59 protein-coding genes (1 of these 59 running past the window's edge) are annotated in these 57,671 nt (G+C 41.7%); 15 read left to right on the top strand and 44 right to left on the bottom strand.

Translation table 11 applies throughout. The features are described 5' to 3' along the window. From DFP77_RS09250 to DFP77_RS09235, 4 genes are all read right to left on the bottom strand, one after another. Positions 1-844, bottom strand: the 5' portion of a protein-coding gene (locus tag DFP77_RS09250) for a rhomboid family intramembrane serine protease (RefSeq protein ID WP_114412006.1). The gene continues 26 nt to the left of window position 1, outside the view; 844 of the gene's 870 nt are visible here — the first part of the coding sequence; its start codon is at positions 842-844; its stop codon lies beyond the left edge, outside the window. A gap of 57 nt (positions 845-901) precedes the next feature. Beyond that, on the bottom strand, positions 902-1,783 hold the full coding sequence (locus DFP77_RS09245) for an NAD(+) kinase (RefSeq protein WP_114412005.1): 882 nt from the start codon (positions 1,781-1,783) through the stop codon (positions 902-904). 132 nt (positions 1,784-1,915) lie between these two features. Beyond that, positions 1,916-2,875 carry a 1-aminocyclopropane-1-carboxylate deaminase/D-cysteine desulfhydrase gene (locus DFP77_RS09240; RefSeq protein WP_374058257.1) on the bottom strand — a complete coding sequence of 320 codons (960 nt, stop codon included), beginning with the start codon at positions 2,873-2,875 and terminating at the stop codon, positions 1,916-1,918. A 232-nt stretch (positions 2,876-3,107) separates the two neighbouring features. Then, a complete protein-coding gene (locus DFP77_RS09235) occupies positions 3,108-4,001 on the bottom strand; it encodes a LysR substrate-binding domain-containing protein (protein WP_205114672.1) in 894 nt (297 codons plus the stop codon). Between the two features lie 117 nt (positions 4,002-4,118). On the opposite strand from DFP77_RS09235, the gene DFP77_RS09230 reads away from it, so the two are divergent. The 3 genes from DFP77_RS09230 to DFP77_RS09220 all read left to right on the top strand — a co-directional run bounded on the left by DFP77_RS09230 (position 4,119) and on the right by DFP77_RS09220 (position 9,553). Beyond that, positions 4,119-4,991, top strand: coding sequence for an aldo/keto reductase family oxidoreductase (locus DFP77_RS09230; RefSeq protein WP_114412003.1), 873 nt, complete (start codon positions 4,119-4,121; stop codon positions 4,989-4,991). A 689-nt stretch (positions 4,992-5,680) separates the two neighbouring features. Continuing rightward, complete coding sequence (gene ydiJ, locus DFP77_RS09225; protein ID WP_114412002.1) at positions 5,681-8,755, top strand: D-2-hydroxyglutarate dehydrogenase YdiJ; 3,075 nt, start codon at positions 5,681-5,683, stop codon at positions 8,753-8,755. Between the two features lie 69 nt (positions 8,756-8,824). After that, positions 8,825-9,553 (top strand): spermidine synthase, encoded by a 729-nt coding sequence (locus DFP77_RS09220; RefSeq protein ID WP_114412001.1) that lies wholly within the window; start codon positions 8,825-8,827, stop codon positions 9,551-9,553. Positions 9,554-9,632: 79 nt separating this feature from the next. On the opposite strand, the gene pgm is transcribed toward DFP77_RS09220, so the two are convergent. Both pgm and DFP77_RS09210 read right to left on the bottom strand, forming a co-directional pair. Further along, positions 9,633-11,276, bottom strand: a complete 1,644-nt coding sequence (gene pgm / locus DFP77_RS09215) for a phosphoglucomutase (alpha-D-glucose-1,6-bisphosphate-dependent) (RefSeq protein WP_114412000.1) — start codon at positions 11,274-11,276, stop codon at positions 9,633-9,635. Positions 11,277-11,391: 115 nt separating this feature from the next. Further along, a complete protein-coding gene (locus tag DFP77_RS09210; protein ID WP_114411999.1) occupies positions 11,392-12,516 on the bottom strand; it encodes a beta-ketoacyl-ACP synthase III in 1,125 nt (374 codons plus the stop codon). 257 nt (positions 12,517-12,773) lie between these two features. On the opposite strand from DFP77_RS09210, the gene DFP77_RS09205 reads away from it, so the two are divergent. After that, the gene (locus DFP77_RS09205; RefSeq protein ID WP_114411998.1) at positions 12,774-13,913 is read left to right on the top strand and encodes a patatin-like phospholipase family protein; all 1,140 of its coding nucleotides are present in this window, start codon (positions 12,774-12,776) and stop codon (positions 13,911-13,913) included. Here DFP77_RS09205 and murI read toward each other — a convergent pair. The 8 genes from murI to DFP77_RS09165 are packed head-to-tail and all read right to left on the bottom strand — an operon-like array spanning position 13,903 to position 20,493. Next, positions 13,903-14,712, bottom strand: a complete 810-nt coding sequence (gene murI / locus DFP77_RS09200; RefSeq protein WP_114411997.1) for a glutamate racemase — start codon at positions 14,710-14,712, stop codon at positions 13,903-13,905. The genes DFP77_RS09205 and murI overlap by 11 nt on opposite strands. Beyond that, positions 14,709-15,782 (bottom strand): UDP-N-acetylmuramate dehydrogenase, encoded by a 1,074-nt coding sequence (gene murB, locus DFP77_RS09195; protein WP_114411996.1) that lies wholly within the window; start codon positions 15,780-15,782, stop codon positions 14,709-14,711. The genes murI and murB overlap by 4 nt, the downstream gene beginning before the upstream one ends. Positions 15,783-15,790: 8 nt before the next feature. Further along, a complete protein-coding gene (locus DFP77_RS09190) occupies positions 15,791-16,267 on the bottom strand; it encodes a low molecular weight protein-tyrosine-phosphatase (RefSeq protein ID WP_114411995.1) in 477 nt (158 codons plus the stop codon). Beyond that, a complete protein-coding gene (locus DFP77_RS09185) occupies positions 16,264-16,461 on the bottom strand; it encodes a Trm112 family protein (protein ID WP_114411994.1) in 198 nt (65 codons plus the stop codon). Before DFP77_RS09185 ends, DFP77_RS09190 begins: the two co-directional genes overlap by 4 nt. Continuing rightward, entirely contained in the window at positions 16,454-17,491 is a 1,038-nt protein-coding gene (gene lpxK, locus DFP77_RS09180) for a tetraacyldisaccharide 4'-kinase (protein WP_114411993.1), read from the bottom strand. Before lpxK ends, DFP77_RS09185 begins: the two co-directional genes overlap by 8 nt. Then, positions 17,488-17,910: an ExbD/TolR family protein gene (locus tag DFP77_RS09175; protein ID WP_114411992.1), complete on the bottom strand. Its 423-nt coding sequence runs from the start codon at positions 17,908-17,910 to the stop codon at positions 17,488-17,490. The genes lpxK and DFP77_RS09175 overlap by 4 nt, the downstream gene beginning before the upstream one ends. Further along, positions 17,907-18,533, bottom strand: coding sequence for a MotA/TolQ/ExbB proton channel family protein (locus DFP77_RS09170; RefSeq protein ID WP_114411991.1), 627 nt, complete (start codon positions 18,531-18,533; stop codon positions 17,907-17,909). Before DFP77_RS09170 ends, DFP77_RS09175 begins: the two co-directional genes overlap by 4 nt. A 13-nt stretch (positions 18,534-18,546) precedes the next feature. After that, the gene (locus DFP77_RS09165; protein WP_114411990.1) at positions 18,547-20,493 is read right to left on the bottom strand and encodes a ComEC/Rec2 family competence protein; all 1,947 of its coding nucleotides are present in this window, start codon (positions 20,491-20,493) and stop codon (positions 18,547-18,549) included. A 43-nt stretch (positions 20,494-20,536) separates the two neighbouring features. Between DFP77_RS09165 and DFP77_RS09160 the strand changes: the two genes are divergently transcribed. After that, a complete protein-coding gene (locus DFP77_RS09160) occupies positions 20,537-21,061 on the top strand; it encodes a DUF2062 domain-containing protein (protein WP_114411989.1) in 525 nt (174 codons plus the stop codon). Between the two features lie 45 nt (positions 21,062-21,106). Here the strand turns inward: DFP77_RS09160 and DFP77_RS09155 are convergent, their stop codons facing one another. The 5 genes from DFP77_RS09155 to dapA form a co-directional block, all read right to left on the bottom strand. Next, on the bottom strand, positions 21,107-21,793 hold the full coding sequence (locus DFP77_RS09155; protein WP_114411988.1) for an ABC transporter ATP-binding protein: 687 nt from the start codon (positions 21,791-21,793) through the stop codon (positions 21,107-21,109). Next, positions 21,786-23,030 (bottom strand): lipoprotein-releasing ABC transporter permease subunit, encoded by a 1,245-nt coding sequence (locus DFP77_RS09150; protein ID WP_114412039.1) that lies wholly within the window; start codon positions 23,028-23,030, stop codon positions 21,786-21,788. The genes DFP77_RS09155 and DFP77_RS09150 overlap by 8 nt, the downstream gene beginning before the upstream one ends. A 66-nt stretch (positions 23,031-23,096) precedes the next feature. Next, positions 23,097-23,813 carry a phosphoribosylaminoimidazolesuccinocarboxamide synthase gene (purC, locus tag DFP77_RS09145; RefSeq protein WP_114411987.1) on the bottom strand — a complete coding sequence of 239 codons (717 nt, stop codon included), beginning with the start codon at positions 23,811-23,813 and terminating at the stop codon, positions 23,097-23,099. 41 nt (positions 23,814-23,854) lie between these two features. Continuing rightward, positions 23,855-24,919, bottom strand: coding sequence for a hypothetical protein (locus DFP77_RS09140; protein ID WP_114411986.1), 1,065 nt, complete (start codon positions 24,917-24,919; stop codon positions 23,855-23,857). Beyond that, the gene (gene dapA, locus DFP77_RS09135; protein ID WP_114411985.1) at positions 24,916-25,797 is read right to left on the bottom strand and encodes a 4-hydroxy-tetrahydrodipicolinate synthase; all 882 of its coding nucleotides are present in this window, start codon (positions 25,795-25,797) and stop codon (positions 24,916-24,918) included. Before dapA ends, DFP77_RS09140 begins: the two co-directional genes overlap by 4 nt. A gap of 226 nt (positions 25,798-26,023) precedes the next feature. On the opposite strand from dapA, the gene bcp reads away from it, so the two are divergent. Then, positions 26,024-26,473 carry a thioredoxin-dependent thiol peroxidase gene (bcp, locus tag DFP77_RS09130; protein ID WP_114411984.1) on the top strand — a complete coding sequence of 150 codons (450 nt, stop codon included), beginning with the start codon at positions 26,024-26,026 and terminating at the stop codon, positions 26,471-26,473. Positions 26,474-26,525: 52 nt separating this feature from the next. Here the strand turns inward: bcp and DFP77_RS09125 are convergent, their stop codons facing one another. Then, positions 26,526-27,506 (bottom strand): aldo/keto reductase, encoded by a 981-nt coding sequence (locus DFP77_RS09125; RefSeq protein ID WP_114411983.1) that lies wholly within the window; start codon positions 27,504-27,506, stop codon positions 26,526-26,528. A gap of 107 nt (positions 27,507-27,613) precedes the next feature. Here DFP77_RS09125 and DFP77_RS09120 point away from each other — a divergent pair, with 107 nt between their 5' ends. Continuing rightward, positions 27,614-28,519: a LysR family transcriptional regulator gene (locus DFP77_RS09120; RefSeq protein WP_114411982.1), complete on the top strand. Its 906-nt coding sequence runs from the start codon at positions 27,614-27,616 to the stop codon at positions 28,517-28,519. Positions 28,520-28,545: 26 nt separating this feature from the next. Beyond that, positions 28,546-29,433, top strand: coding sequence for an AEC family transporter (locus DFP77_RS09115; protein ID WP_114411981.1), 888 nt, complete (start codon positions 28,546-28,548; stop codon positions 29,431-29,433). A gap of 1 nt (position 29,434) precedes the next feature. Here DFP77_RS09115 and DFP77_RS09110 read toward each other — a convergent pair whose 3' ends face one another. Beyond that, positions 29,435-30,328 (bottom strand): choline sulfate utilization transcriptional regulator, encoded by an 894-nt coding sequence (locus DFP77_RS09110; protein WP_114411980.1) that lies wholly within the window; start codon positions 30,326-30,328, stop codon positions 29,435-29,437. A 129-nt stretch (positions 30,329-30,457) separates the two neighbouring features. Here DFP77_RS09110 and betC point away from each other — a divergent pair, with 129 nt between their 5' ends. Together betC and choX are read left to right on the top strand one after the other, a co-directional pair. After that, positions 30,458-31,981, top strand: coding sequence for a choline-sulfatase (gene betC, locus DFP77_RS09105; protein ID WP_114411979.1), 1,524 nt, complete (start codon positions 30,458-30,460; stop codon positions 31,979-31,981). 36 nt (positions 31,982-32,017) lie between these two features. Continuing rightward, on the top strand, positions 32,018-32,962 hold the full coding sequence (choX, locus tag DFP77_RS09100; protein ID WP_114411978.1) for a choline ABC transporter substrate-binding protein: 945 nt from the start codon (positions 32,018-32,020) through the stop codon (positions 32,960-32,962). Positions 32,963-33,063: 101 nt separating this feature from the next. Here the strand turns inward: choX and queF are convergent, their stop codons facing one another. The 3 genes from queF to DFP77_RS09085 are packed head-to-tail and all read right to left on the bottom strand — an operon-like array spanning position 33,064 to position 35,583. Next, positions 33,064-33,879, bottom strand: a complete 816-nt coding sequence (gene queF / locus DFP77_RS09095; RefSeq protein ID WP_114411977.1) for an NADPH-dependent 7-cyano-7-deazaguanine reductase QueF — start codon at positions 33,877-33,879, stop codon at positions 33,064-33,066. A gap of 11 nt (positions 33,880-33,890) precedes the next feature. Continuing rightward, complete coding sequence (locus DFP77_RS09090; protein ID WP_114411976.1) at positions 33,891-34,664, bottom strand: ABC transporter permease; 774 nt, start codon at positions 34,662-34,664, stop codon at positions 33,891-33,893. Between the two features lie 4 nt (positions 34,665-34,668). Further along, positions 34,669-35,583, bottom strand: a complete 915-nt coding sequence (locus DFP77_RS09085; protein ID WP_114411975.1) for an ABC transporter ATP-binding protein — start codon at positions 35,581-35,583, stop codon at positions 34,669-34,671. Between the two features lie 61 nt (positions 35,584-35,644). Between DFP77_RS09085 and DFP77_RS09080 the strand changes: the two genes are divergently transcribed. Beyond that, positions 35,645-36,052 carry a PA2817 family protein gene (locus DFP77_RS09080; protein ID WP_114411974.1) on the top strand — a complete coding sequence of 136 codons (408 nt, stop codon included), beginning with the start codon at positions 35,645-35,647 and terminating at the stop codon, positions 36,050-36,052. Between the two features lie 32 nt (positions 36,053-36,084). Here DFP77_RS09080 and fabF read toward each other — a convergent pair whose 3' ends face one another. The 7 genes from fabF to DFP77_RS09045 form a co-directional block, all read right to left on the bottom strand. After that, positions 36,085-37,326, bottom strand: a complete 1,242-nt coding sequence (gene fabF / locus DFP77_RS09075) for a beta-ketoacyl-ACP synthase II (protein WP_114411973.1) — start codon at positions 37,324-37,326, stop codon at positions 36,085-36,087. Positions 37,327-37,430: 104 nt separating this feature from the next. Beyond that, positions 37,431-37,664 (bottom strand): acyl carrier protein, encoded by a 234-nt coding sequence (gene acpP, locus DFP77_RS09070; protein WP_012069834.1) that lies wholly within the window; start codon positions 37,662-37,664, stop codon positions 37,431-37,433. 134 nt (positions 37,665-37,798) lie between these two features. Next, positions 37,799-38,533, bottom strand: coding sequence for a 3-oxoacyl-ACP reductase FabG (fabG, locus tag DFP77_RS09065; RefSeq protein ID WP_114411972.1), 735 nt, complete (start codon positions 38,531-38,533; stop codon positions 37,799-37,801). A 45-nt stretch (positions 38,534-38,578) separates the two neighbouring features. Continuing rightward, positions 38,579-39,502, bottom strand: coding sequence for an ACP S-malonyltransferase (gene fabD, locus DFP77_RS09060; protein WP_114411971.1), 924 nt, complete (start codon positions 39,500-39,502; stop codon positions 38,579-38,581). Continuing rightward, positions 39,499-40,446, bottom strand: coding sequence for a fatty acid synthesis protein (locus DFP77_RS09055; RefSeq protein WP_114411970.1), 948 nt, complete (start codon positions 40,444-40,446; stop codon positions 39,499-39,501). Before DFP77_RS09055 ends, fabD begins: the two co-directional genes overlap by 4 nt. 11 nt (positions 40,447-40,457) lie before the next feature. Then, a complete protein-coding gene (gene rpmF / locus DFP77_RS09050; protein ID WP_072839128.1) occupies positions 40,458-40,637 on the bottom strand; it encodes a 50S ribosomal protein L32 in 180 nt (59 codons plus the stop codon). An 18-nt stretch (positions 40,638-40,655) separates the two neighbouring features. Then, positions 40,656-41,213 (bottom strand): YceD family protein, encoded by a 558-nt coding sequence (locus DFP77_RS09045; RefSeq protein WP_258861105.1) that lies wholly within the window; start codon positions 41,211-41,213, stop codon positions 40,656-40,658. Positions 41,214-41,313: 100 nt separating this feature from the next. Here DFP77_RS09045 and DFP77_RS09040 point away from each other — a divergent pair, with 100 nt between their 5' ends. Beyond that, a complete protein-coding gene (locus DFP77_RS09040) occupies positions 41,314-41,916 on the top strand; it encodes a Maf family protein (RefSeq protein WP_114411968.1) in 603 nt (200 codons plus the stop codon). Here the strand turns inward: DFP77_RS09040 and DFP77_RS09035 are convergent. The 9 genes from DFP77_RS09035 to dinG all read right to left on the bottom strand — a co-directional run bounded on the left by DFP77_RS09035 (position 41,913) and on the right by dinG (position 51,432). Further along, complete coding sequence (locus DFP77_RS09035) at positions 41,913-42,830, bottom strand: patatin-like phospholipase family protein (protein ID WP_114411967.1); 918 nt, start codon at positions 42,828-42,830, stop codon at positions 41,913-41,915. The two genes, DFP77_RS09040 and DFP77_RS09035, sit on opposite strands and share 4 nt — an antisense overlap. Positions 42,831-42,839: 9 nt before the next feature. After that, on the bottom strand, positions 42,840-43,634 hold the full coding sequence (locus tag DFP77_RS09030) for a DUF4892 domain-containing protein (RefSeq protein ID WP_114411966.1): 795 nt from the start codon (positions 43,632-43,634) through the stop codon (positions 42,840-42,842). A gap of 39 nt (positions 43,635-43,673) precedes the next feature. Further along, on the bottom strand, positions 43,674-44,537 hold the full coding sequence (locus DFP77_RS09025) for an alpha/beta fold hydrolase (protein WP_239544076.1): 864 nt from the start codon (positions 44,535-44,537) through the stop codon (positions 43,674-43,676). Positions 44,538-44,579: 42 nt separating this feature from the next. Then, complete coding sequence (sixA, locus tag DFP77_RS09020; RefSeq protein ID WP_114411964.1) at positions 44,580-45,059, bottom strand: phosphohistidine phosphatase SixA; 480 nt, start codon at positions 45,057-45,059, stop codon at positions 44,580-44,582. Continuing rightward, the gene (locus DFP77_RS09015) at positions 45,046-45,330 is read right to left on the bottom strand and encodes a DUF4389 domain-containing protein (protein WP_114411963.1); all 285 of its coding nucleotides are present in this window, start codon (positions 45,328-45,330) and stop codon (positions 45,046-45,048) included. Before DFP77_RS09015 ends, sixA begins: the two co-directional genes overlap by 14 nt. Beyond that, positions 45,323-46,351: an NAD(P)H-dependent glycerol-3-phosphate dehydrogenase gene (locus DFP77_RS09010; RefSeq protein ID WP_181858525.1), complete on the bottom strand. Its 1,029-nt coding sequence runs from the start codon at positions 46,349-46,351 to the stop codon at positions 45,323-45,325. The genes DFP77_RS09015 and DFP77_RS09010 overlap by 8 nt, the downstream gene beginning before the upstream one ends. Positions 46,352-46,388: 37 nt before the next feature. Further along, on the bottom strand, positions 46,389-47,810 hold the full coding sequence (locus DFP77_RS09005; protein WP_114411961.1) for a protein adenylyltransferase SelO: 1,422 nt from the start codon (positions 47,808-47,810) through the stop codon (positions 46,389-46,391). A gap of 28 nt (positions 47,811-47,838) precedes the next feature. Beyond that, entirely contained in the window at positions 47,839-49,200 is a 1,362-nt protein-coding gene (locus DFP77_RS09000; protein WP_114411960.1) for a DEAD/DEAH box helicase, read from the bottom strand. 108 nt (positions 49,201-49,308) lie between these two features. Further along, positions 49,309-51,432 (bottom strand): ATP-dependent DNA helicase DinG, encoded by a 2,124-nt coding sequence (gene dinG, locus DFP77_RS08995; protein ID WP_114411959.1) that lies wholly within the window; start codon positions 51,430-51,432, stop codon positions 49,309-49,311. A 69-nt stretch (positions 51,433-51,501) separates the two neighbouring features. Here dinG and lexA point away from each other — a divergent pair, with 69 nt between their 5' ends. Beyond that, positions 51,502-52,125, top strand: a complete 624-nt coding sequence (gene lexA, locus DFP77_RS08990; RefSeq protein ID WP_114411958.1) for a transcriptional repressor LexA — start codon at positions 51,502-51,504, stop codon at positions 52,123-52,125. 100 nt (positions 52,126-52,225) lie between these two features. On the opposite strand, the gene DFP77_RS08985 is transcribed toward lexA, so the two are convergent. From DFP77_RS08985 to topA, 3 genes are read right to left on the bottom strand one after another with little or no spacing between them, the layout of a single operon-like run. Next, the gene (locus tag DFP77_RS08985; RefSeq protein WP_114411957.1) at positions 52,226-52,492 is read right to left on the bottom strand and encodes a hypothetical protein; all 267 of its coding nucleotides are present in this window, start codon (positions 52,490-52,492) and stop codon (positions 52,226-52,228) included. A gap of 2 nt (positions 52,493-52,494) precedes the next feature. After that, positions 52,495-52,965, bottom strand: coding sequence for a DUF6586 family protein (locus DFP77_RS08980; protein WP_114411956.1), 471 nt, complete (start codon positions 52,963-52,965; stop codon positions 52,495-52,497). Continuing rightward, on the bottom strand, positions 52,962-55,592 hold the full coding sequence (gene topA / locus DFP77_RS08975) for a type I DNA topoisomerase (RefSeq protein WP_114411955.1): 2,631 nt from the start codon (positions 55,590-55,592) through the stop codon (positions 52,962-52,964). Before topA ends, DFP77_RS08980 begins: the two co-directional genes overlap by 4 nt. 189 nt (positions 55,593-55,781) lie before the next feature. On the opposite strand from topA, the gene DFP77_RS08970 reads away from it, so the two are divergent. Beyond that, entirely contained in the window at positions 55,782-56,540 is a 759-nt protein-coding gene (locus DFP77_RS08970) for a DNA topoisomerase I (RefSeq protein WP_114411954.1), read from the top strand. An 18-nt stretch (positions 56,541-56,558) separates the two neighbouring features. On the opposite strand, the gene DFP77_RS08965 is transcribed toward DFP77_RS08970, so the two are convergent. Next, positions 56,559-57,053: a hypothetical protein gene (locus tag DFP77_RS08965; protein ID WP_114411953.1), complete on the bottom strand. Its 495-nt coding sequence runs from the start codon at positions 57,051-57,053 to the stop codon at positions 56,559-56,561. A gap of 66 nt (positions 57,054-57,119) precedes the next feature. Here DFP77_RS08965 and DFP77_RS08960 point away from each other — a divergent pair, with 66 nt between their 5' ends. Beyond that, complete coding sequence (locus DFP77_RS08960; protein WP_114411952.1) at positions 57,120-57,554, top strand: universal stress protein; 435 nt, start codon at positions 57,120-57,122, stop codon at positions 57,552-57,554. The last annotated feature ends 117 nt before the right edge of the window (positions 57,555-57,671 follow it).

The following is a 57,671-nucleotide window of genomic DNA, read 5'->3' as shown; positions in this document are numbered from 1 at the left end:
GCCAATAAACAACACCAAGCACTAACCCTGACAACAAACCGATGGTATGAGCCGTATTGGCAATACTGCCAAGCCCTATCATTTCTGGGAAAGGTGTATAACCTACCCCTAACCAAATTATAAAAAACAGCATTAGCTGCTTGCTGATAATGATTGGCCAGCGCTTGTTTAAAATAGGTAAAAGCCAAGCAAAGCCAATTAAGCCGTAAACAACACCAGACAAGCCGCCAAATAATGGGTAACCGCTTATTTCGTACTGTAAGACGTTACTTAATACCGCAATAATGACAACCCCAACACTCCAAATAATCGACCCTAAAATACGCTCTAATTTACTGCCAACTTCCCAAATCCACAGTGTATTAAAAACAATGTGTAGCACGCTGAAATGCAATAATGTAGGAGTGAAAATACGCCAATACTCACCTTTAGATAACACTTCAGATAAATCATAAAAATAAATATGACCATTTCTAATCTCGAATGGACTAATAGAAAAGTAACCGACTGTTTTGATGTCGCCACCAAGTTGAGTAATTACCGCTACTAATAAGGTTAACAGTAATAAGATTGTTGTCACTGGCGAGAGTTTGAGCTGAGAAAGTATTCCACCTTTAGTGGCTATTCTGGTCACCGTAGCGGGTTGAGCTTGCAGCAACAAAGCAGGATCACCCTTCCAAGTAGTCATAAGCTGCTCAACGGTTGGCAAGTGGCTTGGATCCAATACCCACAACTCATTATGGCCATCTTTGAACAGAATTTGATGTGCCACTTTATGATGCCACAAAGCTTCGGTTAACCCTTTAGGGTCTTCTGTTTCTTTGAACTGATAAACAAAATACATGCAGCCTCTAAAAGGATTTGTTTACAAAATAATAAAATTTAACCAGAACCCAATATATTAAGCGCGATAACTGGATTGCCAACCTAGCTTGTCACGACATACATTGTAAAAATCATGATTCTTAGGGTGTATTAGTCGAATTCCACCCGTTTTTTTAGATATGTGGATCTCATCCCCTGGTGCCGCGGTAATATTAAGCTGGCCGTCACAGCTCACACTTGGATACGTTAGATTCGATTCGCATACAACAATGCGTATATTGGCATTGGCATCAATCACAATAGGTCTGTTACTTAACGTATGTGGGTGCATGGGCACTAGAACCAAAGCATCTAATTTTGGCAGCATAATTGGACCACCAGCAGACAGCGCATAAGCGGTTGATCCTGTGGGTGTGGCAACAATTAAACCATCAGATTTTTGATTCATGACAAATTGATCGTCTATGAATAAGTCAAAACGAATCATTCGAGCAGATTTGCCAGGGTGAAGAACCAAATCATTGAGCGCAATACCTTCGCCGCTAGGACGATTCTGACGCTTGATTTTCGCTTCAATCATAAAGCGCTTTTCTTCATGGTATTCGCCACGAAAAATAGGGTCTAATTCTTCTTGAAGATTGTGTGGCGAGATGTCGGTTAAAAACCCCAACGTACCTCGGTTGATACCTAATACAGGAATGTCGTAATTACAGATTGCTCTAGCAGCACCAAGGAAACTTCCGTCACCTCCCACTACCATGACCATGTCACAATGATCACCTAATTCTTTTAGCGCCGATGAAGCGACTTTCACACCAGGCATCATGGTCGCCAATTGGTCTTCAAGTACCGGAGCGATGTCTTTTTCTTGTAGATACTCCATCAGTTTCTTAACCGTATCAAGAATCTGAGGTTTATCTAATCGAGCAATAATACCAACACGTCTAAAAAGACTCATGTGTCATTCTCTTCCCGTCTATCGATGTCAACAAATCAACCCACTAAAGTATGTATAACGGTTTTTATTTTCATGTGGGTTTTACATAAGTTGGGCAACTTTAACATGAAGACGTCGACTATCGCCATCTCGTTAAGAGTACGTAAAGGGATTAGTATCTTTTGAAAACCCTCGCCAACCTTGCAAACCACCAGTATGAATAAATAATGTACGACGATATGGCCATGAACCTTCTTTCATGGCATTCAAAACAGCAAACATACTTTTACAGGTATAAACAGGATCAAGTGGATGATTGGGGTTTGCACGGGCAAATTCTGATATGAAGGACTTTAGAACTGGACTTTGTTTGGCATACCCACCTTCATGACAGTCTGAATGAAAGAATAACTTGGCATCAAGCCACTCTTTAGTTATTGGTTTTAGAGTCAATCCATCGGATAAATCTAAAATCAAACCCCGCTGAGCAGGCTCACCTTTTAATGCGCTAAACACATGTAAATCTGGCGTATTGGCATTTGCCAACAAACCCGCTGCGGTTGTGCCTGTACCAGACGATACCACCCACGCATCATAAGCATCATCGATGGCACTAATATTATCCGCCCAATCACGACAACCCATGGCGCCAAGCTCACCACCGCCACCTTCTGGAATCCAGTAAACATTACTGTAGAGCTGGTTTATTTTGCTGACGACTTGTGCATCCATTCCAAGACGATAATCCGATCTTGATGAAGGCCATAACTCAACACCAGCAGACACCAAATCTTTTAGAGTCGGAGTGAGTGTAGGCTGAAGCTCCCCCCTTACGACAGCAACCGCTCTAAACTGCAAATCTTTGAGCGTAGCGCCAAAGGCATGAAGATGATTTGAAAATGGCCCACCAAACGTAGCGATGACAGAAGCGTTTTGTTGTTCTGCGGCTTTTAGGTGATGTTGCAGTTTATGCCATTTATTTCCTGGCGCATTAGGATGCTCGAGGTCACCGCGGTAGATGTCTAACTCGTATTGAATATCTGAAGGCTGAGCACCAGACGAATAAAGAAAGGCTGGTGGAAGGACGATTGACTGAATGCAAGACACAAGCATACTCATTTGAAAAAATGCACATGCTTTTCATATTAACATGAGCTTTAAACCCGTTATCACTTACTTTTTCAACTAGAATTGATTGGGGACAAAGTAAAATTAAATCTCGATCAGCCATTGTCACTATTTTTACGCCTTTACATTCACCCGTGCGGATAATTATCCGAGCCCTAGTTTGGCTTTTCTGTAAATACGTTCGCAGCCTTTGAAGGGTGAGTATGCAGACGCATTATTAATTTATATCCCTACTTTTTACAAAATCAATAAATGTTCGCAAGGGAGTTGGCACCAATCTTCGACCAGAATAATACAAATACGGCCCGCTAAAAGACAACCACCAATTATCAAGAATAGGTTCAAGTTGCCCTGAGTCAAAATAAGGCTGTAGCCATTCTTCAAACAAATAAACAACACCCGTGCCAGCAACAGCTGCATCAACAGCAAGATCTAGAACGCTACCTATATTAACCACTAAAGGACCTGAAACTTTGATCTCTATAACTTCATTATCTTTCTCAAATCCCCAAGTGTTGGCTAACCCTGATCGAAACCGACCCGTTAAACAAGGATAATTCAATAGGTCACGAGGGTGAGCTGGTCGACCTAACCTATCTAATAATTTAGGCGCTGCGGCTAATGCATATCGTTGTTGACGTGGCCCTATAGGCACAGCAATCATATCCTGTTCTAGTCGCTCGTCATAACGAATACCAGCATCGAAACCTGCATCAATAATATTGATAGCATCGCTCTCCGCCGTCACTTCAAGTTCAATATCAGGATAGGCCTCCAAAAATTCAGGGACAATAGCTGGCAATATTAATTTTACGGCACTAACAGGTACGTTAAGACGAAGTTTACCCGAGGGTTTATCACGATATAGATTGACCATATCTAACGCTGAATCAAATTCATTCATAACAGGATTCATACGTTCTAACAAAACCAAACCGACTTCCGTAAGGACAACACTGCGAGTATTACGATGAAACAATCGTACTCCCAACTCCCTTTCTAAGCGTCGTATGGCATCACTTAAACGTGAAGCGCTTATATTTTCTACTCTTGCGGCCTCACGAAAACCACCAGCTCTAGCAACAGCAACAAATGCCGAAATGTCATTCATAGATGCTTTCATTGTTCTAAATCTCGCACAATACGTTCTGATTAAATAGGATTGTCGCACAAAGTGATGCAACTTAGAATAGACCACCTAACCAACATCTCACATAGGAAAATCATCATGGTTAACATTCAACAAGCTGGTACATTCAAGCTCGGTAATAAAACAATCAACCGAATGGGTTACGGTGCTATGCAGTTGGCTGGCTCCGGCGCTTTTGGTCTACCTAAAGATAAAAAAGAAGCCATTGCAGTCCTTCAAGCCGCAATAGAAAGTGGCATTAACCATATCGACACCTCCGATTTTTACGGCCCACACATAACGAACCAAATCATTCGTGAGGCATTACACCCTTATACTAAAGAACTAGCATTGGTGACTAAGGTTGGTACTCTTCGCAATGAGAAAGGCGATTGGTTGCCCGCTTTTTCAAAGCCTGAACTTATTCAAGCCGTACATGATAATCTAACCAACCTTGGCATAGAACAAATCGAGGTAGTCAATCTGCGAGCTATGTTTGATGCTCATGGCCCAGCCGAAGGCTCTATTGCAGAACCATTTTCCGTACTTGCCGAGTTACAAAAAGAAGGTCTGATAAATCACTTAGGTGTCAGTAATGTTACTGCAAATCAAATTGAAGAAGCACGCAGTATCGCACCAATTGTTTGCGTGCAGAACCAGTACAATCTAGTGCACAGAAGAGACGATGCACTTATTGATCTGCTTGCAAAAGAAGGCATTGCCTATACACCTTTCTTTCCACTTGGCGGCTTCACACCACTACAATCATCCATTTTAGAAGAAGTTGCGATATCGCTAAACGCGACAGTAATGCAAGTCGCTTTGGCTTGGTTGCTTCAGCGTTCAGCTAATATTCTATTAATACCAGGAACATCTTCAACTAAACATCTACAACAAAACTTAGCCGCAGCAGAGTTGATTTTACCGAGTGAGGCCATTGCCAAATTAAATAACATTGCCGTTAATATCTAAAATATAAGCGTTAAGCCTGTAGGTGAATTAAAACTACCCAACTATCTCTAGATGGGTAGTTTTATGCTCAGGCTCAATACTAAAAGGCAAAAAAAGACCTGCCCCCAATTATTAATTACAATTATTCGACACGTTTGGAGAAGCAGCCACATAATTTGAGCGGAAAACAGATTGATTATTAACCAGTATTTATTTTCGAGCTGATTTTTTCTGAAAATAATCGTAAGAAATGAACAAACAAACAGCCAGTTTCAGGAAAGTTATTCTGAAATCGGCTGGATTTAAAGCAGGAAGTGTATATGGACAGTGTGGACAGGACACCTATTAAATGCTCTCTGGACGATATCCCCGCATAGCCAGGGAATAATTCGGGTCAGAGTAAAATTAAATTTCTACAATCAGCCATAACCCCTATTTTTACGCCAACCGCACGGCGTGGCATGGAGACTCCTTTCTCACATACTTTAAGATAAAAAAGGGTAGCATGAAGAGGGATTAGCTAGGGAGTCTATTTAGTTTTACTCTGTCCCCAATTACAGTGTAGGTATTTTAGCTAGATGAAAGCCCTCAAGTTGGTTTTGCTAATGCATAGAAGATATCTTTAGAGACGACGAAGAACCATAAAAATATCCCTTTAGAACTCAGTTGTTTGTTAAAATCTGCACACTCATCAATTGTGGAGATGAAACATGATTCCAAAGCTTTCTGAAGTCTCGCCCATTCAGGCCAAATACCTTTCTTTCATCGAACGCCTGAAAGCTTCAGGATTCTCAGGAGACACCAATCCTGATTATGCCAACCGTGTGGTTCTTTCAACTGATAACTCCATTTACCAAGTCTTACCTCAAGGGGTTATCTTTCCTAAGAACATCCAAGACATTCAGTTATTGGTGCAGTTATGCAACCAAGAAAAATATAACGATGTAGTGTTAAGCCCGCGAGGCGGAGGTACTGGTACTAACGGCCAGTCGTTAACCGATGGTTTGGTGATTGATTTATCCAAGTACATGAATCGAATTCTGGAAATAAACGCTGAGGAAGGTTGGGCTCGTGTCGAAGCTGGCGTAGTAAAAGATCAACTTAATAAAGCGATTAAACCTCACGGCTTATTCTTTGCACCAGAGTTATCGACCAGCAACCGAGCGACTATTGGCGGTATGATCAACACCGACGCCAGCGGACAAGGTTCGGTAATGTATGGGAAAACACGCGATCATGTTCTTGAATTGAAAACCGTGCTGTTAGACGGACATCTACTAGAATCAGCCCCCATTGATGATAAAACACTGGCCGACATACAAAGTGGTAGTGACTATTCCGCTCATGCGCACCGTGTTGTCGATAGCATTCAAAAAAGCAAAGCTCAAGAGATCAAAGACACCTTCCCTGAACTTAACCGCTGTTTAACTGGCTACGACTTGGCTCATATTCGCACCGAAGACGGACAATTAAATATGAACTCGGTGCTTTGCGGATCAGAAGGCACATTAGGTTTTATCGTCGAAGCCAAAGTAAATCTTTTGACTATTCCGACTTATGCGGCTCTGGTCAATATTCGCTATGACAGCTTTGAGGGTTCGCTTCGTCATGCACGTGAGCTGCTCACTGCCAAGCCAACCTCTATCGAAACCGTCGACTCGAAAGTACTCGGTCTTGCAAAAGGCGATATCGTTTGGAATTCTGTTGCTGAATTTTTCCCAGAAGAAGCGGGAGAAAATATCCAAGGGATTAATCTAGTCGAATACACTGGCAATGATGAACAAGACGTTGCCAACAAAATCAAAGTGCTTACTGGCAAACTTGACGCCTTAGTTGAACAAGGCGGTAGTAGCGCTCTTGGTTACACTATTGCCATGGGGCATGAAAACGTTAACAAGCTCTGGGCAATGCGTAAAAAGTCGGTTGGTCTGCTTGGGAACGCTAAGGGAGAAAGACGCCCTATTCCATTTGTTGAAGACACCGCCGTTCCTCCTGAAAACCTTGCCGATTTCATTATGGAATTTCGTGCAGTTCTAGACAGCTACAAGGTGCAATATGGCATGTTTGGTCATGTGGATGCCGGTGTTCTGCATGTTCGGCCTGCGCTTGATCTTAAAGATGAATCCCAAGAGCCCATGATCCGCGAAATCACCGACAAAGTAGTTGCGCTCACCCAGAAATACAAGGGTTTATTATGGGGTGAACATGGCAAAGGCGTTCGTTCGGAGTATTCTCCAGCCTTCTTCGGTGAGCTCTATCCCAGTATCCAGCAAGTGAAAGCTGCATTCGACCCAAGAAACCAATTAAACCCTGGCAAAATCGCCACACCATTTGAACTCGGTGTAGATTTATTAAAGATAGATGCGGTTCCATTACGAGGTCAATTTGACCGTCAGATTCCGCTTCAGAACCGTGATCAATTTCAAGAAGGCATGTACTGTAATGGTAATGGAGCCTGTTACAACTTCGATCCAAATGATGCCATGTGCCCTTCTTGGAAAGGCACCCGAGATCGTCGCCACTCGCCAAAAGGTCGTGCTTCTTTAATGCGTGAATGGCTTCGTGGCATGAGCCAACAAGGCGTGGATACCGTAAAAGCAAGCAAAGACGCTAAACACAGCAATGTCTTTTTCAACTTCTTACCAAGACTAAAAAACACCCTAGCAAAACGTCGTGGGGAATATGACTTCTCGAATGAAGTTCATGAATCCATGATGGGCTGCTTGGCCTGTAAATCATGTGTCGGACAGTGCCCAATAAAAGTTGATGTTCCAGATTTTAGAGCGAAATTCTTAGAGCTTTACTACAGTCGCTATTTGCGACCTACTAAGGATTACCTTATTGGCTCGCTAGAATTTATGATGCCAACCATGGCGATATTTCCGCAGCCATACAATTGGTTGGTAAGCCGTAGTTGGGTGAATCACTTCAGTAGCAAATACATAGGTTTGGCCGACAATCCAAAACTGAGCAAGCTCAATCTAAAAAAAGAAATGTCACGCCGTGGTATTCGTTTGGCCACGCCATTGGCGATTGAAGCCTTGAGCCCAAAAGACAGATCTCGCGCCGTTATTGTCGTACAAGATGCTTTCACTAGTTATTTTGAAACAGAATTAGTTCTGGATACGATGGAGACGTTGAGTCGATTGGGGTTTCAAGCTTACCTTGCCCCTTATATGCCTAATGGCAAACCATTGCATGTACACGGCTTCATGAAAGCATTTAACCGCACGGCGCGTAAGAACTTAGATATGCTACAAAGCTTGGCTTTCTATGGATTGCCTTTTATCGGGATTGATCCTTCCATGACGCTGACTTATCGAGCGGAATACAGCAAAGCCTTTAGCGATACTCGACAAATCCCTAACATTCAATTGATGCAAGAATGGCTAATGAAGAAAAGCGCACACCTAATTAAACAACCTTTAATGTGCGATAGCTCCACTTACCATTTAATGACTCACTGCACTGAAAAAACCAATGCCGCAGCATCTCTTCAAGACTGGCAAAAAGTCTATAGTATTTTAGGGCTTGAATTAAAAATCGAAAACGTCGGCTGCTGTGGCATGGCGGGGACCTATGGCCATGAAACCGCCAATAAAGAAACCTCGAAAACCATTTATGATTTGTCGTGGAAAGAAAAAGTAACTGATCCAGGGCTGCTCGGAAAACTAGTGGCAACTGGCTACTCTTGTCGTAGCCAAGCAAAGCGTTTTGATGATGTTGCTATCCCTCACCCAGTACAAGCTATCTTGAAACATCTTCGAGAAGCAAAAGTCGAGTAATTTAAAATACTAAAGATTTTTCCATAAGGCTCGGTCTCCGAGCCTTATCTATTTTTATCAAGGAACACTATGTTAATACATGACAGCGCCGATGAACTTGGTCCTATTCGCATATTTGATGATGGCCAATACCGCATCCTGTCTTTTGCCGATGGCGATGAGCAAAGTCGTATTCGCCTTTCTACGCCCCATATTTTGCAGCACGAATATACGCAAGCCATGATGCTGCCCTTATTGTTTTGTGAACCAAAACGAGTGTGTATTTTAGGGCTTGGCGGTGGCACCTTGCTTAATGCACTTCACCATACGGTACCAGCCATTCATATAACTGCTGTAGAACTACGACAAGAGGTGATGGACGCGGCGGAAATGTATTTCAAATTACCCAGAGGCAAACGCATTAGTTTAGAAGTCGCCAATGGCATTGATTACATGGAAGAAGGTTTACCTAAGAAAGTCGACTTATTAATGACGGACCTTTATAACACCGAGGGAATGGATCGCGCCGTCCTCCAGACAAGCTTCATTGAAAACTGCGCCAAAAACATTAAGGAAGATGGTTGGTTAGCCTTAAACTGCTGGATTGATCAAAAGAATAACCATGACCTCACCGCGGTGATTAAACAGCACTTTAACGATGTTAGAGCCTTAGATACGGGAAGTGGTAACTGGGTGATCATCGCAGGCAAAAGAATGAACAACAATAATGCCAAAGAACTAAAAGCCGCCGCGCAAAAGCTCAGCGATAAAATGGGTTTTCAGTTAGGAAAATGGCTGTCTAGATTATCAGATATTTAGTAAAACGTACTTTACGAAAATAAACGCCGCTTATTTATTAACAATAAGCGGCGTTTTTTTAAAAGATCAAATTGCTTTACTAGCTTCCTAGCACACTGTCCACCAAGGCTTTCGCCTCACTTTCAAGCTCAGCAAGATGCGCTTCTGATATAAAGCTTTCTAAGTAAATTTTATAAACGTTTTCTGTGCCCGATGGTCGTGCAGCAAACCAGCCATTTTCTGTTGACACTTTTAGGCCGCCAATTGCAGCGCCATTACCTGGTGCATTGGTTAAGACTGAAGTAATCGCTTCGCCTGCTAATTCCGTTTGCGTGACATCTTTGGTATCCAAAGCGCCCAACAAGGCTTTTTGAGCTGATGTTGCGGCAACATCAATACGCTTGTAATAAGGCTTACCATATTTAGCCACTTGTGCGTCATAGTGACTCTGTGGATCTTTACCTGTCACGGCTAAAATCTCGGCCGCTAGCAGCGCCATGATAAAACCGTCTTTATCTGTCGACCAAACGCTTGCATCTTTGCGAAGGAAAGAGGCGCCTGCGCTCTCTTCTCCACCAAATGCCATTGTGCCTTCGTACAAACCTTCTACGTACCATTTAAAACCAACTGGCACTTCACAAAGTTGTCGGCCTAATCCAGTCACCACGCGGTCTATCATGCCACTAGAAACAAGGGTTTTACCAAATTGAATATCTTGTGGCCACTGAGTTCTATGTTGAGATAGATACTCAATTGCCACTGCTAAATACGCATTTGGGTTCATCAATCCAAAGCCCGCACAAACAATGCCGTGTCGGTCATAATCTGGATCATTGCCTACCGCGATATCAAAATCGTCTTTGAGTTTTAATAATCCCTGCATGGAATAAGGTGATGAACAATCCATACGAATACGGCCATCTTTATCACGCGGCACAAAGCGGAAAGTAGGATCTACTTCTTCATTAACGACGGTAATATCTAAACCGTATTTTTTTGCAATAGGTTCCCAATAATGAATGCCTGAGCCACCCATCGGGTCCACGCCAATACGAATTTTTTTATCCGCGATAGCCTTCATATCAATGACATTTTCAAGGTCATTAACGTAATGATTAATGAAATCAAACGGTTCGATTAAACCACTGGCATCCACTTCATCTGGAGATAAACGTTTTACACCTTCAAGGTTAGCTTCAAGTAACGCATTCGCTCTTTTCGCTACCCAGTCGGTAATGTCTTTGTCTGCTGGACCGCCTTTACTTGAATTGTATTTAATGCCGCCGTCTTCTGGTGGGTTGTGGGAAGGCGTAATCACAATACCATCACTAACATCAGCCTCTGCTTTATTGTGGGTTAACACTGCATGAGAAATAACGGGGGTTGGTGTATAACCACCATTTAACTGAGTGCGAACCCCAACACCATTAGCAGTGAGCACGCTCACTGTTGTTTGAAAAGCCGCTTCAGACAAAGCGTGTGTATCCTTCCCCAAATACAATGGGCCGGACACATTTTGAGATAAACGGTATTCCGCAATAGCCTGAGCAATAGCTAAAATATGATCTTCATTAAAACTGCTTAATAAAGCACTGCCACGATGACCAGAGGTACCAAAGCTAACACGCTCATCTGGATGTGTTGTAACACGAGGCTTTTTTAAGTAATAAGCTGACATCAGCTCTGGTAGGTTTACAAGAATATCATGAGAAGCAAGCTGCCCTGCTTGAGGATGAATTGCCATATTTTAAATGCCCTATTAAGTCATTGAAACCAATATGATTAGTCTCCCTTATAATCAGATCTGTTTCAATGACTTAACTGAGCAACTTATTCAAGCATGATAAAAGAATAAGCAATTAACGTTTACGAAGGATCAAACTGCCTATCGAGTAACCAGCACCAAAGGAACAAATCACACCAATATCGCCTACTGCCAAATCCTCATGGTATTTGGCAAAAGCAATAATAGAACCTGCAGAAGCCGTATTAGCGTATTCATCAAGAACAACAGGCGCTTCTTCAAGCGTGGCGTCACGTCCCAACAAGCGCTTACTAATTAACAAATTCATATTGATATTAGCTTGATGTAACCACCAACGTTTTAACTCCGATACCTGAATGCCTTGGCTCTTCAAGTGATTCTCAATATGCTCAGCAGCCATGGGACAAACTTCTTTGAAAACTTTGCGGCCATTTTGATGGAAAAGCATATCCGCAGAGTAAGGATCCTCATCTGTTACACGAGTCGTATAGCCAAAGTTCGAGCGAATATTGTTTGAATAGGACGTAATGCACTTAGTACTTAGAACATCGAACGAATGAGCAGACTGACATGTCTCGCTGCTTTCAACGACTATGGCCGTTGCGACATCACCAAATATAAAGTGAGAATCTCGATCCATGTAATTTACTTGGGGAGACGTTAATTCTGGGTTGATCACCAAAACGCCTTTAGACGAGCCTGCTTTTATGGCATCAACGGCTCGCTGCAAGCCAAAAGTCGCCGCAGAACAAGCAACCAGCATATCGAAACCAAAGCCTTCGATGCCTAATGCGCCTTGCACTTCAATTGCAATAGCAGGATAAGAGCGCTGAGTATAAGCACAGGAAACTATCACCATATCGATATCACTGGCTTTTTTATTGGCTGCTTTTAATGCTCTTTTAGCCGCTGCGATCGCCATTTCTGCTTGATGAGAAATTTGCTCGTCAGTTCGAACTTCTAGCACAGGACGCATACGGTTAATGTCTAACGCGCCCTCTTTTGAATAGATATAACGACTTTTGATACCAGATGCTTTTTCAATAAAAGCAGCACTTGAAAGAGGTTTTGCTTCTACTTCACCTTTTTCAATAGAAGCTGAGTTTTTGGCATTAAATTGCTCAGCCCAAGCGTTGTAGCTCTCTACTAGCTCTTCATTGCTGATGCTGTGTGCCGGAGTCCATAGACCAACTCCGCTAATGACAACTGAAGAATTCATGGAATTTACCTTTTTATTATTTTTACTATAAGTGATTATTAAGCCTATATGCTTGATTGTGAACCACAATGTTAGAACAGTCCACATAATGTAATAACAAACCGAGTTGATTATGTGTTTTAGTAATATCTATTTCTGATACTTTTAATGGGCACTAGACACTTTTTTTCTTAAACGAATAGTTGTTTTAATAGCAGAAAGTGTTCCAAAATGAGATAGGTTTTTTTGCTTAATCAGGGTTGAAAAAGTGAGCCTTTATGAATAATAACAATGCACTAATTTTGTCCGGCGGAGGGGCTCGCGCAGCCTATCAAGTCGGCGTTTTGTCTGCGATGGGGCGTATTCTTCCTAAGCACTCTCCTTTACCTTTCTCTATTTTATGCGGTACTTCTGCTGGTGCTCTTAATGCAACCATGCTCGCATCGTATGCGGACAATTTTTCCAAAGCAGTCTCTACTCTTGCTTTTGTTTGGCGTCACCTTACTCCCGATCAGATTTATAACGTTGGGCGTTGGCCAGTTGCCAGCTCTTTAACCAAAACATTAATGTCGCTGTTCCATCTTCACAATCACGACAGTTCCATTGCTCTTATGGACAACGCGCCATTAGAGGAGTTGCTGCGTAATCACCTCGACTTCTCTAGGATCAGTCATGCGATAGATAATCAACAGTTAAAAGCACTTGCCATCACAGCAATGAGTTACAGCACTGGGGAGTCGACCACTTTTTTTCAAGGAACACCAGAAATTAATCCTTGGCAAGGCAATCGACGAAAAGGTGTCATAGCTAATCTAGGGGTTGATCACCTCTTGGCTTCAAGTGCGATACCAACAATTTTTCCCGCTCACAAGATAGACGAGCATTATTATGGTGATGGTGCTATTAGACAAAAATCGGCTATTTACCCAGCTTTAAAATTAGGAGCAAATAAGCTCTTTATCATCGGAGTCAGCGGAAACCGAAGTGCCAAAAAATGGTCCGCACCTGATACAGTCATTGATTCTAGCGCACCAAGTATGGCTCAAATTTTGGGGCAATTGTTGAACAGTGCGTTTATTGATAATTTAGAAGACGATATTTATCAATTAGAGATAATGAACAATCTTATCAGGGATCTTCCAGAAGAAAAAAAAGCACTACACCAGAATCTTCCTACTGAAACTTTGATTATTTCACCGTCACAAGAGCTGAATGCCATCGCTCATCAGCATTTATCGACGTTACCCAAAAATATCCGAGTGCTGCTGAAAGCAGCTGGCGGATCCACTTCTGAAAAAATAAGTTCTGCTGCCAGTTATTTGTTATTTACCCCGCAGTACTGCAAGGCGCTTATGGATTTGGGTTATCAAGATGCTATGTGGGAAAAAGAACGCATTATCGCTTTTCTTAGAGACTAACAACCCTATTTAGACTAATAGCGTCTGAATCATCAACCCACTGAGTTAGGCGCTGCATGCAATGGGTTTCTTTTGTGCAGCACAAATCAATGCGACCAGTATTACTTTGATTAGCAGCTAATGCATGCTGGCTTTCAATTGGATAAGACTCTAGTAGGCGACGAATTAATTGCGCTGTTACTCCTTCGCTAGGCTCTATTATTTCACACTCCTTACCTAGTGCTTTCTCAAATAGCTTTTTCACCAAAGGATAATGGGTACAGGCTAGAACTAACGTGTCAATATTTTGAGCTAGCATATTGTCGCTCAATTGCTGAATAGTAAGCTTCACTTTCTCTTCTGTTTCGGGCCATGCGTCAATATCGAAGGCCAAAGTGGAACTAGACATTATAGCGACATGACTGTCTGCTTTCCAAAGTTCAATAAGCTGATTTAAGCGTGGACTTTGCGCAGTAACAGGCGTTGCTAATACAGCCACTCGACGTTTTTTGCTAAGTCGAAAAGCCGGCTTTACTGCAGGCTCTACCCCAATAATAGGTAATGTGGTACTAGCTCGAAGCGTATCAATAGCTGCGACAGTTGCAGTGTTACAAGCAACCACAATAGCGTAAACACTTTCCCTTTCAAAGAAACGACCCACTTTGACTAATCGATCCTGTAACTGAGTAATGCTTTTGCTACCGTATGGAGCAAATGCATCATCCGCCAAATACACCAAATCAAGACCTGGGTATTTTTGGTGTATTGCATTAAGAATGGTTAAACCGCCAGCGCCAGAATCCATTACTCCGATTTTCACTTCACTAACTCCGAAGCAAGAGGTAGTTGAACTGGCTCTCTCTCTAATAGAACACCATACTTTTCAAAGACTGAATGCTTAATCTGAGCTTCTAGGTCCAGCAAGGCTATCGCATTAGTCTCAGAGTAATTCACTAACACCAAAGCCTGTTTTTCATATACACCAACACCTTGATAGTGGACTCCCTTCCAACCAGCTTGATCTATTAACCAGCCCGCTGCCAGCTTAAACCCTCCATTAAACGGAAAAGACACAAGATTAGGAAAGTGTTGTTTCAGTTCAGTGTGTTGGTTTTGGCTAACGATCGGATTTTTAAAAAAGCTTCCCGAGTTTGCTAACACTGCTGGGGAAGGTAACTTTTCATTGCGAACGTTGCATACCGTATTGAAAACAGACCTTAAATTGGGTTTACCGTCAATTCGTTCGGACAAGCCACCATAGCTTAATAAAAGTTCTGACTGTTTCTTCAGTGACAGTTCAACAGAAGTAATGAATAACAAATCTTTCCATTGACCTTTAAAGTGGCTATCGCGATAAGTAAATCCGCAGTCTCTACCGTTTACCCAGTAGACATCACCTGTATTTCTATTAATAACTTGCACACGAGCAAGAACATCCTTTATCTCAACACCATAAGCGCCAATGTTCTGTACAGGAGCCGCACCCGCAGTGCCTGGAATTAAGGCAAGGTTCTCAATTCCATACCATTCTTGCTCGACAGAATATTCCACTACTTGATGCCAGTTTTCTCCAGCCGCTACGGTTACGCTTATGAGATTTCCAGGGAGCTCGCGAGCATTAATGCCAGATAACCGATTAATAATAACAAGGCCCGTTACATCTGCCGAAATAAGTAAATTACTTCCACCACCGATCATAGTAACCATTTTCTGATTCTGCTTTGCCCAAACGAGTAATTCTCTTAAAGCATCTAAAGTCTCGGCTATTGCAAAGTATTCAGCAGAGTAATCAAAGCGGAAGGTGTTGTAACTGGCGAGGGAAACATTTTCTTGAATGGAACGTTCAATGCGCTGTTCAAAAGCATCTTCGGTGTTGAATCGCATTTTCATTGTCGGACTTAATCTTCTCTATTGGAGTGTAAGTGATGTATAAATTTATCAGCAATTTGAATAAGGTGCTCTCTCATCTCAATGAAGCCTTTGTCATCACCATAATATGGATCAGCCACCTCACCAAAAGCAACAGAATCATAAAACTCACCAAACATAACCAATGTTGCTTTGCTGTTTTTAGGTTGGATTTTTTTAAGGTTAGACAGGTTCTCTCTGTCCATCGCTAGAATCCAATCAAAGTCACAAAAGTCATCTTTAGTCACTTGGCGAGCTTTTTGACGGGAGATATCGATACCAATTTGATGAAGAGCAGCAATTGAACGAGAATCCGGCGGATTTCCAATGTGATAAGCTGCCGTTCCTGCAGAATCAAGCTCTAAAAATACATTTTGCTTATCCGCAGCACTTTCTAAAATGCCTTGTGCTGCAGGTGATCGGCAAATATTACCTAAGCAAACAGTTAATACCTTATAGGTTCTCATTTTGAAGAATCAGAATCTAAGCGTTCATCAGCTGTCAGTGTGCGCGCTTCTGTTTCTAATAAAACAGGGATTCCATCTCTAACTGGGTACGCCATACCACCGACTTTGCTTATCAATTCTGTTCCATCTTTGCTCAAAGTTAAAGCTGCTTTGGTAACTGGACACACAAGGATATCTAGTAAAGTTTTATTCATTGGAATAGTCCGTTTTAATTTGATTAAGTTTTTCTAAAAAAGTTTTCTGAAAGCTTATGGGTAACTGTAATGATACGGGTAAATACCAAACATCAGTATTAGTTGGTAGAAGTGTCTGGCATTTCACTGCATCTTTTTCTGTCATTACCACAGCACCATTAGCTGGAATATCTGCTTCTTCAAATGCATGATGGTCTGAAAACCAGTGGTGAGTTGTGTTCTTTCTTTGTAACCCCAGATTTTCTAATGTTGTCAGAAATCGTTCCGGATTGCCTATACCTGCCATAATATGCCACTTTGATTCGGGCGTAAAAGCGGATTGATAATCCATGGACTTAGTTCCATCCAATGATACCAATTTAGTCGGTATAAGCGGCGCCAGTGTAATAGTTTGGTTCAAAATGTCTAACGAATGTGTCGTTTTATTAGATACACTGACAATAAAATCGACGTTATTAAGTCGTTCAATCGGCTCTCTTAATGGGCCTACAGGAAGTAAATAACCATTGCCAACCCCACGAGAAGCATCGATCATTGCAACTTCAATATCTCGATTAAGTTGGTAATGCTGCATGCCGTCATCACTTATAACAATATTAACATCTGTGGTGTTGAGTAAGTATTTAACCGCTTCATCCCTCTTGGGAAACACGACCATAGGACAAGCAGCACGCCTTGCAAGCATAACCGGCTCATCACCTACTTCTTTCGCTAGGCTATTTGGATAAACAGACGTTGGCGTTTCAAGTTTTGCGCCATGACCACGGGACACAATTCCCGGTCGATATCCGTTTTCAATTAATAGCTTGCATAGCGCAACCACCATCGGCGATTTTCCGGTTCCTCCGACACTTATGTTACCTACTACTACAACGGGTACTGGCGCCTTATAAGATAGTTCTGGATGTTCAATGAAGGTGCGCCGTTTATTGGCTACCACCTTATTTACCAAAGGCTGAAGTGGTCGAAATATATGCGTCCAACCATAATGGGTATACCAAGACTGATTAAATAGAGACTCTAAATTCACAAGTTAGGCTCTTTCTGAGCTGTATGAGCTAGCTTAGTGATCCCCAGGCTTGCTGCCGCATCGTAGACCCTCAGAACCATATCATATGATGATTTTGCATCTGCTGTAATAATCAGCGGACGAGTTAAATCCCCTTCGCCAACCTCTTTTAAACCTTGGATTAAAGTGCTGACTTTCTCATTGATCAGTGTTTGACCATTAATGACGTATTGCCCATCAGCCGTGATAACAAGTTCAATATTCTTTGTTCGGTCGGAAGTGGGAGCGTTAGATGTCGCTGTTGGAAGGTCTATTGTTAGCTCTGTACTTTGATTAAACGTTGTACTAACCATGAAAAATATTAGCAATAAGAAAACGACGTCGATCAGAGGCGTTAAATTGATTTGAACGTCATCTATTTTTTGACGACGAAATTTCACTGTGCCACTCCTGTCTTCTCTCTATCACCATGTAACGAATCTATTAATTTTGTAGACTGCTGCTCCATAGTAACAACAAGAACATCAATTTTACGGCTAAAAAAACGGTGGAATATTAAAGCTGGAATAGCAACACCAAGCCCAGCTGCAGTCGACAGTAAGGCTTCTGAAATACCGCCAGCCAACAATGCTGTATTACCTGCCCCGCTTTCCATTAGAACAGAGAACACTTTAATCATACCAACTACGGTACCGAGCAAACCAAGTAATGGGGAAATTGCAGCAATGGTGCCCAATGTATTCATAAAACGTTCTAGTTCATGGATAACATGGCTTGCCGCTTCTTGAATACTTTCCTTCATGGCACTACGTCCATGCTTTGAATTTAATAAACCTGCAGCAAAAATTGAAGCAAGTCCTGCTTGACCTTGCATTGAACGAATGTATTCAATAGTCATTCTGTCGTCACGCAATCGTGTCATTACATCGGATAAAAGGCCTTTGGGAGCAACGCCCGATTGGCGAAGAGTCCAAAAACGCTCAATAATAATAGCCAGAGTAAGAATGGAACAGGCCAGCAACGGCCACATGAAAAAACCACCAGTTTGAATAAAGGCTAACACTTTGCACTCCAATTTAAGTTTGTAAGTAATTTAACACACTCTCTAGCTTTTCTACACGCTTGCAAGTGTCAGATTTTAAGAGAAAAAACGAATAAAGGCACGACGAGTGCCGCAGTGATAGCTGCTTGTCTTGAAAGTGAAATTCTAAAAACTCCCCATCAGAAATAATTAGCCAATTAACGTTTAATGCATCTAGCATAGTAATAGTTTTATCAGCTTCCATTTTTTGTAGAAACACCCAAGATGTGTCTATAGTAAGGAGTCGCCTAGGCGTAAGATCTGATAGCTTTGCTGGAGATAGCAAATACCTGCCAGATGGATTGAAATCAACATTCGGGTCAAACAACAGGCGCCCAATATCGCTCCCAGCCCATGCGTTAACCATTAAAATTTGCTCCTTATCTTTCAAGACTAACTTGTTGTTTTTATTGAGTATCGTATAGTCAGGTTTGCTGCTATAAAACAACGTGGAGGAAAATAACAAGCACCAAACGCATAATATACTCAGAACCCCACGTTTTAGAGGGCTTTGATAAACCCAAAAAACGATCAATAAAAGCATTAAAGCTTTAGGGGCGCTGGTAGCAAAGGTTTCGAATGTGAGTAATGGCAGGCTAAAGACTACCCAATTAATAAACTCATCCACACAAAAAAGCAGCAGCTCCAAGAATTTATAGCTGTAGGTTGAACCAATCAACAAGACCTCAAAGCACGAAAGCAACCCCAATGGAAACCAAATAAAGCCAGCAAATGGAATCATAAGCATGTTGACTAAAACAGATACGCTGGATATTTCTTCTTGCCAACCAAGAATAAGTACCATAGATGCGGTACTCAGCATGATTTGCCCCATAATTAAGCGAGATAGTTTGGTTGTTTGGCAGTAGCCGATAAGTAAATATACCAAACTAAAAGAAAGCCATAATCCAGGACTTAATACCGTTCTAGGATTAGCTAATAATACGACCCACAGGGCAAACGTTATTATACTGTAAGCAGAAAACTGCATAGCTAACATGCGAGCGCACAAATACGAACTGAGCATAATAGCTGCCCTTACAACAGGTTCTCCCCAGTTTGTAAAATAAGCATAAGCAAACAGTAGCGGGACAATAATCATGGCATCACAGTGCCAACGAGTTAAACCTGATAGCAGCAAATGCCCCGGGAGAAGTTGCCACACAGCACGGCTAATTAAGCTTCCGATGACGAACATAAAGCCCGTATGAAGACCAGAAACCACAAAAAGATGCGCCAAACCTAGTGTACGAATGACCCAAGTATCTTTTTGGCTCCATAGATCATTTTGACCTAATAATAATGCTTTAGAAAAGCGCCAATAGTTATAGGTTGATAATCTCGCGTCTAATGCGTCCAGAAGTTGATCTCTTGGCGATGGGCTAGATAACGCTAACAATCTAACATCATCCATTGACAGCTCGACCGTGATTTGGGCTATGTGTCTATTGATATATAGTTTCTTTTGCCACCAACTTCCCTCTTTATCCGATAACAGCACATTTGTCACAATGCCTTTAAAGCGTTGTGGTGATGGAGGTCTTTTAGGTTGCTCTAGCTGATTATCAATTAACAATACAAAATCACTATGTGTTCTCCGTTCATTATTCTGATTGAAGTACATGATTTCAACTGCTTGATTTCTATATTGATACCTAGGTTTACCCGATAATTCAGCTGTTATTAGTCTAGTGGGTTCCAATGTTCTTTTTTGAAAATCAATATAAACCGTATCATTGGATTTGAGCGAGATTATTGGTGAGGTTTTGCTCTCATGAAATGCAAGAAATATTAAGGACACAAGTGTCAAAAAGAGGGGCAGTAAGCGCTTTGTCCATATTAAGTAGAGACACACCATGATGATATGAGTAGAATACACCCATAAATAATCGCTCGGCACCAATATGGCGCCCATCAATATGGACAAACTACTTAGTAACATAAGACCTCCTTGTCTTAAATTGCTAATTTTTTAATACCTGATTATGCCGAAGAATTGTCTAAAAAAATTCATACCAAATCCTGAAAAGCTCAAACAAAGTAAAGCGCTGAATTTACTAGGTTCTCAAATTTATGAGGCCAACTTGTGGCATTTAAACAGGAAATCTGTTGCTAGAGCATTCTTCAACGGCCTATTTTGGGCATTTATCCCAATGCCATTTCAAATGCTAGCCTCGGCGTTGCTAGCCATTCCACTACGTGCAAATATACCTCTATCAATAGCGCTGGTTTGGATTACAAACCCCCTAACCATGCCTTTTGTGTTCTACTTCAACTATAAAGTTGGTTCGCTTATTTTAGACACGCATCACGAGAAAAATTTCCATCTTTCCGTTGAGTGGATATGGGATAAAATGGAACACATATGGGTTCCACTCTATGTCGGGTCGATTACTTCAGGGCTTGTTGCTGGCGCAATCAGTTATGCAGTTATTTCCATACTATGGCGTTTACATGTAATCAAGCGTTGGAAAGAGCGTAAACTCCGTAATAGCATAGACAAAAAGTAAGTCGAGAACAGGAACCAAAGCTCCTATCTCGATTTAGCTATATTATTACTTCAGTGGCTGCAAAGTTCCTTTTGATAATCGATAAGCTGAATCCATCCAACCAAGCATTTTTTCATCATGTGTAACAACGAGAAATGCCATACCATAGCTAGCCTTTAGCTCATTGATAAGTCTTTGGATTTCCATCGAAGTTGTTTCATCAAGGTTGCCTGTTGGCTCATCCATCAGAACACAAGCAGGACGATTTGCTAACGCTCGCGCAATAGCAACACGCTGCCTTTCGCCGCCAGATAGTTGCGATGGTTTATGATGCAACCTATCTTTTAAACCAACCTGCCCTAGTAACTCTTTAGCACGTTGGTTAGCTTCTTTTGTATTAAGCCCAGCAATCCACATTGGCATTAATACATTCTCTAATGCAGAAAATTCTGCGAGCAAATGATGGAACTGGTAAACAAAGCCCATTTCTTTATTTCTCATCTTCGCGCGCTTAGAATCTTTCATGCTGGACCATGAAATATTCGCCAGCTTGACATCACCCGTGGTAGCCAAATCTAAACCTGCCAACAAATTAAGTAAGGTGGTTTTGCCTGACCCTGATGCTCCCACGATAGCACAGGCCTCACCTTTGTTTAACGCAAGGTCAATAGATTGAAAAACATCGATTACTTGCTTGCCGTCTTGATATTGCTTCGACAATTGACGGCATTCCAAAACAATATTATTACTCATAGCGTAATGCCTCCGCTGGTTCTACTTTAGATGCTCGCCAAGCAGGATAAATTGTCGCAGTAACAGTCATGATAAAAGCAGAAATAACAATTAACTCAACATCCGACCACTGAAGTTCAGATGGAAGATAATTAATAAAGTAGACATCTGAACTTAAGAATTGCACATTTAGCAATGTCTGCAACGCGGCAATTAGTTCGCTGACGTTTAATGCCAATGCAACACCTAACACCACACCGATTAAAGTGCCTAGCATTCCAATAAACATTCCTTGAACAATAAACACCCACATAACTTGACCAGATGTTAATCCCATTGTGCGAAGGATGGCGATGTCATTACGCTTATCTGTTACCACCATTACCAAGGTAGAAACAATATTAAATGCAGCGACTGCCACAATAAGTAGCAATAACAAGCCTATCATGGTTTTTTCCATCTTTATGGCTTGAAAAAGACTACCATGGGTACGAGTCCAATCACTCACTCTATTCTGCCCAGGCACTGCTCTAGCGATATCCCAAATACGCGATGGCGCGACAAATAAGTCATCAAATGAAATTCTTAGCGCTTCAACTTCATCTGCTTTATATCGCTTAAGTTTAGCGGCATCTTTGATATTTATATAAGCTAAGCTGCTGTCAAGTTCAGCTCCAACCTCAAAAGTACCCACTAGGGTAAAGCGCTTTAATACAGGTGCTACACCGGCAATAGACACATTTGCTTTTGGCAATATTGCAGTCACCTTATCGCCAAGATCAACTCTCAACATTTTGGCTAATTGAGCACCAAGTACGATACCAAAACTTGTTTCGTCTAATGCACTAAGTGACCCGGAAGCCATGTTGTCCCCAATGATGGACACTTTCTTTTCCATTTCTGGATTAATGCCATTAAGGATAGCTCCATGCACGCTTGAACCAGACTGAAACATAACCTGGGCCTGAGTATGAGGTGCAACACCAATAACATTGGGCATTGTTTCAACAAGCTTGGCGGTTTCACGCCAATCATTTAAAACTGGGCCACCCCATAAAGTAGCGTGTGGAACCATACCTAAAATACGTTGACGTAATTCACGATCAAATCCATTCATCACAGACAAAACGGTGATAAGAACCATCACTCCTAGAGCGAGACCTGCGATAGAGGAAAAACTGATGAACGAAATAAAATGATTAGAGCGCTTAGCACGGGCATATCGAAGCCCGATGGCAACAGGGAGGAAATTAATCAATGTGTATCCTTGCATAGCAAAATGGAGGGAACACCCCCTCCATTATGGATTTATTCGCCAATCTCTTTAGGCGTCGAAATCGATACCTATACGACGACCAACATCTTCGTAAGCTTCAATTACGCCACCCAATCCTTGACGGAAACGATCTTTATCAAGTTTTTCTTTGGTTTTCGCATCCCACAAACGGCAACCATCTGGAGAGAACTCATCGCCTAATAAAACTTCACCTTTATATAGACCAAATTCTAATTTGTAATCAACTAGAATCATGCCTCCTTCAGCAAAAATCGCTTTTAGTACATCATTCACCTTGTATGTAAGCTCTTTTGCTTTTGCCAAGTCTGCAGCGTTTGCCCAACCAAATGATTCAACGTGAGATTCGTTGATCATTGGGTCACCCAGAGCATCATTTTTCAAAAATAATTCGAAAGTTGGCGGTGATAATGCAACCCCCTCTTCTACGCCTAAACGACGGCAAAGACTACCTGCAGCAACATTTCGAACGACACACTCAACCGGCATCATATCAAGACATTTTACGAGCGACTCTGTATCACTTAAAAGCTTCTCAAAGTGAGTTGGGATACCAGCTTCTTGTAATTTGCTCATGATGAAAGCATTAAACTTATTGTTCACCATGCCTTTACGATCAAGCTGCTCTATTCGCTTTCCGTCAAATGCAGAGGTGTCATCACGAAATACTAGAACCATCTTGTCAGGATCATCTGTGCGAAATACAGATTTTGCCTTACCTGCATACAGCTCTTGTCGTTTTTCCATTGGAGAGTCTCCGGTCTTCTTTTATGAGGGGTTAATCTTAATTAATTTACAAAGCGTTGGACTAAGTGGAACGAAGTCACTTCTGGAAATTCCATAGAAGAAACATCAATCACTAAAAAGTCGCCTGCTTTTTGGCGTGAAATCTTGTAGGCGTATTCTCGGTTTTCCCAGCTAACGTCATCAAGATTTCGACGGTATACGTTAAATAGCTTTTGCTCACTCCCAGGGATATTAAAGTCAACAACATCACCAATTCGTGCTACGTCTTCAGAAGGAACAGGCGCAAGCATGTTATCTTCACCTGGTATCAAGTACATACCAGCTGCGTTTAGTTTTGCTTCAATCTCTGCTGGTGAAGAGTTAACTCCCAAATGTATAGCGAAAATACCTTGATGGTCGACCCAAACAGGGAATGCTGTTGCCGATTCACGGTTAGAAAGATAAGCGGATGTTTGGTTTAATTGACGCCCGATGGTCCCCCAAAGGCGTACAGCAACAGAATAGGCGTCTGCATTTTGCACAGGACTCATCCAATTGCTTGGCTCAGCACCTTCTTGCTCATCACGGAAACGAACTGACACCAAGGTTTTATCATCAGCTTCACTAAAATCAAAAGAAAATGCTGGGTTCGCCGGATGTACGCGTGTGATATTACTCCACAAAGATGACCACCAACCTTGTGGGTGAAAATCAAATGGAACACTAACAATTTGACTCTCAGTTTGTGATGCTATTGGTAAGCCTGCGCCATGAAGCGCCGTTAAAAAATCAGACACAATGCGTTTAGATTGACTTATATTAGCAGGCACTGAAAATTCAATAGCCTCTGTTCTTTCAACAACACCTACAGCAACCATGGGATAATAAATAAACGGTGCTCTTGGCGTCTCATAAGGTGTAACGCCATCCAAATCTGCAATATTGTTTTCATTTGGAATAACCAAAATATCTTTTGCTGGCTGAGATCCATCTGGCATTACTATGGATGTGCTTGTCGTTTTTTCTTTTTGATAATCATCTGAATGGTCAGTGAAAAATGTGCTACAACCAGACAACAAAAGTGTCATTGAGCCTGCACCGATTATCTGTAAAGCTAATTTGCTCATACTAATAAAACTCCAGCTTCTATCATTGCCTGTCGAACAGCAGAGTGGTGCTGTTCAGAAAGCGGGGTTAGAGGTAAACGAATACCATCCTCACATAAACCCAATTGACTACATGCCCATTTAACAGGAATTGGGTTGGATTCTAAAAATAGGTTTTTATGTAGAGATGAAATGGTTGTATCAATTGAATGTGCTAGATCCGCGTTATCCGCTAAAGATGCCTCTGCGGCCTGCGCAACGGCCTTAGGAGCAACATTCGCTGTCACCGAAATATTCCCTTTACCACCAAGCAGCATAAGTGAAACGGCAGTTGGGTCGTCACCTGAATATACAGCAAAATCATTCGGTAGAGCATTAATTAAGGCTTCTCCTCGCTCTAGATTACCAGTCGCGTCTTTAATTCCAACGATATTTTTAATTGCAGATAGACGTACAACCGTTTCATTTTGCATGTCACAAGCCGTTCGACCGGGTACGTTATATAGAATTTGTGGGATATCAACGGCTTCAGCAATGGCTTTAAAATGTTGAAATAAACCTTCTTGGGTTGGTTTATTATAATAAGGTGTCACCAGCAAACAAGCATCGGCGCCTGCTTCTTTTGCACTACGAGTAAGGTCGATAGCTTCATGTGTTGCATTAGCACCAGTTCCTGCAATAACAGGCACTCGACCTTTAACGGTATTAACCACCTGACGAATCACATTAGCATGTTCTTCAGTTGTCAGTGTCGAAGACTCTCCCGTTGTACCCACGGCTACAATGCCATGAGTTCCCTCGTTTATGTGAAACTCTATTAGATCATCTAATTTTTGGGTATCTACAGCGCCATCTGGTGACATAGGTGTGATAAGCGCAACTAAACTACCTGTGATCATTTCGAGTCTCCGTTAAAATTATAAGCGCGCCTATAGTAACGCCCAGACAATGGTTTAACAATAATTCGGGGACGTAAAGCAGACGTAAATTAGCAAGAAACTTATGACAAAGGGATTTTTCACTAAGCTCTTGTTAAGCTACCATTTATTGAGCTATTACATATAGAGTAAATAATGAACAAATTACCATCTACAAACTCCATTTAATTAAACAGAGAGCAGCCATATGACCATTGAAATTGGACAAATTGCACCAGACTTTAGAGCTAGAGATCAAAACGGCGACACCATTACACTTAGTCAGTTTAAAGGTAAGAAAGTTGTCTTATATTTCTATCCAAGAGACAACACTCCTGGCTGTACGGCTCAAGCATGTGATTTGCGAGATAACTATCAGGCATTAATAGATCAAGGTTTTGTTGTTTTGGGGATTAGTACTGATACAGAAAAAAAGCATCAAAATTTTATTGAGAAATATGACCTGCCATTTCCATTAATTGCAGATACAGAAAAAGAAGTACATGAGCTGTACGGTACTTGGCAGCTAAAAAAGTTTATGGGGCGAGAGTCAATGGGGACTGTAAGAACAACTTTTATTATTGATGAAAATGGCGTTATTTCAGAGATTATCAGCAAAGTAAAAACCAAAGTTCACGCTGAGCAAATCCTAAAATAAACAGTACAACTAGAATGGCGCAATAATGATCGCGCCATTCTTTATATTAAAGTTAAATACCACCTCGAATCTCATTTCTAACTTCTGCACGGTAAAAATCCGCTAACAAGCTATGTAACTCTTTACTTAAAGGAGGCAAATTCGATGCTGCAGCGTTGCGCATCACTTGAGAGGAGCGACTCGCTCCAGCGATAATACTAGAAACTTGCGGTTGATCTAAAATCCAGCGCAGAGACACATCCAGTATATTTTGATCTTCAGGTAGTTTTTCTTTAAGCGCTTCCACTAACACAACCCCCTTTTCAAAAGGAATACCATTAAAGGTTTCACCTACGTGAAATGCCGCACCGTCTTTGTTATATGAACGATGATCATGCGCATTAAATGTGTGGTTAAGCCCCATTTTACCGGTCAGCAATCCACTAGCTAATGGTAAACGCACAATGATACCGACATCATTTTTTTCAGCTAACGGCAACAATGAATCAACTGCGTCTTGACGGAATACATTAAACAAAATCTGTAAGCTGGCAAGTTCAGCATGCTCACAGCAAAACATCGCCTCATCTAGCATCTCTACACTGGCGCCAAAGTGCTTGATAACACCTTCCTGTTTTAAGTCCTCCATCCATGCCAATATATCACCTGAGAACAAGACATCACGAGGCACACAATGCAATTGAGCCAAATCGATTGCTTCGACTCCCAAACGCTTAGCAGAAGCCTGCAAGCTTTGTTTTACTTTGACCTTACTGTAACCATTTGGATAAAGTTCACCATTGCGACCGACTTTAGTGGCGATTATTGGCGGTTTACTCAATGTTTTTCGCCATTGGCCTATTCTTTCCTCACTTAAGCCGCCACCGTAAACATCTGCTGTGTCAAAAAAGTGAATACCTTCACCCGTTGCTGTTTGCAGTATCTTTGTCGCTTCTTCATCTTCCACTGGTCCAAAATCATTACCAAGCTGCCAGCAGCCCAAACCAATTTCTGATACTTCGAATCCAGATTTACCTAGCGCCCTCGTTTTCATAAATACTCCTACAGTTCAATTTATAGTGAATAGCTCTACTATACGGGCCTTTTTACTGTTTATAATTATCGATATATTGAACTCATTGTTTAACAAGGCTTAACAGTTTGAATACACATTTTCCAGAAGGCATACGTGAGTTTTTAACGGTTGTAGAGGCACAGAGCTTTTCAAAAGCAGCGGAGCAGCTTAACCTTTCCCGAGCACGCATTTCACAAATCATCAGCCGTTTAGAAAAAGAAATGGGCGTTCAGCTTCTTTATCGCTCCACTCGCTCCCTTTCTTTGTCTCCAGCAGGTGAAACCTTTTATCAATTGTCGCGTCAAGGTGTTAACCAACTAGAGCATGCCGTATTGTCTGCTCAAAACGCTCATTCAAGTATTGGTGGCCAAATCAGAATTAATTCCGTGGGTGGGATGTTTGGAGAAAAAATACTGGCGCCAATGTTGATTCAGTTTATGCATGAAAACCCTAAGATAGAAATTGAGCTTAGCTTCTCTAGTACTCGAGAAGATTTGATCGAATCACAGTATGATCTTGTTGTAAGAATGGGAGCCTTGATCAATTCAAACCTAATTGGCCGAAAGCTTACCCAGTATACAAATCACCTTGTGGCAAGCCCAACCTACTTTAAAACCCGACCCGAACCAAAAAGCCCTAAAGACTTGCTTGAACATGGATTAATTAATGGATCAGTAAAGCGCTGGCTATTCACCCACGCTACTAGTAAAGAAAAATACGACCTACCAGTTCAAGGAAAGCTGAAATGCTCAAACGGTCACGTTGTTAAGCAGGCAACCCTAGAAGGAGCAGGGATATCTAGACAACCAGCGTATTACGTAAAAGAAGATATTGAGTCTGGCCACTTGATAGAGCTGCTACCTGACTGGCATATAGCTCATTCTGATGTCACTTTACTTTACCCTCGGTCAAGAAATATCAGCCTCAGAGTAAAAGCGTTGGTGCACTATTTAATAGAAGGCTTTAAGATGAGCGCCAGTAAAAATTCATAGATAAACACGTGTCTGTAAGGATTTATATGCTGTCGGCATTGGCTAGTTCGCTCACCCCTATTCTGTTGCTTATTTGTTTAGGATTTTTCCTTGGCAAAAAAACCGACTATTTAGAAAGTCCGTCATTGGGTGCTTTGGTATCCAATTTAGGCTTGCCTGCTTTACTGCTTTACTCTGTTTTATCGATGCAAATGCAAGTTTTTAGCATGCTCAAAATAATTAGCGCTACAGCCTCTGTATTGGTTGTAGCTGGGGTGATTTCTTTTATTTTTTTAAAAATACTAAAGCTACCAACACAATTTTATCTCGCCCCTTTAGTTAACCCAAATACAGGCAATCTAGGCATTCCAATTGCTTATGCATTATTTGGTACAGAAGGAATGGCTATTGCGGTAGTAATATCATCGGTTGTTCAAATTAGCCATTTTACCTTGGGTGTTGGATTTATGTCCGGCTCTTATAGTGTGAAACAATTACTAAAAAATGGCCCTGTCATAGCCTTAGTAGTTGGTGCTTTTTTATTAAGCTTCAACATTAGTTTACCTACGCCATTAATGAATACGCTGAACATGCTCAGCCACATCACTTTGCCTATTATGCTAATGCTGTTGGGTAAGTCTCTGAGCAACCTCTCAATTCAAGAGGGTAATAAGGTATACCGAGCAACTGTTTTATCAGTATTTCGGCCTTTTATTGGAGGCTTAAGCGCAATTCTGATTGTTAGTTTATTTCCTCTAACACATTTAGAAAGCTCGGTGTTAATTGTACTAAGCATAATGCCAGTTGCCGTAATCAGTTATATGTTAGCTATTAAGTTTAAAGGACCAACTGATGAAATCGCGCTTATGATACTAATTTCTCTACCCTTATCACTTTGCTTTGCTGGTGCCTTCTGGTGGTTTTATTTATCGTAAATCAAGTTCTCAGCCACTCAAGAAAGTCTGAAACAGCAGCACTTGGGGCGTGTTGTTTTGATAAAACAATATAATAGCCATTGTCAGATTCCACGGTAAAGTGTGGCAATGAAACCAATACACCATTTTGGATATAATCATCTAACAAGGGAGACCAACCCAGACCAACCCCTTGTCCAGAAATGGCAGCTTGTACCAGCAAGGTATAATTATCAAATTCCATCACTGACTCTGAAGGCTGCCAGAGGGAATCATTGAGTTGAAATAATTGTTCCCAATCCACCCACTGTTGTCCCATATCTGCATTTAGCTTTAAAAGTGGTGCTGACACTAGATCCGCCAGACTATTAAATCCAGAAAATTCACTAAACAGTTTTGGACTACACACTGGATAGACAACTTCTGGCAATAACTTTTCACTGTAATAGCCTTGATATTGCCCTCCTCCAAATAGAATGGCCACATCCGCCTCCAGTGAGACTAAATCCACTTCTGATTGCGATGTTTGAATTCGAATATCAATATCTTTATGTAATCTGCGAAATTCTGGCAGTCTCGGCATTAACCAAAAAGCCGCAAAAGCAAAATCCGTAGCAACTGTAATTCGCTGTGTCTTGGGCTTTTGTTTAATTTTTTGCAATACATCTCGTAAATCTCTGAGGCTAGACTGTGTCGTTTTTAGCAAAACATAACCAGCATCGGTTAACACAACACCACGATATATTCGATCAAACAAGGTAACCCCAAGAGACTCTTCTAGCCCCCGTATTTGTTGACTTACTGCTGGCTGAGTGGTGCCAAGCTCACGTGCCGCCGCAGTAAAACTTAACAGTCTTGCTGAGGCTTCAAAAACGACAAGTGACTGCAGAGGCGGAAGGTCAGAATCATCTAGCATAATCTTAACTTATCCCATGTATAAAATTTCAGTCAGTTTACAACAAGTTTTCGATAGCGCAATCTTTATAAAACAAGGCAATTTATCTGTATTTGCCTCTCATTCACTTTTTATGCATTAGAGATAATCATGTCAGAAAAACAACCAAATATCCTATTTATTATGGCAGATCAACTTACAACCTCTGCTCTTCCCATTTATGGCAACACCATAGTGAAAACACCAAACCTGAACACGCTTGCTGAGCAAGGTGTTGTATTTGACTCTGCTTATTGCAACAGCCCACTTTGTGCTCCATCACGATATGTATTAATGACAGGACAACTACCTAGTAAAATAGGCGCTTATGATAATGCAGCAGATTTTCCAGCTGACATCCCAACATTTGCTCACTATCTACGTGCTCAAAATTACAAAACAGCACTTTCTGGAAAAATGCACTTCTGCGGCCCAGATCAACTTCATGGCTTTGAGGAAAGGCTCACAACGGATATTTATCCAGCAGATTACGGCTGGTTCCCAAATTGGGATGATTTAACTACACGCCCCACCTGGTATCACAATATGTCTTCTGTTACCCAGGCCGGACCCTGTGTACGAAGCAATCAATTGGATTTTGATGATGAAGTGGTTTTCCATGCTCAACGCTATTTGTACGATTACGTAAGAAGAGAGCAAGACAGACCATTCTGCTTAACCGTTTCTATGACCCACCCTCACGACCCCTATGCGATTCCACAAGAATATTGGGATAGATACAGTGATGATGAAATAGATCTGCCCAGAATCAACATCCCTAAAGGTCAACAAGACCCTCATTCTGCACGCTTACAAGAAGTGTATGCTTATCATGACCAGGAACTTACTGAGCAGCAAGTACGTAATGCACGTCGTGCTTATTATGGCGCTATAAGCTATGTAGACGATAAAGTTGGTATGCTTTTAAAAGCGCTGAAAGAAACCGGCTTAGACGAAAATACGATTATTATTTTCTCTGGAGACCATGGTGACATGCTTGGTGAGCGAAACCTCTGGTACAAGATGTCTTTCTTTGAAGGCTCTGCGCGTGTTCCAATGATAGTACACGCCCCTAAACGATTCACACCAAAACGAGTTAAAGAATCGGTGTCTACTATGGATTTATTGCCAACCTTTCTTGAAATGGCAACAAACTTATCAGATCATAAATACGCCATGCCCATTCAAGGTAGAAGCTTAATGCCTCATATACAAGGACAAGCTAGTGGCCATAACGAGGTCATTGGTGAATATTTTGGTGAAGGTGCCATAGCGCCTTTATTCATGATACGTCGCGCCCAATACAAATATGTTCATTGCCACATAGACCCTGACCAATTGTTTGATCTAGACAAAGATCCTGATGAACTTACCAATCTAGCTACCAATCCAGAATACCAAGAAATCCTTCACAGTTTCAGACAAGAAGCTCTTGAGCGATGGGACTCAGATGCATTAACACAAGATGTTTTGACCAGTCAGCGTCGCCGTCGTTTGGTAGTAAAAGCAATGAATGTAGGCAAAAAACTACCGTGGGATCATCAACCTATATTTGATAGCAGCGAAATGTACATGAGAAATCATATTGATTTAGACGATTTGGAGAGTCGATCACGCTTCCCTAAAGCAGAGTAAACATACTAATAATGATCATCACAACAGGAGCAAAAAATGAAAGCACTTTCTTTCGGTAGCACAGGTCTAAAAACCATCACCATGGCAAGTCTACTTATTGGTAGTGGCTTCGCCTTATCTGCAGAGCCAGAGCAATGCCAAAAAGTGACTCTTAGCGATCCAGGTTGGACTGACATCGGTGCAACTAATGGCGTAGCAACCACCCTACTTAAAGCAATGGGATATGAAACACAGGTGTATTTACTAAGTGTTCCAGTTGGCTTTGAAAGCATTAAGAATGGTGAAATTGATGCATTCATGGGAAATTGGATGCCAGCTCAATCTGCATTTATCGATAAATACAAGAACGATTTAGATGTAGTGCGAACGAACTTGGAAGGCGTAAAATTTACCCTAGCAGTACCTGAGTACGTTTATGAAGCAGGCGTAAAAGATTTTGCTGACTTATCAAAATTTGGAAAAGAGTTTCGTCAACGTGTATATGGCATTGACGCAGGCGCACCGGCTAATCAAAAGCTCCAAAACATGATTGATACTAATGACTTCGGCCTTGGTGATTGGAAGGTTGTAGAATCTGGTGAACAAGCCATGCTTTCTCAAGTTTCTAGAACTATAAAGCGCGATAACTTTATCGTTTTTCTTGCTTGGGAACCACACCCAATGAATGTGAATTATGATCTGAAATATTTAAGTGGCGGTGACAAATATTTTGGTCCGAATTATGGTGGTGCAACAATTAGAACATTAACACGCAAGGGGTATAGTGATGAATGCCCGAACGTTGGTAAGTTGCTTAGCAACCTCGAATTTGGCTTAACTATGGAGAACGAAATAATCGCCTCTGAAGAAAAGCCAGAAAAAGCAGCAGCCGATTGGATAAAGGCACATCCTGAAGTGCTGGACAAGTGGCTAGAAGGTGTTACGACTTTCACAGGTCAACCAGCTTTAGATACAGTTAAAAAACAGCTAAGCTCCATGTAATTTAGTCTCACAAATTGCTTTTTTTAAAGATGTAAGATTAGTTACAAAAAAGCCACATGACTCAATAGTCATGTGGCTTTTTTCTTCTCGTAGTAAAGGGCTTATTGGCGAGTTAAACGATCATTTCCCAGGACAACTGGGGCTGATGAACGATAGGGATTAATATCTAAGCCACCTCGTCTCACGTAACGTGCGTATACCGTCAAACTTTCAGGACGGCAGTGGCGCATGATATCAATAAAAATACGCTCTACACATTGCTCATGAAAATCCGTATGCTCACGAAATGAAATTACATATCTAAGTAAGCTTTCATGGTCAATTTTGTCCCCTTTGTAATCAATAAATACTGAACCCCAATCCGGTTGATTGGTAACAGGACAGTTTGATTTCAAAAGATGGCTCACCAATCGCTCTTCAACAATGCCCATAGAATCATCGATTGCTAAAAGTCCAGCATTAGGATGATACTCCGTCACATCAACATCTAAATCATCTATACAGTAGTCAGGCGTTAATACAACTAAGGATGACATAGAATCAACATCACGAATAATGACGGTTACTTCAGCTTCAGCAGCATGAGAAAGATCACGTTCTAGAATGGCCTGAACTTCTTCTGGTGATTCGTAACGCATTTGATTTAACGAGTTTAAATACAACTTGAATGATTTAGACTCGATAATATTGGGTGAATCACACGGCAAGCGAAACTCAGCCAAGGCAACAATAGGCTTGCCTTTCAAGTTTAACCATGAAAGCTCATATGCATTCCAAACATCTTCCCCATAGAATGGAAGGCGTTCGGACTCAATGCCCATTTCAGTCCATTTATCCACTCTTGCAATGGGATAAAGCAACCCTGCATCGTACTCAGAAACATATTCTGTTTGCTGACCTAAGGGTAAAAAGCCCATATAACACTACCTCAACTTCTAATACCTTTGCCCTGATTGAGCAAACGTAGACCGAATCCAAACAACACAACAATAAACACACTCACAATCACTAAAGCCCAATACACGTTAATATCAGAAACGCCAAGGATGCCATATCGAAATGCATTAACCATATACAGTACAGGATTCAACATCGAAACAGATTGCCAAAAGTCAGGCAATAAATCGATAGAATAAAACACGCCGCCCAAATAAGTTAATGGCGTGAGTATGAAAGTAGGGACAATCGAAACATCATCGAAGCTTCTTGCGTATATTGCATTTACAAAGCCGCCAAGAGAAAACATTACAGCGGTTAAACTCACAACTAGAATGGTTAAAAATAAATTTTCTAAGGCTAAATGCGTAAAGAACAGAGACAGTATGGTAACAATTAGGCCGACGAATAAGCCACGCGCAACACCACCCAAGGTATAACCCAATAAAATCACCCAATTTGGCGTCGGTGACACCAACAACTCTTGCACGCTGTGCTGAAACTTTGCAGAAAAGAACGATGATGAAACGTTCGAATAGGAGTTAGTGATCACGGACATCATGATTAGACCTGGAACAATGTATTGCATGTAGCTAAATCCACCCATTTCACCAATCCGATCACCTATTAAATTGCCAAAAATAGCAAAATACAATGACATAGTGATGGCTGGAGGCAGTAATGTTTGCGGCCATATACGAGTAAAGCGGCGTATTTCTCTTACAATGATGGTATAAAATGCGACCCAAATTTCTGAGTTTTTCATCTTGTTAGCCTTTAATTAGTTTCACGAAGAGCTCTTCGAGTCGGTTTGACTTATTGCGCATACTAACGACATTAATAGAGATGTCATCTAGTGCTTTAAATATCACATTAATCGATTGCCCTTTGACCACTTCTACTTCCAGCGTCGTTGCATCTTTACTCACCACAACGTTAAAGCCAGGCAAAGACCAATTTGCTGGTAAGCTAGTATCAAGATCCAAAATAAAGGTTTCTTGATTTAGAGTTTTCAATAATGCTTTAACACTCGTGTTTTCAACTATTTCACCGGCACTGATGATGGCAATATTTCGACATAACTGCTCAGCTTCCTCTAAATAATGTGTTGTTAAGATTATTGTCGTACCTTGCTCATTCAGTTTTTTAATAAATTCCCACATAGAGCGGCGTAATTCGATATCAACGCCGGCAGTTGGCTCATCTAAAATAAGCACTTCTGGCTCGTGTATCAGCGCCCTTGCTATCATCAAGCGGCGTTTCATGCCGCCAGAAAGCATGCGAGATTGCGCATCCTTCTTATCCCACAAATCTAACTGCTTAAGATATTTTTCGGCACGTTCTTCAGCAACCGCTCTAGTAATGCCGTAAAAGCCTGCTTGTGTTACAACGACATTAAACACTGTTTCAAAGACATTAAAATTAAATTCTTGCGGTACGACTCCAAGAAACTTCTTAGCTTTTGCAAAATCCTTATCAATATCGTTGCCAAAAATGGACACACTGCCAGATGTTTTATTAACCAAGGAGCATAAAACGCCGATAGTGGTAGATTTTCCTGCACCATTAGGACCTAGTAACGCAAAGAAATCTCCCTTTTCAACTTTTAAATCAATACCTTTTAAGGCTTCGAATCCACCTTCATAACGTTTTTTAAGGTCACTAATTTCGATTGCATATGTCATAATTGAAATTCTCATACGGCATTGCCGACTAATATAGTTACTTACTTGAATAGGGTTTTACGTGGAATCACGCACACAATACATACTTGACGCCTTTGCAGATTTACGCCAAAGAATCGCAGAACATGATCCCTTTAATCAGCCAGAATTGGCAGAAGAAGAATTAGACTTCTTAGGTAAGTGGGATGACCTGACAAAAAAAATTCAGGAAAACACTCATGATTATACGTTTGATGCTCAAGAGATATTATCGCGTTTCATTCGTTGCTACGCAAACCTCGTCCCTTTAATAAAACGCGAGCTACTGTGGTTTGTAGGTGGAGAATGCTTGCACTTTCTTGGTGACGAGGAGATAGCATTATATCAACAATTAGAAGACCACCTATACGAGCTCGACAGTCAAAACAAACAATACGACATTTCAAAAGAGATCAACACTTTACGTGGTCTACCTAACCAGATTCATTAGTAGTGATGCTGGGCTAAAAACCTAACTAGTCTTTAAGAAACTTTCTTAAAGACTAGTGTTCCATTAGTGCCACCAAAGCCAAACGAATTGTTAAGAACAACGTCTATTTTGCGTTTTTGCGGTGTTCCTGAAACATAATTCAGATCACAGCCTTCGCTAGGCTCTTCAAGGTTAATCGTAGGCGGTGCAACCTGATCACGGATAGCTAAGATTGAAAATATTGACTCTACTGCGCCAGAAGCGCCCAATAGATGGCCTATCATCGATTTCGTTGAGCTAATAGCCACATCAGAAGCATCATCACCCATTAGAGTTTTCACAGCTTGCGTTTCTGCCAAATCACCTGCGGGTGTAGAGGTGCCGTGAGCATTAATGTAATCTACATCAAGAGCGGTTAGATGTGCATCTTTTAGGGCTGCATTCATAGCTAAAACTGCACCTTCACCATTTTCTGGAGGTGCTGTCATATGATATGCATCATCGCTCATGCCAAAACCTGCAAGTTCTGCATAAATAGTGGCGCCACGAGCAACCGCGTGCTCATACTCCTCTAGTATCAGAATACCAGCACCGTCACCCATAACAAAACCATCTCGGTTTTTGTCCCACGGACGACTTGCTGTTTTATGGTCATCATTACGTGTTGATAGCGCTCTTGCGGCACCAAAACCACCGATGCCTAAAGGTGTAATCGCCATTTCAGCACCGCCAGCAATCATTACATCGGCATCGCCATATGCGATCATCCGACCTGCCATACCAATATTATGAGTACCAGTCGTACATGCTGTAACGATGGATATATTTGGTCCTTTAAAACCAAAACGAATCGCCACATGACCAGAAATCATATTGATAATCGCGCCTGGCACAAAAAAAGGAGAAATACGTTTCGGACCAGATTCATTCAATAGCTCTAGATTTTTTTCAATCATCGGTAATCCACCGATGCCTGAACCTATAGCACACCCTACGCGGCTTAAATCCGCTGTATCAGCATTAAGGTTGGCATCGTCCAACGCTTGTACTGCAGCTGCAATGCCATATTGAATGAAAAGGTCCATCTTGCGAGCTTCTTTCACGCTCATATACTGAGTCGCATCAAAATTATTTACTTGAGCCGCAAAACGAGTGGAAAACTGGCTAGCATCAAAAGAGGTGATTTCTGACACACCACTCTTGCCTTCCAAGATATTATCCCACGTATCTTTCACATTATTGCCAAGGGGTGTCACCATTCCCATTCCTGTGACTACTACCCGACGACGAGACATAAGGTTTCTCCAGCAAATCGCTCTTATTCGTTAAGAGCTATTAATAAGAAAAGCCGCTGTAATGAATACAAGCGGCTTTTCGGAAAACTCAGTTCACCAATATCTTACAAGTTAGCGTTGATGTAGTCGTTCGCTGCTTGTACGGTAGTGATTTTTTCAGCTTCTTCATCAGGAATTTCAGTATCAAATTCCTCTTCAAGAGCCATTACTAGCTCAACTGTATCTAGGGAATCTGCACCTAGGTCATCAACAAAAGATGCTGAAGCAACAACATCTTCTTCTTTAACGCCTAGTTGTTCACAAACGATTTTCTTAACGCGTTCTTCAATGCTACTCATTAGAAGTTCCTACTCTACTCATTAACAGCTCAGTGTGAGCATATTATAAAAATTCGATCACCTAAAAAAGGTATGATTCTCGACATGAACCGGAGACGTATTTTCGTTGAATTAAACATAAAATTCAACTCAAATTACGACATATACATACCGCCATTGACATGTAATGTTTCACCGGTGATGTAAGCAGCGCCATTTGACGCCAAAAATGCAACAGCTGCTGCAATTTCTTCTGGTTGACCAAGACGCGAAGAAGGCACTTTTTCGACCAATTTAGCCTTGTGCTCTTCCGGTAACACCTTAGTCATATCTGTTTCAATGAAGCCTGGAGCGACACAGTTTACTGTGATGCCACGAGAAGCTATCTCAGCAGCCAAAGAGCGGCTAAAGCCTTCTAAGCCAGCTTTAGCTGCTGAATAATTTGTTTGGCCACCATTACCCATAGAGCCAACAACAGAGCTAATACTAATAACACGACCAAATTTTGCTTTAGTCATGCCACGTAGACAAGCTTTTGTTACGCGAAAAACGGAAGTTAAGTTGGTGTTGATCACTTGATCCCATTCATCTTCTTTCATGCGCATCATTAGGTTGTCACGAGTAATGCCTGCATTATTAACCAATACTGTCGGCGCGCCATATTCTGCAGTGATTTCTTTAATCACAGCGTCTACGGAGTCGCTTGAGGATACATCCAACACCCAGCCTTTACCATTAGCTCCTAAATAGTCGCTAATGCTTTGAGCGCCAGATTCACTGGTTGCCGTGCCGATTACAGTAGCACCCTGCTCGACCAGTGCGGTGGCTATCGCCTTACCAATACCACGAGTAGCTCCTGTGACTAGAGCGATTTTTCCTTCAAGACTCATGCTTGTCTCCAACTTTTTAATATACAAATAAATATAAAGCGATAATTAAGCAGACAACGCTGCTTCGAATCCAGCAGCATCACCTAAAGACGACGCATCCAAACCTTTTACTATACGCTTATTAAGTCCGCTCAACACTTTGCCTGGCCCACATTCAATCGTAGTTGTGACACCTAATTCAGCAAGATGCATGACAGATTGAGTCCACAAAACAGGCTCGCTCAACTGTGAGACCAAATTCGCTTTAATGACCGAAGGATCAGAAACAGCCTGCGCACTGACATTTTGAACTAAAACACAGTCAGGTTTATTGAATACGATCGATTCTAGTTTTCCAGCCAGCTTTTCGCCAGCAGGAATCATCAATTCACAATGAGAAGGCACGCTGACAGGCAAAGGTAATGCACGCTTAGCACCAGCTTCTTTTGCATTAACCATTGCCGACTCAACAGCTGCAACATGACCTGCTATAACAACTTGTCCAGGAGAGTTGAAATTCACCGCACTAACGATACCAGACGCCGCTTCGCAAGCGGCAACCACTTTATCATCATCAAGACCAATAATGGCAGCCATTGCACCTTCACCCGCTGGTACAGCTTGCTGCATGTATTCACCACGTAACTTAACAAGCTCAACTGCATCAGCAAATGCAATAACACCAGAACACACTAGCGCTGAATATTCACCCAAGCTATGTCCAGCAACATAAGCAGGCTTAGCGCCACCTTGCTGACCCCAAAGACGCCATAAAGCAACACTAGCAGTTAAAAGAGCCGGTTGTGTTTTGTCTGTTTGGCTTAGTTTATCTGCATCATTTTGTACAAGGTCCCATAAATCGTAACCAAGTACATTAGATGCCTCAACGAAAGTTTGCTTTATTATTTCGTGTTTCTCCGCCAAATCTGCCAACATCCCCAACTGCTGAGAACCCTGCCCAGGAAAAACAAAAGCTAATTTATTGCTCATTTTACTTCCTCATTACAAAGACGCGCTTCTATAGCAGAACATAAGTCAGCTCGCGCAATATCAATTCCATATTCAATCGCACCAATCATAGCTTGCAAATCAGAACGACCATGACCTTTTACCAAATTGCCACGCACACCGACTAGACAGGCTCCATGCCTGCGTTCAGTTTGGTAAAAAGTCTCAAACAGTGATGAGGCTCCATTAATTTCCTTAAACTTACCCATCATAAAGGATAAGAGTCCCTCAGATGCCTTTAGAACAGCATTACCTACCATGCCATCACACACGATAACATTTTTATCGCCTTCAAATAACTCTGTGCCTTCAGCGTAGCCCAAATAAGTCAACCATTTATTGCTTATCAGTAACCTATCTGTTTCACGTATTACCGCGCTGCCTTTCGAACTTTCAACTCCAACATTCAATAGACCCACTACAGGCGTTTCATCGCTCAACGCTTCTATGTAAGCTGCACCTAATTCAGCAAAGCCAACCAACATTGAGGGAGGGCAATGAACATTTGCTCCTAAATCCACTAAGCAGCGTAAAGGATTCGAGTGCAATTCGCGAATTAAAGCCGGATACAGTTTTGGTCGCAGCACACCTAATATGTGTCGAGCTAAAGCAACCATAGCGCCAGTATTCCCAAGCGTCACAACCACATCTGATGATTTTTGGCTCAGCGCATTCAATGATTGATAGAGTGAGCTATTGCGCCGTTTGAATAAAGACAAGACTATTTCTTCGTCTCCATCAATAACATCAGAGCAAGAAATCAGAGATAAGCGTTCATGGGGTGCAGGAAGTTCCAGGCCGGAATAAGGAGAATAATACGCAGTAATAAATACATCATGATGGCGAGAGAGTATCTCTACCGCACCATCTAATGCAATGCGGGGACCTAAGTCCCCGCCCATAGCATCTAAAGCTACCCTGATCATGGGTATCTTAGTTACTCACCTTTAGGGGTGATAACTTGACGGCCACGGTAGAAACCATCTGCAGAAATATGGTGACGACGGTGAAGTTCACCAGTTGTCTTTTCTACAGAAAGAGTTGGACCAGTCAAGGCATCGTGTGAACGACGCTGACCGCGACGTGAACGAGTAACTTTACTTTTTTGTACTGCCATTTTTTGGAGCTCCTAACTTTACTTGGCCTTTAATTGGGCCAATATACTAAATGGATTCGGTTTTTCGTCATCCGGTGCGTCATCGGTAGACGAGGCATACTTTACAGCTGTTGGGTTGCAACCACTTTCTTCGTGATAAGCGACAATTGGTAAGGCAAGTATAATTTCTTGTTCTACCATATCTGCTAAAATTACTTCACCATCGGTCATGACAACAGGATCGTAACTTTCCGGTAGATTCTTCGCATGATCTTCGTCATAGACAAAGCCAAGAGATAAATCTAACGCCAAATCATGGGAAACTGCCCCCATGCAACGCTGACATACAACCTGCACTTGAGCTGTTAATGATCCGGTAGCAATATAACGCCTATCCTCATCAACTCTAAAGTCTAGATGAATAAATGCATTACCCTCATCAGAGGCTAATATAGCACAAAGCTCCTTAAATTCATTAAGGGGCACGTTCCCTTCGAAAGACATCTCATTATGAGCGTACTTTCGAGGGTCAAAATATTTAGGTAATGAGTCATTCAACATGGCGGGAATAATATTGCCAAGGACCCTTTTTGTCAAAGTCTAAGTGACTTTAAAGTGGCTTTTTTTAGAAATTTAAGCTATTCGAGAGAAAAAAAAGTAAAATGCCGTCAAACTTGAACAAAATGGCCGAAAAACAATGCTCAAAAAAATTATTTTAGGATCTTCCTCTCCTTATCGTAAGGAGCTCTTACAGCGATTAAACCTACATTTTGAATGCCACTCTCCAAACATAGATGAAAGCCGTTTGGCTCAAGAATCAGCCCAAAACCTAGTTCAGCGGCTAACACTATCAAAAGCAAAAGCAGTTCATGAGGAACGTTTAGCACTAGATTCAACTGAAAACGCCTTAATCATTACCTCTGATCAAATCGCAGTACTGAATTCAACAGTTCTAGGAAAGCCTCATACTGAAGCAAACGCAATAAAGCAACTCACTTCATTTAGCGGACAGAAGGTCAGTTTTCTAACAGGGCTTTGTCTTTTCGACCAAGAAAATAAAACATATCAATACGAATTGAATGAATTCCATGTTTACTTCAGACATTTAACGCATCAGGAAATCAGTCGGTATGTCGCTATTGAACAGCCGCTAGACTGTGCTGGAAGCTTCAAATGTGAGGGATTGGGAGTCTGCTTATTTGAAAAGATGGAAGGCAATGATCCTACTAGCCTCATAGGCCTCCCACTTATTATGCTATCTAGCTTTCTAAGGAAAGCCGGGGTTAATCCGATTTCTTAATAACCTTTTGGAAACGAATGGTAGCTTGATATCGGTGACTCAAGTCCATCAATCGCTTTTAAGGCAACGTCATAACCAAATTCGATTAACTCTTTTGCTCGCCAAAATTCATAGAATCCAGAAACGTCTTTCGGAATAGAAATTAACAAGTCTGGCGGATAGCCCGCTAACTTGTATTGAGTTAACGATTCTTGCATCGTCTCAAACATCATATTAATTGTCTGTAGACGCCCCCAGCTCTCAGGAGAGTATTTAGCCTTATCTGGCTCCTTACCTTTTGCGAAGAAGTCCTTTGTACTAAGCCACCAAGCAGGGCCTGTAGAATCCTGCTCTGCCGTCTTATCAAGTAAAACTTCCGCAGGACCATTAAGGTCGACAGCGACAATATAATCCGCACCAGCAGGTACGGATGGAATAATGGGTAAAGGGTTTAACACGCCACCATCAACATACATTCTGCCATTAAACTCGACAGGGGAAACAAGTGACGGTATTGCTGAGGATGCTCGCATAGCGCTGATTAAATCCCCCCTCTGGAACCAGAATTCCTTTTGATTCAGGAGGTCAACAGCAACGGATGTGTAATCTATGGGTAGTGATTCTATAGTTGGAGTAGCTATGATTTCCTGGATCTTTTCAAAAAAGCGATCTCCCTTTACATAGCCGCCTTTTAAAAGCGACATATCTAATAAGCGCAGAACGTTAATTCGATCTAATGACTCTGCCCATTCGCGATATTCGGACAACTTCCCTGCCGCATATACACCGCCAACTATAGCCCCTATCGAACAACCTGAAATACTGATTATCTCATAACCACGATCTTCAAAAGCCTGAATAACACCTATGTGCGTATGACCACGAGCCGCACCACTCCCTAAGACAAGAGCAATTGTCCCTTTTTTTGAACTCACAACTACCACCTAACGACGAACATAAACAAAGGAAATTCGGTTTACTCCAAGAGCTTCACGACCAAGATCCGCAAGATTAATAAAACGCACTCTTGATTGTAGACGCTCGCCAATTCCAGCAGAAACCTCTGAAATTAGCCTATCACCAGCCTCTATTGCACTAAAAATATTACTCTTTTCGCTGGTGACAAAACCAACGACATTTTGTCCGGACGGTAAATCATTAATAAAACGACGAATACGAGGAATATCTCGAACATCCATCTGAGCAATAATATTCAACTCTGTATCTTGTGCCTCAGTTGATTTAACTTCGTCTAAGCGAATCATCACATCACCAGCGCCTCGGCGATTAAGATACAAAACCTGATATATATCCTGTTGATTTTGAACGACTAATAAGTACTGACTTTGGTCTGCCCCATACAATAAGTAGTCCTTGAAAAAGTTATTTGCCCAGGCATTACTGCTACCACAACTGCGACTTTCACATTCAAACAAAACAGTACGGCCATCTAATAACATTTGCTCCCGGTAGTGTTCATACACATCAGGTAAAAGCGCGTTTCGATTAACCTTATACAAAGAAGAAAAATAGTCTCCTTTTAGGCGGATAACCGACTCAGGCTCCCAGCCACTGCCTGCCCTGCGTATTTTACTAAGAGGTATTTCAACCAATTCCTCAGCTTTAGAATAACTTTTAACTAGTTGAGCATCACGATAAGGCTCGATATCTAATGAAGCAGCAAAAGAAGCGCTACTAGCTAACAATAAAGAACAAAGAATCCCACGAAACTTAACCATATAACCTTCCTATCACCCTAAACAGGATGTACTAACGTATTAGTTTTGGTCAATAAACCGCTGAATTTCAGTTGCTACAGAAAAGCAGCTATCCGGCTCAAGGTGAAAGTGATGATTTCCCTCTAGCCACTTCAACTTAATCCATGGAAATTGAGCAGCTCGCTTTTCAACTAATTGATGGTCATTTTGATAAATTCCACCTTTTGCAACCAGAGCCAATGTTGGACATTTAATTTCTTGAATGAATGCTTCTACACTAGCCTCATCCATTCGCAAAGGAGACGGAAAAGTCAATTTACCGTCATGGCGCCAAGACCAAGCACCATCTGCGGATTGTTTAGCTCCTCGCTCAACCAACAGCCTAGAAGCACCGTTTGAAATAGAGGTAAAACCCTCCATTCGAGCCGTTATCATGGTCTCTTTTGTCGGGTAACTAGTTTCTCTGCCATGACGATATTTGGACATTTTATTAATAGCACGCTGCATGGTTGCAACACGGTTTTCAGGGCTGCCACTTAATGGCCCCATATTATCTAAAATTATTAAACCGCGAATTTTGTCAGGAGCTATAGCTGCCACCAACATCGCCACAGCGCCCCCCATACTATGACCGATTAACCAAACACTTTGCTTTGATTGATTCAGTATAGACACAACATCTAACACATAATCCCACAGGTGATAAAAACTGCCGGCAGGACGATGCAAAGATAAACCATGCCCAGCAAAATCTAATGCCACATGGGAAAAGTCAGATAAATGAGGTGATAAATTCGAAAAGCTAGCAGCGTTATCCAGCCACCCATGAAGTGATAATATTTTTAGATCAGATGTCTTCTTTGGCAACCATTGCATACCAGATAACTCGGTATGCGGCAGCTTATAAACAATTTCATTTCCCATAGAAATTCTATCTTTACCGATAATAATAATTCGAGAAGATTGTTACGAAGGAGACTCACTCCAACGAAACTGACAGCAAGCATTCGCAAATAGCTCACCTTCAACAGAAGCCAAAGCCGCTGTTGTCATAGCAAAACTAACCGGCAATGGCTCATCTACTAAAAAGTCAACAAATTGGTGAGCGAAAGGCTGATGTGTTACCAATAAAATAGACTCGTAAGGCTGCTCGTTCAACCAAAGCGCTACATCCATACAACGGCCATCCGGTGTAATCAAAGGGCAGTTTTGTTGTTCGACCGATACATCAAGGCTTGATAAAAACACTTTAGCCGTTTGCTGAGCGCGAACGTAAGGGCTAACCAAAACCACATCTAATGTTTCCGCTCTTGATTTAAAAGCAAGTGCCGCCATTTTAACTTCTGCCACACCAAGCTCAGTTAGCTCCCTACGCTCATCAAGGTCGTAGCCATAAGGCTGGGCATTACCATGACGTAAGACGTATAAGCGCTTAAGCTTCATCATCCGCCTCTACATACGGCCAAGGTTGAAACGGATACGGCTTTTCTTCAGTTTTATAAGCCATAAACGAAAAAATTTGCTGGATAAATGAAGCCAAGCGGCTCAACCATGACGAGAGCATAACTGGCTTGTGCTTAGAGCCAAGTTTAATCAGGCTCACCACTATCAGCAGCACCCCGAATACCGTCACAGCAATATTCAATACAACCCAGTACAACAACATAAAAATAACACGAAACCAAAATCCCTGATCGGCATAACCTGGCTTAGACATTGTCACTCTCCTCATTTGTCGCAAATTCGACATCCCATTTTTGTTCACCTGTCATCATTGATCCAATCAATGATTCTAGCTTGGCATTCTCAAACAATAATTTAGAAAGACCTTCCGCAAGTGGCATATACAAACCATGTTTATGGGCTTCTTCTACCACCATTTTCAATGTATTTACACCTTCGGCCACCTCACCAATGCCGCCCACCGCTTCTTCTAGATTTTCTCCAGAACCAATAGCAAAGCCGACTCGATAATTTCGACTTAGTGGTGAAGTACAAGTTGCGATCAAATCTCCCATTCCAGCTAACCCTAAGAAAGTCATTGGGTTTGCACCAAAGTGCACCGCAAAGCGACTCATTTCAGCTAGACTGCGAGTCATTATCATCGACATCGTGTTTTCACCAACGTTCATTGCTTTAGCAAGTCCGCAAACAATGGCATAGATATTCTTTAATGCTCCAGCTAACTCTACCCCTTTACTGTCGCGATTTTCATAAACCCGAAAAGTTGGGGACTTCAGCAACTCTATAACACGTTGGCGAACTAAATCATCGGCGCTAGCAATAACTGATCCAGTCATCTGCCCAGCAGCGATTTCCTTAGCAAGATTAGGTCCACTCAAAACGCCAATTTTTTGCGTGATAGGGTTTCGACGCAAAACATCGCTCATAAGTTCAAAACGATTTGGATTAAACCCCTTAGTAGTACTAATTAAAATTTTATCAGCAGTCAATAATGGCTCTATTCGCTGCACAACTTGTTCAAATGACTTTGATGGAATTGATACAAAGACCGTATCACTTTCTCGAATAGCCTGCTCAAGGTTGCTTGTCGCTAGTAATTCTCTGTGCAATGGCGCATTAGGTAAATAACGACTATTTAATCCTGTTAAATTGATTTCCTCTACTTGCTCTTCATTACGCATCCACTGACTAACCTGATGGCCATTATTCGCCATGATATTTGCCAATGCTGTACCAAAGCTACCACCACCTAACACACAAACCGAATGCTTCATTATGATTATTTCTCTTTTTGAAAATCGTCAAATAATACTAGGACGAACAACTAACTTCTAAAGACTTACCCCAGTCAGGGGCCCTTTGAGCCAAAGCATTTGACTCTGGATGCTCATTGAATGGCTGATTAAGCACATTTAACAAACGTCGGAATGGTAAATAATCTCCATGCTCTGCCGCCAAAATGACCTCATGTGCCAAGTAGTTTCTCAAGACAAATTTTGGATTTGCCTGCAGCATTTCATGGCCTGCCTGTTCCCAATTAGTAGATTCAGACAATCTTGCCGATTGGTAACGTTTAAGCCACTGGGACAAGCGCTGACGGTCAACCACTTCATCCAACAAGGGGTTGAAGTTGTCTTTCTCAAGATGACTTAAAAGGCGAAAGAAGATCGTATAATCCATTTTTTCAGCCGTTAAAATCAATAACAATGGAGGCAATAATTCATGCAGCACTTCAACTGAGCTTAACCCCATTTTCTGCATCATCAAGACATCATAATGAGATTGAAGCTCTGGCTCATAACACTGAAGGATAGCAATCAGCTGATCTCTCTCAAGGTGTTTTGAAAAACAGCGCATCAAGCAGTTCAAGTTCCATAGCCCTACACCTGGCTGACGAGAAAATGCATAGCGACCCTCATGATCAGAGTGATTGCACACCCAATTAGGCTCATAATCTTCCATAAAGCCATACGGACCATAATCTATGGTCTCGCCAGTAAAAGAAAAGTTATCCGTGTTCATCACACCATGCTGAAATCCAACTGACTGCCACTTAGCAACCATTCTTGCCGTGCGTTTAACCACCTCGGTTAACATGTCCTCTAATGGAGACTCTGACTTTAGGCTGTCTGGATAATAATGCTTAAGGCAATATTCTATAAGCTGATCGAGCTCTTCCTGCTTACCTTGTGAAAAAAAGTACTCAAAGTGACCGAAGCGGATATGACCTTGTGAAGTTCTAAGTAGCATGGCGCCAGCTTCCGGCGTTTCTCGATATACCGCTTCACGACTATCGTACAGAGCCAAAGCGCGAGAGGAAGGCACCGACAAAGCTACCATCGCCTCACTTGCCAAGTACTCTCGTATACAAGAGCGTAAAACTGCACGCCCGTCCCCACGACGGGAATATGGTGTCGGACCAGCACCCTTCATATGTAAGTCATATAAAAGACCGTCTAGACCACGAACCTCACCTAACAAAACGCCTCGCCCATCACCGAGTTGAGGTGAAAAACCGCCAAACTGATGACCTGCATAAACCATACTCAGGCTAGAAGGTAATGGCTCTTCACCACTTAAAATACGCTTGGTTTCAGTAGATTTGATATCGATAGACAGAAATGTAGCGAGCGATTGATTAAATTCTACCAATCGCTGCTCATGGAGTGGCTGGATGAGAGTTTTCGAAGAAAACGCCTCTCCCAAACTTGCAAAGTGGTGCTCTAAATTCATCTTATCTCACTTAAAAGTTAAGCGATGTTTATAGCGATGTATCGACCATATACTCACAGCGGATACTTTCGCCAACAACCCTTTCGATTTCAGGAATCATGAAAGCATCGTCTTCGCTAGCGAAGCTAACGGATTTTCCCGTTTCACCGCCACGGCCAGTACGACCAATACGATGTACGTAATCTTCTGGATCTTCTGGTAGTGAGTAGTTAACAACTAACTCCACGTTATCCACGTGAATACCGCGTCCTGCAACATCGGTTGCAACAAGCACTTGAATAACACCATCTTTGAAGTTTTTCAAAGTTTTCACACGCTTATCTTGGGCGACTTCCCCAGATAAAATTGCGCAGTTTATATTGGCTTTACGTAGGAGTTCATAAAGATCGCGCGTTTCATCACGACGGTTAGCAAATATAATAGTACGTTGCCCACCATTTTTTTCGATCAATTGTTGTAACACTGGCCATTTTTGGTCTGCTTCTACAGTATATATAACTTGATCTATATTCTTGTTAGTCGCTTCTTTTGGCACAACAGACACCTCTTTAGGGAAGTAAGTCCATTGCTGAGCCAAAGCTTGGATATCCTTGGGGAAAGTCGCGCTAAACAGCATGGTCTGTCTTGTTTCTTTATGTGGTGTCATACGAATAATGCTTTTCACATCAGGAATGAACCCCATAGAGAGCATGCGGTCAGCCTCATCAAGAACCAAACACTCTACTTTGCCTAATTGCACTTTTCGGCTACGAGCAAAGTCCAATAAGCGACCTGGCGTTGCGACCAAAATATCTACATTCTCGGTTTCCAGAGCAATCTTTTGCTTCTCGTAGCTTAACCCACCCACCAAGGTCACAACATTTAAGTGACAATTGGACGTTAGTTTAATGGCTTCATCAGCGATCTGAATGGCCAATTCACGAGTAGGAGCAATTATCAAACCCCGGGCAAAGTTATTTGCTCGCTTTTCTTCAAGCGGGTAATCAAGAAAATCACTAATCATTGCAATTAAAAAAGCAGCCGTCTTACCCGTACCTGTTTGAGCTTGACCAATAATGTCATAGCCTAGCAATGTCATAGGTAAAGTTTCAGCTTGAATTTCACTGCAATACTCAAAGCCCATTTCAGAGATAGATTTAATAACTCGGTCTGGAAGGTTTAAATCATGGAAACGCAATTTACCTTCTACTTCAGCAACAGGGAAATCGTCAATCGACCAAATATGGCCTTTTGTTTTTTCAGCAGTATCTGTCTCATTATTTGCTTTTGTATTGGCTTGACTTGAACGGCTTGATTCATCATTGCTGCTTTTTGGGCGCTTATTAGGACGACGAGTACGCTTAGGTTTTGTAGAGGTTTCTGATGGCACTTCTTGATTTTGGTTTTCCATATTGGAATCTATACGCTTCTATTATGTTTTGAGGTTAATTATCAGTGCAAGGAGTGTACCTAAATGATACGGTTTTATCACCCCTTGCTTACGGTTTGTTGATTTACATTACTGATAGCGATATGGCGGTAAACTATTAATGAGCTGAGCACCGTAACGCTTGGTGCGTAATCGTTTATCTAAGATATGAATTTCACCTTTATCACTTTCGCTTCTCAATAGCCGCCCTGTTGCCTGGACTAAGCGTAAAGACGCATCAGGAATGGTAATTTCCATAAATGGATTACCACCACGCTTTTCTATCCATTCAGCCAAGGTCGCTTCAACTGGGTCATCGGGCACTGCAAATGGAATCTTAGCTATATAAACACAGGTTAAATAGTCTCCTGGAAGGTCCACCCCTTCAGCGAAACTTGCCAGCCCTAGCAATAGGCTTCCTTTTCCTTCATCTATTTTTGCTTTATGAGAATCTAAAATAACGCGCTTAGATTGCTCTCCCTGCATTAGTAATATTTCCTGCAAGTCAGAAGAAAGTGATTTTGCCACCTCCTCCATTTGACGGCGTGACGAAAACAGCGCCAAACTGGCTTTTTTTGTATCAACATGCTCATCAAGATAGCGCACTATTTCAGCCGTATGCTGCTCGACACGGTTGGGTTCATGCTCCATATCAGGCACAACCAAAAGGCCATTCTCTTTAAAATCAAAAGGGCTTAAAACACGCAGATATTCGCTTTCCCGCGGTACCCCAGAGCGCATATTAAAGCGATGAAATTGATTCAATGCTGTTAATGTTGCCGATGTCACCACAGCACCAAAGCATTTATCCCAAAGCTGCTGCCTCAATGTATTAGCTGCGAGTATTGGAGAAGCGCCTAGTTCAATATCTTGCTCCATGCCTTGCCCCGACAAAACTAACCAACGCGCATTAGGAGGATAATTTTGATCATCCACAGTTGAATACAGTCGCCACAAGCCAACACATTGCTCCAGACGTCCCAAAACAACCCCCAAAATAGGCTGCCAAGTTTCTGCTGTTTCGGTCGTCACACCCATACCTTCATTTTGTTTGGTTTTTTTACATTCGTCTTGAATGCTTTCTATGTTATTAAATAATTTTTGGTATGACGTTTGTAAACTGTATGCCAACTGACGTAATTCATCAGGTACCTGACCAAATTCAAACCGATGTTGATTGTTTTCTTGGTCTAAGCCTAACCCCTGAATATAAGGAGCCAAGCCTTGTTGCGCATATTGAATAAAGTTAACAATACTTTGTATTTGCTGTGGGATTTTTAGCAAAAGCTGCCCTGTAAGACTCACATCATCGGTTAGCTCTTGCTTAAGATTAACAAGATTTTTCTCCAATTGTCGCAACCAAGTAATGCTTTGTTGCAAACGAACCTCATGGCGGAAATGCCCAATGGCTTTGTCTGGAAGATGATGCCCTTCATCAAAGACATAGATCGTTTCCTTTGGTGGAGTAAGAATCGCGCCGCCACCTAAAGACAAATCTGCAAGCACCAAGTCATGGTTAGCAACAATAACATCCGCCACTTCGATTTCAGCTCGAGCTTTAAAAAAAGGACAAGCCGAATAATTAGCACAGTTACGGTTGGTACATTGCTGGTGATCGGTTGTTAAACGCCGCCAATCCTGGTCGCGCACTATGCCAGCCCAATTATCTTTATCACCATCCCATTCACCTTTTGATAACGCAGCATCCATTTCTTGGTAAAGAACAGTATTGACGTCATCTGAGTGAAGGTGCTGCTCAAATAGACCCGCAAACATATCTTCGATAGCCTGTTCTTCAGCACCTAAAAAGCCTTCAAGGTTATTTAAGCAAAGATAACGACCTCGACCTTTAGCGAGTGTGTACTTAAATGACAAATCCGTATGTTCAAGTAGATTTGGCAGCTCTTTATGCAAAATCTGCTCTTGCAAAGCCACAGTGGCAGTAGAAATAATCAATTTTAAACCGCGTGCTTTTGCAATGGGGATAGCTGCAAGACAATAAGACAAGGTTTTGCCTGTCCCTGTTCCTGCTTCAATTACAGCAACATGCTTCTCATCAAGGCGCTCACCTTCTGAACCTCGTTTTATATTACCTAAGGTACGAGCAATCGCACCAATCATTTGGCGCTGTCCAGCCCTTGGTTTATGGGACTTCGCATCCAAGGATGCTCGGTATGCAAGTTGAATTTGTGTTTTTAGTTCATCTGAAAGCATTTATATCATTGAGTATAGTTAGGAATGCTGTATATAATAACAGTAACTGTATAAACAACCAGATACCCTATGATTAAATTAACCAAAAGACAATCTGACGTACTAGAAACCATTCGCGAGTTTATTATCGAAACGGGGTTTCCACCTACTAGAGCAGAAATAGCGCGCCGACTTGGGTTTAAATCACCCAATGCAGCGGAAGAGCATCTCAAAGCCTTGAGCAAAAAAGGCGCAATAGAGATGCTGTCTGGCGCATCACGCGGAATACGCCTAATCGACACCGAGCCAAGTAATGACTCTGCCGATGACCTTGGCCTACCCGTTATAGGCAAAGTCGCTGCAGGTTACCCTATTTTGGCACAGGAGAATATTGCTTCTCACGTGAATATACCTGCGGCTATGTTTTCCCCCCAAGCAGACTACTTCCTTTCTGTCTCAGGCACCAGTATGAAAGACATCGGCATTATGGAAGGCGATTTATTAGCCGTACATAAAACTACAGCTGTTCGTAATGGCCAAATCGTCGTCGCTCGTATTGGTGACGAAGTAACGGTAAAGCGTTTCGAACAAAAAGGCAGTATCGTCCGACTCATCCCAGAGAACGAAGAATTTAGCGATATTATCGTTGATCTTGAAAGCGAAGATTTTGCCATTGAAGGATTATCTGTCGGTGTCATCCGTCAAGGTCTTTAAGCACAAAATCTGAGTCAATCTCTTGCTAATCAATAAAAAAGCGAAGCTTAAGGCTTCGCTTTTTTATTTGACGCGAGGTCTTCACATCATTCATGCTGACTTAATGTAGAATTTTAGGGCGAAATTCTTCATCGTCTAGGTAACCTGCATCTTCATCAAAGCTCGATTCATCAGAATAAACAAAATCAATTCCAGCATGAAACATATGCTTTGCCAATTCAAAGTACCGATCTTTGAGGTAAGAGCGTGTGTCATCGGAAATTTTTAATGTTGCTAGCGGAACGGTTTCCTCACCATCTTCAGAGGCTGGACGTAGCACAATATCGCCGTTATCAAGCTCAACAATTTCTAGGTAGGATTCTTTCATATTCAATACTCTGATGACTCTTCTCTAAAGCGTAACACTAATTCAACTAGCTTAGCCAGATAGTAACTCACTGATGCACCAGCATCGCTTCCTCGGCCGATCAAATTGTCACTCTGAACCAGCGGCGATGCCGAACTTTTACATTCAAATTGAGCTAAATAAGCTTGATCAAGCTGAAAATACCAAGAATCTTTTCGCGTTAACAAATCAGCCAGTTCAGATAACACTGGCACAACAATTTGCTTAGAATCAGATTCCTCTAATAATTTTGCCACATCCAGCGAGCCAGATAACGAATACGCTAAAGATACTTCTTTCAACAAGCCATTGAATGCGCTTCTTAACTGGAAAACTGCTGAGCTTTCAAGTCCAACACTTAACCAAGCTTCTTGGCTTTCCTGGCTTTGTTGAATAAAGCGTCTTGCTGTATCTAATTTTTGGTTAGTAAGGCTCGCTAAACTGGCGACACTCATTTTTTCTTACCTTCCTCGATCACCCATTTAGAGCCGACAAAAAAAGCCTTCCAACCAGTTGGTTTGCCCTCTTCGTTTTCCGTCATGACATATTGCTCTTTTGTCTTGCGGCTATAGCGAATAATGGATGGGCGACCTTCTGAGTCCTTTACTGGCGCTTTAGCAAAGAAATGGTATTTAGGGTCAATTTGATCCATATAAGGAAGCAGTTCTTTTACCAAAGGCGCTCTTGTTTCTCGCTTACGAGGGAACTGACTAGCAGCAAGAAATAAACCCGTTGCACCATCGCGAAGCACATAGTGGTCTTCCACTTTTTGACAGGCAAGATCAGGCATTGGCACAGGATCCATCTTCGGTGGCGCAGCTTCACCGCTTTTCAATAGCTTACGAGTGTTTTTACACTCCTCGTTTGTACAGCCAAAGTATTTACCAAAGCGACCCGTTTTAAGCTGCATTTCGGAGCTACATTTGTCACATTCAAGTGTTGGACCATCGTAACCTTTTATTTTAAAGGTTCCGGTTTCTACTTCATAACCAGAACAAGCTGGGTTGTTACCACAAACATGTAACTTACGACCTTCATCCATTAAGTAGCTGTCCATCGCCGATCCACAAATTTTACAGCGATGCTTATTTATCAATGCCTTAGATTCACCTTCCTCATCATCAATAGCAACAGCTTCGTCACCACGAACAAGGTTAATCGTTGCTTTACAGCGCTCTTTGGGTGGAAGCGCATAGCCAGAACAAGACATAAATACGCCAGTACTCGCCGTACGAATTTGCATCGGACGAGAACAGGTTGGGCATTCAATGTCTGTTGGAGTTGGCTCATTTAGCATCATGCCGCCATCAGGCGATTCTGCTTTGGCAAGAACAGAGCTAAAGTCTTTATAAAACGCATTAAGCGTCTTTATCCAATCTTTATTACCTTCTGCGATATTGTCTAGTTGTTCTTCCATTTGCGCTGTAAAGCTGAAGTTCATCAAGGAATTAAAACTATCAACTAGGCGTTCTGTAACGATGTCGCCCATTTTTTCTGCATAGAAGCGACGATTCTCAACTCGCACATAACCACGATCTTGAATCGTAGAAATAATAGATGCATATGTAGAAGGTCGACCAATACCACGTTTTTCAAGCTCTTTAACCAAGCTCGCTTCGCTAAAGCGCGCCACAGGCTTAGTAAAATGTTGTTCAGGTAATAATTCTTTAAGCGTAAGATATTCACCCTGACCTACGTCCGGCAAAATATTATCTTCACCCTTTTTAGCAACCGTCTGCATAGCACGAGTGTAACCATCAAAACGGAGAATGCGGCCTTTTGCTTTGAACTCATACTCACCTGTCGTGACTGTAATCGTAGTAGAGGTGTATTCCGCTGGTGTCATTTGACACGCCATAAACTGACTACGGATCAAGTCGTACAAGCGATGCGCGTCTTTTTCCATGCCAAGCAGGTCATCAACCCGTACAGTGACATCAGATGGACGAATTGCCTCATGAGCCTCTTGAGCACCCTCTTTACTGCTATAACGAATAGGATCAGCTGGCAAATAAGCATCACCAAAAGTAGAAGTAATATAGCCTCTAAGAGCCTCTACAGCATCGACGCTTAAATTAGTCGAGTCTGTACGCATGTAAGTGATATAACCACCTTCATACAGACGCTGAGCAAGCATCATTGTCTTCTTAACACCATAGCCCAAGCGTGTACTTGCTGCCTGCTGTAACGTAGAGGTGATAAACGGTGCAGACGGCTTACTGCTGGTTGGTTTATCTTCTCGACTGCTAACGAGGTATTTGGCATCATTTAAACGAGCAACATGCTCATCCGATTGAGCCTTGTTAACAGGACGATATTCTTTATTTTGATATTTTGCCGCTTCAAACTTAATAACGTCTTTTGAAGGCGTAGCCAGCATGGCATCCAATTCCCAAAATTCATCAGGAACAAATGCACGAATCTCTTTTTCACGCTCAACGATTAAACGCACTGCAACGGATTGAACCCGGCCTGCAGACAAGCCTCTTGCTACTTTAGACCAAAGTAACGGCGAAACCATAAAGCCAACCACTCGGTCTAAGAAACGACGAGCCTGTTGAGCATTCACGCGATTCATATCTAGTTCAGATGGCGTTTCAAACGCCGCCTTAATCGCCTTTTTAGTAATCTCATTAAAGACCACTCGCTTATAACGGCTATCATCACCGCCAATTGCTTCACGCAAGTGCCATGCAATTGCCTCACCCTCTCTATCCAAATCGGTCGCGAGATAGATGGTGTCAGCATTTTTTGCTAAGCGTTTTAATTCATCGACAACTTTTTCTTTGCCAGGCAAAATTTCGTAGTGAGCTTTCCAATTACTTTCTGGGTCAACTCCCATTCTTGAAATCAATTGCGTACGAGACTTTTTACTTTTATAGGCGAGCTTTTCTTCTGGGCTCATTTTTCTCGTCAAAGCGGCCTGCTTTGCACGCTCTTGAGGTGTAGAGGTAGCTGTTGTACCTGTAGGTAAGTCTCGAATGTGCCCTACACTAGATTTGACAACAAAGTCATTACCCAAGTATTTATTGATGGTTTTCGCCTTAGCAGGCGATTCCACGATAACCAGTGATTTTCCCATTGAACTGTGTAAGCCTTTTATAAAGTAGGTCTGCAAATCCACGTTGCACGAAGTTTAATCTCTAGGGGCGCTGATATTAAGTAAACATCTTTTATATGACAAGCGATCCCTGTATTGTTTCACACATTAAATCTTGTTGAACTTAGTATTTCTTATTTAACATACTGAATTCATTGCTTAAGGACAATCATGGCTACCCTTCAAATATTAACAATTGCATTTTTGATCATTATTGTACTTTTGTCTGTGGTCATAGGTTCGCGTGCCCATCAAAAAGAAAAAGAGATAACACAGCGACGCGTGAAACAACTACAACTATCAAACAGAGCTGATCGTGTAGAACAACATATCCGTGGCTTAAAAGATATCAATACGGATACCATTGCCACTGATGTGCTATATGATTTCTATCTAGACACACTTAGAGAACTTCTGCAATACACAGATGACCCCGAAAAAATTGAAATTCGCATAGCCACTGCGGAAGAAGGCCGTGAAAACGAACCTCTAACATTTAACCCAGAGCCAGAACTTTTTAGTTTCCAAGAAAAATCAAACTATAAAGAAAGATTAACAAAACTAGCAAAAATGCTACTGTATTTACGTCGTAAAGGCCGCATTAGTAATTCTCATTACCAAGGCTGTTACGAGTACCTTCGCTGGCTTAATCTATGGGTGCAAGTTAATCGTCAAATGGTACAAGCAAACAAAAATTTTGACAGTGGTGATATGCGTGTAGCCCAAACTCTTTATGGTGTCATTTTATCTCATATCAAATCTGATGAGACTGAGCGTCCAGAAAAAAATACGCTTAAAAATTTCATTACCGATAGAATGAAAGAAATACTATCCCCTCAAATCGCTGCCATGCAAGCAAGCGACAACCCAGAAGAGGTATTGTCTGAGTTGTTACATGGCTTAGAAGCACCGAAAGACAGTTCAACGTGATAAATACTTAAAGTAGTGTCATTTTTGATGAGTGACACTACTTATAGCTTCCAATGCTGTAATCAGTTGAGACAACTCATTTAAGACTGCCTCATCTCCCCTCTCATCCCAATAACAAAAAACACCATCTGCAGTTATTTTAACGGCCGATAATATGGAAGTATATTTCTCTAAAATCCCCAATGTTTTTAGATCTAAATCAATAGCCTCACTTGTCCACCACCCCTCAGTAATTGAGCGATACTTCCAAACCTCAAAAGGCAATATCCAAATAGTTTCTGACAAACTAACTAGTGGCTTAAGGCGATAATGTGAATAAGCTACTGTTTTTTGCCTATTTTTTGATTTGTCCCACTTGTCAGGAAGGTCAATTGATGTAAGCTGGACGGTAATTCCAAGCTTTCGGGCCTGCATACGTAGACTCATTCGCTGGCGCTCTTTTTTTGGAGGCATAATCCACAGTGCCGAACCCATTAATGACAATGTAATAAAAATAACGATAAGAGCAGTCATAATTTTAAGTGTCTCTCTAAGTTTTAAACTAAAATTAGTAAATCGATCTAAATTTGGAGGTGTTCTATGATGTATAACAGAATTCTACTCGCTGTTGATCTAACCGATGAAAGTATCAAGGTAGCAAATAAGGCTGTTGCACTATGTAAGGCTACTGGCGCAGAACTTACCATACTTCACGTCATTGAATCACTCAATTACGCCTATGGTGGTGACGTTCCAATAGATATCACAGATATTCAGGCGCAACTGCAAGAGACAGCCAAAGAGCGTATCGCCATTCTTGAAGCCCAGTTGGACGTTCCCGTTCAAGAGAGCTGCATTTCTCAAGGCGGTATAGAAAGTGAAATACACCGCATTGCAGAAGAAAAGAAAGTCGATTTAATTGTTGTCGGTAGTCATGGTCGCCATGGTCTTGCCCTACTACTAGGATCTACAGCAAATGGCGTGCTTCACGGCGCACCATGTGACGTACTAGCGGTTAAAGTCGTAAAAGACTAAACAAAAGCTGCTCACTAGTCACTGTGTCGTCCTAAAATAGGTTGACAGTTTTTAGGCCAGCTCCTGTAGCTGGCCTTTCTCTTTTCGCACTTGATTCGGTGTTTTCATCTTGAGGCT

The organism is Marinomonas foliarum (assembly GCF_003337275.1).
Classification (GTDB): Bacteria; Pseudomonadota; Gammaproteobacteria; order Pseudomonadales; family Marinomonadaceae; genus Marinomonas; species Marinomonas foliarum.
The sequence above is the reverse complement of the archived record's forward strand: the minus strand, read 5'-3'. Positions and strand labels throughout refer to the sequence as shown.

Coding starts and splice junctions, on each gene's coding strand:
- DFP77_RS09245 (WP_114412005.1), bottom strand. CDS start 1,783: ATGAGTCTTTTTAGACGTGTTGGTATTATTGCTCGATTAGATAAACCT.
- DFP77_RS09240 (WP_374058257.1), bottom strand. CDS start 2,875: ATGCTTGTGTCTTGCATTCAGTCAATCGTCCTTCCACCAGCCTTTCTT.
- DFP77_RS09235 (WP_205114672.1), bottom strand. CDS start 4,001: ATGAATGACATTTCGGCATTTGTTGCTGTTGCTAGAGCTGGTGGTTTT.
- DFP77_RS09230 (WP_114412003.1), top strand. CDS start 4,119: ATGGTTAACATTCAACAAGCTGGTACATTCAAGCTCGGTAATAAAACA.
- ydiJ (WP_114412002.1), top strand. CDS start 5,681: ATGATTCCAAAGCTTTCTGAAGTCTCGCCCATTCAGGCCAAATACCTT.
- DFP77_RS09220 (WP_114412001.1), top strand. CDS start 8,825: ATGTTAATACATGACAGCGCCGATGAACTTGGTCCTATTCGCATATTT.
- pgm (WP_114412000.1), bottom strand. CDS start 11,276: ATGGCAATTCATCCTCAAGCAGGGCAGCTTGCTTCTCATGATATTCTT.
- DFP77_RS09210 (WP_114411999.1), bottom strand. CDS start 12,516: ATGAATTCTTCAGTTGTCATTAGCGGAGTTGGTCTATGGACTCCGGCA.
- DFP77_RS09205 (WP_114411998.1), top strand. CDS start 12,774: ATGAATAATAACAATGCACTAATTTTGTCCGGCGGAGGGGCTCGCGCA.
- murB (WP_114411996.1), bottom strand. CDS start 15,782: ATGAAAATGCGATTCAACACCGAAGATGCTTTTGAACAGCGCATTGAA.
- DFP77_RS09190 (WP_114411995.1), bottom strand. CDS start 16,267: ATGAGAACCTATAAGGTATTAACTGTTTGCTTAGGTAATATTTGCCGA.
- DFP77_RS09185 (WP_114411994.1), bottom strand. CDS start 16,461: ATGAATAAAACTTTACTAGATATCCTTGTGTGTCCAGTTACCAAAGCA.
- DFP77_RS09165 (WP_114411990.1), bottom strand. CDS start 20,493: ATGTTACTAAGTAGTTTGTCCATATTGATGGGCGCCATATTGGTGCCG.
- DFP77_RS09160 (WP_114411989.1), top strand. CDS start 20,537: ATGCCGAAGAATTGTCTAAAAAAATTCATACCAAATCCTGAAAAGCTC.
- DFP77_RS09155 (WP_114411988.1), bottom strand. CDS start 21,793: ATGAGTAATAATATTGTTTTGGAATGCCGTCAATTGTCGAAGCAATAT.
- purC (WP_114411987.1), bottom strand. CDS start 23,813: ATGGAAAAACGACAAGAGCTGTATGCAGGTAAGGCAAAATCTGTATTT.
- DFP77_RS09140 (WP_114411986.1), bottom strand. CDS start 24,919: ATGAGCAAATTAGCTTTACAGATAATCGGTGCAGGCTCAATGACACTT.
- dapA (WP_114411985.1), bottom strand. CDS start 25,797: ATGATCACAGGTAGTTTAGTTGCGCTTATCACACCTATGTCACCAGAT.
- bcp (WP_114411984.1), top strand. CDS start 26,024: ATGACCATTGAAATTGGACAAATTGCACCAGACTTTAGAGCTAGAGAT.
- DFP77_RS09125 (WP_114411983.1), bottom strand. CDS start 27,506: ATGAAAACGAGGGCGCTAGGTAAATCTGGATTCGAAGTATCAGAAATT.
- DFP77_RS09115 (WP_114411981.1), top strand. CDS start 28,546: ATGCTGTCGGCATTGGCTAGTTCGCTCACCCCTATTCTGTTGCTTATT.
- DFP77_RS09110 (WP_114411980.1), bottom strand. CDS start 30,328: ATGCTAGATGATTCTGACCTTCCGCCTCTGCAGTCACTTGTCGTTTTT.
- betC (WP_114411979.1), top strand. CDS start 30,458: ATGTCAGAAAAACAACCAAATATCCTATTTATTATGGCAGATCAACTT.
- choX (WP_114411978.1), top strand. CDS start 32,018: ATGAAAGCACTTTCTTTCGGTAGCACAGGTCTAAAAACCATCACCATG.
- queF (WP_114411977.1), bottom strand. CDS start 33,879: ATGGGCTTTTTACCCTTAGGTCAGCAAACAGAATATGTTTCTGAGTAC.
- DFP77_RS09090 (WP_114411976.1), bottom strand. CDS start 34,664: ATGAAAAACTCAGAAATTTGGGTCGCATTTTATACCATCATTGTAAGA.
- DFP77_RS09085 (WP_114411975.1), bottom strand. CDS start 35,583: ATGACATATGCAATCGAAATTAGTGACCTTAAAAAACGTTATGAAGGT.
- fabF (WP_114411973.1), bottom strand. CDS start 37,326: ATGTCTCGTCGTCGGGTAGTAGTCACAGGAATGGGAATGGTGACACCC.
- acpP (WP_012069834.1), bottom strand. CDS start 37,664: ATGAGTAGCATTGAAGAACGCGTTAAGAAAATCGTTTGTGAACAACTA.
- fabG (WP_114411972.1), bottom strand. CDS start 38,533: ATGAGTCTTGAAGGAAAAATCGCTCTAGTCACAGGAGCTACTCGTGGT.
- fabD (WP_114411971.1), bottom strand. CDS start 39,502: ATGAGCAATAAATTAGCTTTTGTTTTTCCTGGGCAGGGTTCTCAGCAG.
- DFP77_RS09055 (WP_114411970.1), bottom strand. CDS start 40,446: ATGATCAGGGTAGCTTTAGATGCTATGGGCGGGGACTTAGGTCCCCGC.
- rpmF (WP_072839128.1), bottom strand. CDS start 40,637: ATGGCAGTACAAAAAAGTAAAGTTACTCGTTCACGTCGCGGTCAGCGT.
- DFP77_RS09040 (WP_114411968.1), top strand. CDS start 41,314: ATGCTCAAAAAAATTATTTTAGGATCTTCCTCTCCTTATCGTAAGGAG.
- DFP77_RS09030 (WP_114411966.1), bottom strand. CDS start 43,634: ATGGTTAAGTTTCGTGGGATTCTTTGTTCTTTATTGTTAGCTAGTAGC.
- DFP77_RS09025 (WP_239544076.1), bottom strand. CDS start 44,537: ATGGGAAATGAAATTGTTTATAAGCTGCCGCATACCGAGTTATCTGGT.
- sixA (WP_114411964.1), bottom strand. CDS start 45,059: ATGATGAAGCTTAAGCGCTTATACGTCTTACGTCATGGTAATGCCCAG.
- DFP77_RS09015 (WP_114411963.1), bottom strand. CDS start 45,330: ATGTCTAAGCCAGGTTATGCCGATCAGGGATTTTGGTTTCGTGTTATT.
- DFP77_RS09010 (WP_181858525.1), bottom strand. CDS start 46,351: ATGAAGCATTCGGTTTGTGTGTTAGGTGGTGGTAGCTTTGGTACAGCA.
- DFP77_RS09005 (WP_114411961.1), bottom strand. CDS start 47,810: ATGAATTTAGAGCACCACTTTGCAAGTTTGGGAGAGGCGTTTTCTTCG.
- DFP77_RS09000 (WP_114411960.1), bottom strand. CDS start 49,200: ATGGAAAACCAAAATCAAGAAGTGCCATCAGAAACCTCTACAAAACCT.
- dinG (WP_114411959.1), bottom strand. CDS start 51,432: ATGCTTTCAGATGAACTAAAAACACAAATTCAACTTGCATACCGAGCA.
- lexA (WP_114411958.1), top strand. CDS start 51,502: ATGATTAAATTAACCAAAAGACAATCTGACGTACTAGAAACCATTCGC.
- DFP77_RS08985 (WP_114411957.1), bottom strand. CDS start 52,492: ATGAAAGAATCCTACCTAGAAATTGTTGAGCTTGATAACGGCGATATT.
- DFP77_RS08980 (WP_114411956.1), bottom strand. CDS start 52,965: ATGAGTGTCGCCAGTTTAGCGAGCCTTACTAACCAAAAATTAGATACA.
- topA (WP_114411955.1), bottom strand. CDS start 55,592: ATGGGAAAATCACTGGTTATCGTGGAATCGCCTGCTAAGGCGAAAACC.
- DFP77_RS08970 (WP_114411954.1), top strand. CDS start 55,782: ATGGCTACCCTTCAAATATTAACAATTGCATTTTTGATCATTATTGTA.
- DFP77_RS08965 (WP_114411953.1), bottom strand. CDS start 57,053: ATGACTGCTCTTATCGTTATTTTTATTACATTGTCATTAATGGGTTCG.
- DFP77_RS08960 (WP_114411952.1), top strand. CDS start 57,120: ATGATGTATAACAGAATTCTACTCGCTGTTGATCTAACCGATGAAAGT.